This is a genomic window from Thermophilibacter sp. (assembly GCF_966187215.1).
Genome location: NZ_CBIFYV010000041.1, coordinates 1 through 55,626 on the forward strand (window position 1 = coordinate 1; position 55,626 = coordinate 55,626).

53 protein-coding genes (1 of these 53 only partly in view) are annotated in these 55,626 nt (G+C 67.8%); 19 read left to right on the top strand and 34 right to left on the bottom strand.

The features are described from left to right. Positions 1 to 31 precede the first annotated feature (31 nt). Complete coding sequence (locus ACWTSU_RS03650; RefSeq protein ID WP_455138520.1) at positions 32 to 451, bottom strand: peptide deformylase; 420 nt, start codon at positions 449 to 451, stop codon at positions 32 to 34. Between the two features lie 393 nt (positions 452 to 844). On the opposite strand from ACWTSU_RS03650, the gene ACWTSU_RS03655 reads away from it, so the two are divergent. Beyond that, on the top strand, positions 845 to 1,420 hold the full coding sequence (locus tag ACWTSU_RS03655) for a tRNA (cytidine(34)-2'-O)-methyltransferase (RefSeq protein WP_455138521.1): 576 nt from the start codon (positions 845 to 847) through the stop codon (positions 1,418 to 1,420). A gap of 6 nt (positions 1,421 to 1,426) precedes the next feature. On the opposite strand, the gene ACWTSU_RS03660 is transcribed toward ACWTSU_RS03655, so the two are convergent. Together ACWTSU_RS03660 and ACWTSU_RS03665 are read right to left on the bottom strand one after the other, a co-directional pair. After that, positions 1,427 to 1,939: a pyridoxamine 5'-phosphate oxidase family protein gene (locus ACWTSU_RS03660; protein WP_455138522.1), complete on the bottom strand. Its 513-nt coding sequence runs from the start codon at positions 1,937 to 1,939 to the stop codon at positions 1,427 to 1,429. 13 nt (positions 1,940 to 1,952) lie between these two features. Continuing rightward, positions 1,953 to 2,963: a DUF389 domain-containing protein gene (locus ACWTSU_RS03665; protein ID WP_455138523.1), complete on the bottom strand. Its 1,011-nt coding sequence runs from the start codon at positions 2,961 to 2,963 to the stop codon at positions 1,953 to 1,955. Positions 2,964 to 3,142: 179 nt separating this feature from the next. Here ACWTSU_RS03665 and ACWTSU_RS03670 point away from each other — a divergent pair, with 179 nt between their 5' ends. Further along, entirely contained in the window at positions 3,143 to 3,739 is a 597-nt protein-coding gene (locus ACWTSU_RS03670; RefSeq protein WP_455138524.1) for a flavodoxin family protein, read from the top strand. Between the two features lie 298 nt (positions 3,740 to 4,037). Here ACWTSU_RS03670 and ACWTSU_RS03675 read toward each other — a convergent pair whose 3' ends face one another. From ACWTSU_RS03675 to ACWTSU_RS03685, 3 genes are all read right to left on the bottom strand, one after another. Next, the gene (locus ACWTSU_RS03675; protein ID WP_455138525.1) at positions 4,038 to 4,427 is read right to left on the bottom strand and encodes a DUF5655 domain-containing protein; all 390 of its coding nucleotides are present in this window, start codon (positions 4,425 to 4,427) and stop codon (positions 4,038 to 4,040) included. 63 nt (positions 4,428 to 4,490) lie between these two features. Then, on the bottom strand, positions 4,491 to 5,342 hold the full coding sequence (locus tag ACWTSU_RS03680) for a patatin-like phospholipase family protein (protein ID WP_455138526.1): 852 nt from the start codon (positions 5,340 to 5,342) through the stop codon (positions 4,491 to 4,493). 66 nt (positions 5,343 to 5,408) lie between these two features. Next, a complete protein-coding gene (locus ACWTSU_RS03685; RefSeq protein WP_455138527.1) occupies positions 5,409 to 6,215 on the bottom strand; it encodes a 4Fe-4S binding protein in 807 nt (268 codons plus the stop codon). Between the two features lie 141 nt (positions 6,216 to 6,356). On the opposite strand from ACWTSU_RS03685, the gene ACWTSU_RS03690 reads away from it, so the two are divergent. Next, complete coding sequence (locus ACWTSU_RS03690) at positions 6,357 to 6,797, top strand: Rrf2 family transcriptional regulator (RefSeq protein WP_455138528.1); 441 nt, start codon at positions 6,357 to 6,359, stop codon at positions 6,795 to 6,797. Between the two features lie 28 nt (positions 6,798 to 6,825). On the opposite strand, the gene ACWTSU_RS03695 is transcribed toward ACWTSU_RS03690, so the two are convergent. Beyond that, entirely contained in the window at positions 6,826 to 7,740 is a 915-nt protein-coding gene (locus tag ACWTSU_RS03695; RefSeq protein WP_455138529.1) for an SIR2 family NAD-dependent protein deacylase, read from the bottom strand. After that, positions 7,737 to 8,552, bottom strand: a complete 816-nt coding sequence (locus tag ACWTSU_RS03700; protein ID WP_455138530.1) for a protein-ADP-ribose hydrolase — start codon at positions 8,550 to 8,552, stop codon at positions 7,737 to 7,739. The genes ACWTSU_RS03695 and ACWTSU_RS03700 overlap by 4 nt, the downstream gene beginning before the upstream one ends. Before the next feature lie 131 nt (positions 8,553 to 8,683). On the opposite strand from ACWTSU_RS03700, the gene ACWTSU_RS03705 reads away from it, so the two are divergent. From ACWTSU_RS03705 to ACWTSU_RS03720, 4 genes are all read left to right on the top strand, one after another. Further along, positions 8,684 to 9,052 carry a winged helix-turn-helix transcriptional regulator gene (locus ACWTSU_RS03705; RefSeq protein ID WP_455138531.1) on the top strand — a complete coding sequence of 123 codons (369 nt, stop codon included), beginning with the start codon at positions 8,684 to 8,686 and terminating at the stop codon, positions 9,050 to 9,052. 137 nt (positions 9,053 to 9,189) lie between these two features. Beyond that, on the top strand, positions 9,190 to 9,831 hold the full coding sequence (locus ACWTSU_RS03710; RefSeq protein WP_455138532.1) for a 4Fe-4S binding protein: 642 nt from the start codon (positions 9,190 to 9,192) through the stop codon (positions 9,829 to 9,831). Continuing rightward, on the top strand, positions 9,832 to 11,373 hold the full coding sequence (locus tag ACWTSU_RS03715; RefSeq protein ID WP_455138533.1) for an ABC transporter permease/substrate-binding protein: 1,542 nt from the start codon (positions 9,832 to 9,834) through the stop codon (positions 11,371 to 11,373). Positions 11,374 to 11,385: 12 nt separating this feature from the next. Beyond that, complete coding sequence (locus ACWTSU_RS03720) at positions 11,386 to 12,183, top strand: ATP-binding cassette domain-containing protein (RefSeq protein ID WP_455138534.1); 798 nt, start codon at positions 11,386 to 11,388, stop codon at positions 12,181 to 12,183. On the opposite strand, the gene ACWTSU_RS03725 is transcribed toward ACWTSU_RS03720, so the two are convergent. From ACWTSU_RS03725 to ACWTSU_RS03740, 4 genes are all read right to left on the bottom strand, one after another. Then, entirely contained in the window at positions 12,180 to 12,857 is a 678-nt protein-coding gene (locus ACWTSU_RS03725) for an alpha/beta hydrolase-fold protein (RefSeq protein ID WP_455138535.1), read from the bottom strand. The genes ACWTSU_RS03720 and ACWTSU_RS03725 overlap by 4 nt on opposite strands. A gap of 20 nt (positions 12,858 to 12,877) precedes the next feature. Beyond that, positions 12,878 to 13,780: a DUF5131 family protein gene (locus ACWTSU_RS03730; protein ID WP_455138536.1), complete on the bottom strand. Its 903-nt coding sequence runs from the start codon at positions 13,778 to 13,780 to the stop codon at positions 12,878 to 12,880. A 290-nt stretch (positions 13,781 to 14,070) separates the two neighbouring features. After that, a complete protein-coding gene (locus ACWTSU_RS03735; protein WP_455138537.1) occupies positions 14,071 to 14,949 on the bottom strand; it encodes an aldo/keto reductase in 879 nt (292 codons plus the stop codon). A 105-nt stretch (positions 14,950 to 15,054) separates the two neighbouring features. After that, complete coding sequence (locus ACWTSU_RS03740; RefSeq protein WP_455138538.1) at positions 15,055 to 15,912, bottom strand: aldo/keto reductase; 858 nt, start codon at positions 15,910 to 15,912, stop codon at positions 15,055 to 15,057. A gap of 132 nt (positions 15,913 to 16,044) precedes the next feature. Here ACWTSU_RS03740 and ACWTSU_RS03745 point away from each other — a divergent pair, with 132 nt between their 5' ends. Next, entirely contained in the window at positions 16,045 to 16,914 is an 870-nt protein-coding gene (locus tag ACWTSU_RS03745) for a LysR family transcriptional regulator (RefSeq protein ID WP_455138539.1), read from the top strand. A 41-nt stretch (positions 16,915 to 16,955) separates the two neighbouring features. Further along, positions 16,956 to 17,648 (top strand): DNA alkylation repair protein, encoded by a 693-nt coding sequence (locus ACWTSU_RS03750; protein ID WP_455138540.1) that lies wholly within the window; start codon positions 16,956 to 16,958, stop codon positions 17,646 to 17,648. A gap of 31 nt (positions 17,649 to 17,679) precedes the next feature. Here ACWTSU_RS03750 and ACWTSU_RS03755 read toward each other — a convergent pair whose 3' ends face one another. The 4 genes from ACWTSU_RS03755 to ACWTSU_RS03770 all read right to left on the bottom strand — a co-directional run bounded on the left by ACWTSU_RS03755 (position 17,680) and on the right by ACWTSU_RS03770 (position 21,959). Further along, positions 17,680 to 18,792: an aldo/keto reductase gene (locus tag ACWTSU_RS03755; protein WP_455138541.1), complete on the bottom strand. Its 1,113-nt coding sequence runs from the start codon at positions 18,790 to 18,792 to the stop codon at positions 17,680 to 17,682. Between the two features lie 92 nt (positions 18,793 to 18,884). Continuing rightward, positions 18,885 to 19,880, bottom strand: a complete 996-nt coding sequence (locus ACWTSU_RS03760) for an aldo/keto reductase (protein WP_455138542.1) — start codon at positions 19,878 to 19,880, stop codon at positions 18,885 to 18,887. Between the two features lie 229 nt (positions 19,881 to 20,109). Then, the gene (locus ACWTSU_RS03765) at positions 20,110 to 21,015 is read right to left on the bottom strand and encodes an NADase-type glycan-binding domain-containing protein (protein ID WP_455138543.1); all 906 of its coding nucleotides are present in this window, start codon (positions 21,013 to 21,015) and stop codon (positions 20,110 to 20,112) included. Positions 21,016 to 21,122: 107 nt separating this feature from the next. After that, positions 21,123 to 21,959 (bottom strand): SDR family oxidoreductase, encoded by an 837-nt coding sequence (locus tag ACWTSU_RS03770; RefSeq protein ID WP_455138544.1) that lies wholly within the window; start codon positions 21,957 to 21,959, stop codon positions 21,123 to 21,125. A gap of 551 nt (positions 21,960 to 22,510) precedes the next feature. On the opposite strand from ACWTSU_RS03770, the gene ACWTSU_RS03775 reads away from it, so the two are divergent. Then, positions 22,511 to 23,431 carry a LysR family transcriptional regulator gene (locus ACWTSU_RS03775; protein WP_455138545.1) on the top strand — a complete coding sequence of 307 codons (921 nt, stop codon included), beginning with the start codon at positions 22,511 to 22,513 and terminating at the stop codon, positions 23,429 to 23,431. Between the two features lie 159 nt (positions 23,432 to 23,590). Here the strand turns inward: ACWTSU_RS03775 and ACWTSU_RS03780 are convergent, their stop codons facing one another. The 6 genes from ACWTSU_RS03780 to ACWTSU_RS03805 form a co-directional block, all read right to left on the bottom strand. Continuing rightward, complete coding sequence (locus ACWTSU_RS03780) at positions 23,591 to 24,019, bottom strand: type II toxin-antitoxin system VapC family toxin (RefSeq protein ID WP_455138546.1); 429 nt, start codon at positions 24,017 to 24,019, stop codon at positions 23,591 to 23,593. Continuing rightward, positions 24,012 to 24,290 carry a type II toxin-antitoxin system RelB/DinJ family antitoxin gene (locus ACWTSU_RS03785; RefSeq protein WP_455138547.1) on the bottom strand — a complete coding sequence of 93 codons (279 nt, stop codon included), beginning with the start codon at positions 24,288 to 24,290 and terminating at the stop codon, positions 24,012 to 24,014. The genes ACWTSU_RS03780 and ACWTSU_RS03785 overlap by 8 nt, the downstream gene beginning before the upstream one ends. Before the next feature lie 70 nt (positions 24,291 to 24,360). Beyond that, on the bottom strand, positions 24,361 to 24,747 hold the full coding sequence (locus tag ACWTSU_RS03790) for a YbaN family protein (protein ID WP_455138548.1): 387 nt from the start codon (positions 24,745 to 24,747) through the stop codon (positions 24,361 to 24,363). Beyond that, positions 24,744 to 25,109 (bottom strand): nitrous oxide-stimulated promoter family protein, encoded by a 366-nt coding sequence (locus ACWTSU_RS03795; protein WP_455138549.1) that lies wholly within the window; start codon positions 25,107 to 25,109, stop codon positions 24,744 to 24,746. The genes ACWTSU_RS03790 and ACWTSU_RS03795 overlap by 4 nt, the downstream gene beginning before the upstream one ends. After that, positions 25,109 to 26,791: a thiol reductant ABC exporter subunit CydC gene (cydC, locus tag ACWTSU_RS03800; protein ID WP_455138582.1), complete on the bottom strand. Its 1,683-nt coding sequence runs from the start codon at positions 26,789 to 26,791 to the stop codon at positions 25,109 to 25,111. The genes ACWTSU_RS03795 and cydC overlap by 1 nt, the downstream gene beginning before the upstream one ends. Beyond that, a complete protein-coding gene (locus tag ACWTSU_RS03805) occupies positions 26,791 to 28,530 on the bottom strand; it encodes an ABC transporter ATP-binding protein/permease (RefSeq protein WP_455138550.1) in 1,740 nt (579 codons plus the stop codon). Before ACWTSU_RS03805 ends, cydC begins: the two co-directional genes overlap by 1 nt. Before the next feature lie 230 nt (positions 28,531 to 28,760). Between ACWTSU_RS03805 and ACWTSU_RS03810 the strand changes: the two genes are divergently transcribed. Continuing rightward, complete coding sequence (locus ACWTSU_RS03810) at positions 28,761 to 29,093, top strand: winged helix-turn-helix transcriptional regulator (RefSeq protein WP_455138551.1); 333 nt, start codon at positions 28,761 to 28,763, stop codon at positions 29,091 to 29,093. A 275-nt stretch (positions 29,094 to 29,368) separates the two neighbouring features. On the opposite strand, the gene ACWTSU_RS03815 is transcribed toward ACWTSU_RS03810, so the two are convergent. Further along, positions 29,369 to 37,027, bottom strand: a complete 7,659-nt coding sequence (locus tag ACWTSU_RS03815) for a YDG domain-containing protein (protein ID WP_455138552.1) — start codon at positions 37,025 to 37,027, stop codon at positions 29,369 to 29,371. A 455-nt stretch (positions 37,028 to 37,482) separates the two neighbouring features. On the opposite strand from ACWTSU_RS03815, the gene ACWTSU_RS03820 reads away from it, so the two are divergent. From ACWTSU_RS03820 to ACWTSU_RS03835, 4 genes are all read left to right on the top strand, one after another. After that, positions 37,483 to 38,049, top strand: a complete 567-nt coding sequence (locus tag ACWTSU_RS03820) for a flavin reductase family protein (protein ID WP_455138553.1) — start codon at positions 37,483 to 37,485, stop codon at positions 38,047 to 38,049. Positions 38,050 to 38,159: 110 nt separating this feature from the next. Further along, complete coding sequence (locus ACWTSU_RS03825) at positions 38,160 to 38,417, top strand: hypothetical protein (protein ID WP_455138554.1); 258 nt, start codon at positions 38,160 to 38,162, stop codon at positions 38,415 to 38,417. A gap of 309 nt (positions 38,418 to 38,726) precedes the next feature. Next, entirely contained in the window at positions 38,727 to 39,170 is a 444-nt protein-coding gene (locus ACWTSU_RS03830; protein WP_455138555.1) for a MarR family winged helix-turn-helix transcriptional regulator, read from the top strand. Next, positions 39,163 to 39,870, top strand: a complete 708-nt coding sequence (locus ACWTSU_RS03835; RefSeq protein ID WP_455138556.1) for a YczE/YyaS/YitT family protein — start codon at positions 39,163 to 39,165, stop codon at positions 39,868 to 39,870. Before ACWTSU_RS03830 ends, ACWTSU_RS03835 begins: the two co-directional genes overlap by 8 nt. A 54-nt stretch (positions 39,871 to 39,924) precedes the next feature. On the opposite strand, the gene ACWTSU_RS03840 is transcribed toward ACWTSU_RS03835, so the two are convergent. Further along, the gene (locus tag ACWTSU_RS03840) at positions 39,925 to 40,959 is read right to left on the bottom strand and encodes a YeiH family protein (RefSeq protein WP_455138557.1); all 1,035 of its coding nucleotides are present in this window, start codon (positions 40,957 to 40,959) and stop codon (positions 39,925 to 39,927) included. A 116-nt stretch (positions 40,960 to 41,075) separates the two neighbouring features. On the opposite strand from ACWTSU_RS03840, the gene ACWTSU_RS03845 reads away from it, so the two are divergent. Next, complete coding sequence (locus ACWTSU_RS03845; RefSeq protein ID WP_455138558.1) at positions 41,076 to 41,990, top strand: LysR substrate-binding domain-containing protein; 915 nt, start codon at positions 41,076 to 41,078, stop codon at positions 41,988 to 41,990. Here the strand turns inward: ACWTSU_RS03845 and ACWTSU_RS03850 are convergent. The 4 genes from ACWTSU_RS03850 to ACWTSU_RS03865 form a co-directional block, all read right to left on the bottom strand. Beyond that, complete coding sequence (locus tag ACWTSU_RS03850; RefSeq protein ID WP_455138559.1) at positions 41,960 to 42,646, bottom strand: class I SAM-dependent methyltransferase; 687 nt, start codon at positions 42,644 to 42,646, stop codon at positions 41,960 to 41,962. The two genes, ACWTSU_RS03845 and ACWTSU_RS03850, sit on opposite strands and share 31 nt — an antisense overlap. Positions 42,647 to 42,656: 10 nt before the next feature. Further along, positions 42,657 to 42,974 carry a hypothetical protein gene (locus ACWTSU_RS03855; RefSeq protein ID WP_455138560.1) on the bottom strand — a complete coding sequence of 106 codons (318 nt, stop codon included), beginning with the start codon at positions 42,972 to 42,974 and terminating at the stop codon, positions 42,657 to 42,659. Next, positions 42,971 to 43,288, bottom strand: a complete 318-nt coding sequence (locus ACWTSU_RS03860; protein ID WP_455138561.1) for a type II toxin-antitoxin system RelB/DinJ family antitoxin — start codon at positions 43,286 to 43,288, stop codon at positions 42,971 to 42,973. Before ACWTSU_RS03860 ends, ACWTSU_RS03855 begins: the two co-directional genes overlap by 4 nt. Before the next feature lie 76 nt (positions 43,289 to 43,364). Next, a complete protein-coding gene (locus ACWTSU_RS03865; protein ID WP_455138562.1) occupies positions 43,365 to 44,063 on the bottom strand; it encodes a B3/B4 domain-containing protein in 699 nt (232 codons plus the stop codon). A 113-nt stretch (positions 44,064 to 44,176) separates the two neighbouring features. Here ACWTSU_RS03865 and ACWTSU_RS03870 point away from each other — a divergent pair, with 113 nt between their 5' ends. Together ACWTSU_RS03870 and bsh are read left to right on the top strand one after the other, a co-directional pair. Then, positions 44,177 to 44,899 (top strand): YoaK family protein, encoded by a 723-nt coding sequence (locus tag ACWTSU_RS03870; RefSeq protein ID WP_455138563.1) that lies wholly within the window; start codon positions 44,177 to 44,179, stop codon positions 44,897 to 44,899. A 455-nt stretch (positions 44,900 to 45,354) separates the two neighbouring features. Next, on the top strand, positions 45,355 to 46,320 hold the full coding sequence (gene bsh / locus ACWTSU_RS03875) for a choloylglycine hydrolase (RefSeq protein ID WP_455138564.1): 966 nt from the start codon (positions 45,355 to 45,357) through the stop codon (positions 46,318 to 46,320). 37 nt (positions 46,321 to 46,357) lie between these two features. Here bsh and ACWTSU_RS03880 read toward each other — a convergent pair whose 3' ends face one another. The 5 genes from ACWTSU_RS03880 to ACWTSU_RS03900 all read right to left on the bottom strand — a co-directional run bounded on the left by ACWTSU_RS03880 (position 46,358) and on the right by ACWTSU_RS03900 (position 52,773). Next, a complete protein-coding gene (locus ACWTSU_RS03880; protein ID WP_455138565.1) occupies positions 46,358 to 47,725 on the bottom strand; it encodes a lipase family protein in 1,368 nt (455 codons plus the stop codon). Between the two features lie 329 nt (positions 47,726 to 48,054). Beyond that, a complete protein-coding gene (locus ACWTSU_RS03885; RefSeq protein WP_455138566.1) occupies positions 48,055 to 48,687 on the bottom strand; it encodes a DNA-3-methyladenine glycosylase family protein in 633 nt (210 codons plus the stop codon). A 47-nt stretch (positions 48,688 to 48,734) separates the two neighbouring features. Then, positions 48,735 to 50,891, bottom strand: coding sequence for a Tex family protein (locus tag ACWTSU_RS03890; RefSeq protein ID WP_455138567.1), 2,157 nt, complete (start codon positions 50,889 to 50,891; stop codon positions 48,735 to 48,737). 233 nt (positions 50,892 to 51,124) lie between these two features. Continuing rightward, positions 51,125 to 51,643 (bottom strand): hypothetical protein, encoded by a 519-nt coding sequence (locus tag ACWTSU_RS03895; protein ID WP_455138568.1) that lies wholly within the window; start codon positions 51,641 to 51,643, stop codon positions 51,125 to 51,127. A 368-nt stretch (positions 51,644 to 52,011) separates the two neighbouring features. Next, a complete protein-coding gene (locus ACWTSU_RS03900) occupies positions 52,012 to 52,773 on the bottom strand; it encodes a MerR family transcriptional regulator (RefSeq protein ID WP_455138569.1) in 762 nt (253 codons plus the stop codon). Positions 52,774 to 52,883: 110 nt separating this feature from the next. Here ACWTSU_RS03900 and ACWTSU_RS03905 point away from each other — a divergent pair, with 110 nt between their 5' ends. Continuing rightward, positions 52,884 to 53,951 (top strand): hypothetical protein, encoded by a 1,068-nt coding sequence (locus tag ACWTSU_RS03905; protein WP_455138570.1) that lies wholly within the window; start codon positions 52,884 to 52,886, stop codon positions 53,949 to 53,951. 108 nt (positions 53,952 to 54,059) lie between these two features. Here ACWTSU_RS03905 and guaA read toward each other — a convergent pair whose 3' ends face one another. Then, a protein-coding gene (guaA, locus tag ACWTSU_RS03910; RefSeq protein ID WP_455138571.1) for a glutamine-hydrolyzing GMP synthase crosses the window boundary here: on the bottom strand, positions 54,060 to 55,626 show its 3' portion. It continues 35 nt past the right edge of the window; the window shows 1,567 of its 1,602 coding nt (coding positions 36-1,602); its start codon lies off the right edge, out of view — the gene reads right to left on this strand; the stop codon is at positions 54,060 to 54,062.

Sequence of the window (55,626 nt, forward strand, 5' to 3'; positions counted from 1 at the left end):
GAACCCCCCTCCACACAACCGGGACCGGCCTCTAAATCAGCTTGCCCTTGCAGTGATCGACCATTGGCGGGATCATCTGTGCGTTCCAGCCGGTGTAGTCGCGCCGACGAGCCGTGAGCTGGCCGGCGACGAGCTCGTCGAAGGCGACCTTGATCTTGGCGAAGCGGGTCACGCGCGTGACCTCCTCGTGGGTGAGGCAGCTCTCCTCGACCTTGGCGCCGCCGAGCCCCATGAGCACCTTGGGGTTGTACATGACGTGCGTGGCGCCGTCATCGTCCTGGTAGGCGATGACGGCCTTGGTCACGCCGATCTGGTTGGCCGCCAGGCAGACCGCGTCGTCGATGGCCTCCAGGGTGTCGACGAGATCCGCGGCGACGGCGGCGTCCTCGGCGGTCGCGGGCTCGCACGGCGTGGAGAGGATGGCCTCGTCCTGCACCAGGTCCTTGATCATGGGGTTCCTTTCGGTCGAGTTCTCAGCTCCGGCTAGTATAGCGGTGAGCGCAGCAGCGGCTCGGGCACACCGCCTTCTGGGAGAGTGGGCGGCACGCCCATGTGCAATAGGGCCCCTTCTTACACAAACGCGAGAGCGTATGTGCAAAACAACGTTTTCTTACACGAGGTCTTCGGCCCTTGTTCAGTGTCCAATTTATTTAATTTCATTCTGACCTGCGCGTTTGCGAAGTATCTCTTGTGCGCCCCTCGCCAAGGAGCTGCAGATTGCCCCTAACCCCGTGTAAGAAATCGCCTTATTGCACACGAGCGCCGTATATTGTGTAACGAAGCGCGCTATTGCGCATGTTTTTGGCCAGAAGGACAAGCCGGGGGTCGGGAGGGCCTGCACCTTATGTTCAACGTCGTGCTCGTGGCGCCGGAGATTCCGGCCAATACGGGAAACATCGGGCGGACCTGCGTGGTCACCGGCGCGCGCCTGCACCTCGTGGAGCCGCTCGGGTTCTCCCTCGACGAGCGCGCCCTGCGCCGCGCGGGACTGGGCTACTGGCAGAGCCTCGACGTCACGGTGCACAGAAGCTGGGACGCCTTTCTTGCCGCCGCCGGCCCCGACGCCCGCCTTCACCTGCTCACCAAGAAGGCGCGCCGCACCTACGCGGAGGCGCGCTACGAGGACGGCGACTACCTCGTCTTTGGCTGCGAGAGCGTCGGCCTCCCCGAGGAGCTGCTCGCTGCGCACCCCGCGTGCTGCGAGCGCATCCCGATGCTGCCCGACGCCGCCTCGATCCGCAACGCGGACATATGGAGCGCCCCGGACGCGCGTCCCGACCACGCGGCGCTGCTGCGTCCGGACGTCTGCGGGAACTTCGTGGACCCGGAGGACTGGCGCATCAGCGCGCTCAACCTCTCGAACGCCGCCGCCGTCGTGCTCTACGAGGCCCTGCGCCAAACCGGGTTCCCGGGCATGTGAGGCACGTCACACCAGCTCGATGCACTGCTTCCCCGTGACGCGCTCGAGTGCGACGTCCAGGATCGCCACGCGCGCGAAGAAGCGCTGGATCTCGGCGTCGACAGCGTCAGCGGAGAGCTCGGGCGCGTACTTCTCCGCCAGGGTGACGAGCGCGGCGCGCCGGGACTCGTCGCCCTCAACCAGTCGCGCGCGCCCGAAGGCGATGACGCTGCGGAAGTAGGTGGTGAGCTTCTCGGGGACCACGTCGGCGCGGTCGATCACGCAGGCGCTCACGCGCGCGTCGGCGGCCACGGCATCGAGCTTGGCGCCGGTCGGCGCGCAGTGCACGAGCAGGTGGCCGAGCACCCCGGCCTCGGCCTCCCCCGCCGGCACGTAGGCGTAGTTGACGGGAACGGCGTACGGGAAGCCGTCCGTTGCCTCGCTGCCTGCGAGCGCGAGCACGCACTCGCGGCCCCGCTCCAGAACCTCTCGGCACGTCCTCTCGTCAAGCTGCTGCTTCGACCTGCGCATCACCCTCATGTCGTCCTCCCGTTCAGTCCCGCTCCGCGCCCGACGCCACGCGAAGCTCCTCCGCCACCGAGACCGAGACGCCCGCGAACTCCACGTCCGCGTCGCCCAGCTCCGTGGCGAGCTTCTCGACGTCCGGCTCGGTGCCCGATCCGGCCACCTGCACGTAGATCTCGTCGCCGTCCACGGAGATCGACGTCACACGATACCCCGTGTCGGCCACCCATGTCGCGGTCACGTCCCGCACCCGACGCGTGCGCTCGTTTGACCGCACGACACCCATGCTCACGTCCATGAACACCAGCACGAGCGCGAGCGCGGCCATGGCGACGAGCGCGTACCACGCGGCGCGCATGTCGCTCGCGGGGGCGGACTCCCGGCGCGGCACGAGGCCCATGAGCAGGTAGACCACCGCCCCCATCACCTGGATGGCCACGAAGTTCGCCACGAACAGCAGAAACGCGCCGCGCGCGGCGTCCGGGGCGCCCTCGTAGATTCCCGCACCCACCACGCACAGCGGTGGAACGATGGCGGCGGAGATGGCCACGCCGGGCAGCGCGTCGGGGATGTCGCGACGCATCGAGGCGAGCGCGGCCATGAAGCCGGCCGCGAGCGCGATGACCAGGTCGACGAGGCGCGGCGACACGCGCGCGAGCACCTGTGTGTTGGCATCCATGTCGGCGGCAACGGGGATGAGCGCCGTCACGCCGATGGAGATCGCGACCACGATCGCCATGCCGAGCAGCACGATCCCCAGCGTGCGGAACACGTCGCGCGGACGTCCCAGCGCCGTGGCGAGCGCGCACCCGAGCATCGGCGACATGAGCGGCGCGAGGAGCATGGCGCCGATGATCGTGGTCGCCGAGTCGGCCGCGATGCCCGCCGTGGCCACCACCGTCGCCGCGACCAGGCGCAGGAAGAACATCGAGTACTGGCGCAGCGGGTCGTCGACGACCACGAAGGTCGAGCGCATGGCGCCCTCGAGCACCTCCGCGTCGAGCTCCCCGCCCAGAAGAATGCGTGACAGAGCCGTCATGGGTACCTCCTCACGCCCATTCTAGGGTGAGGGGACCGCGACGCGCCACCGGGGTGCGGGCCAGTCAACCTCGGTCTGGAACGCCACACGGACCCTCTCGCGGGCCCCGGGACCTCTTGGCTCCCCTACAATGGCCCCGGGGCGCGGGGGGCACCCCGATGGAACAGCCGGGAGGGCACATGAAGAACATCCTCGTCATCCAGGGCGGCGGGAGGCCGCGCGGCAGCACGTCGCAGCTCGTGGAGAGCTTCGCGCGGGGCGCGCGTGACGCCGGCCACCAGGTGGAGGTCGTCTCACTCATCAAGAACGAGGTTCGGGGCTGCCTGGGCTGCAACGCCTGCCGCTACGGCAAGCCCTGCGTGCAGAAGGATGCCTTCAACGACATCGCGCCCAAGGTGCTTGCCGCCGACCTGCTCGTCATCGCCGCGCCGCTCTATTACTGGACCTTCCCGGCGCGGATCAAGGCCTTTGTCGAGCGCTACTACTGCATCGCGCAGCCGGACCCCAACCCGCCGTACGGCCGCTACGAGAAGTACGACGTGCGTGACTGCGCCCTGCTCATGACCGCCGCCGATGACTACTTCTGGACCTTCGAGCTAGCCGTGAACTACTACCGCCAGGTCTTCATCAACTACATTGGCTACCACGACCGCGGCATGTACCTCGCCGGCGGCTGCGGCGACACCGACGGCGGCCCGCAGATCGACAAGACCGACCACCTGGAGCGCGTCTACGAGTTCGGACGCAACGTCTACGCTGACGGGGAATTGGAATAGCGACAACGCCAGATTGTGTGAAGGCCGCCGCTGTCGGGCGTGGCCGTGTTCTGCAAGATTTGCTCCCTGGTGCGATTCCCGAGCGTCCCTGATGCAAGATTTGCCCGCTAGTGCGACGCCCCTTTGTCCGAAGAGGCGCACATAGTTATGAAACTTATGTTCGTTCCTGCGGAAACGTGCCTCGGGATGTCAGGTCGCCCCGAAAACGCTTCGCAATAGCGGGCAAATCTTGAATTCATGGCGAATAGCTTCGCAATAGCAGCCATTTCTTGCAACTACGACTGCGAGACCGACGCCCCTACTTGCGCAGCGAGAAGTCGTAGGCGGCAAGGACCCAGCCCATAAGCTCGTCGTCAATCTCCTCGGGACGGGTGACGAGCACATGGTGCGTCCACCGGTTGGGATAGGGCTCGGTCGCCACGGCGACGCGCGGATGGTCCAGCCGCCGCTCCAGACCGAACGTGACCATGAGGCACGGGTCCGGCCAGTCGCGTTTGCGGCGCAGGGGCAGTGACGCGCAGGCGAAGTTGTACCGATTCGAGAAGGTGACCTGCGTCTTCTGCACACGGATGGTAAGCGGACCACGCGGTTCGCACGCCTCGCGGACGCGGTCCTCGAAGACCCGATAGACCGGCAGCATCTCGGGAGCCGGCGAGAAGAGCCGGACGAGCTCGTCATCGTGGTCCATATGCACCCCCATTAGATCCTTCGCCAGCCGCCTATGTGGAAAAGGGACTGTCCCTTTTCCACGTCATGCGGCGAGAAACACGCTGATGGCCGCCCCGTCATCGTAGCCCTTGTGGTAGAGCCTATCGAGCGCGTCATGGTCACGGGTCAGGGTGTCCACGCCGCAGGTGTCGTCCGGGGAGACAATGAGAACGCGCCCCTCCCGCGCAAGCCGCTCGGCAAACTCCACGCCCTCGTTGTAGCGCCGCGCGCGGTCGCAGAGCGCCTCCGCCGCGCGGGGGTGCCGATGACGGATGAGCCGAGCGATCTTCTCGTCGCGCTCGGGCGTGCGACGCACGCGCTCTGGCTTGGTGAGCACCACCACGATTCTCTCGCACCCCAGCTCAAGGGCCTTTGCCACCGGGACGGGGTCGCCGAGCGCGCCGTCGAAGCACTCCCGGCCGCGCACCGGGTACGGCCGGCACGCAAGCGGCAGCGCCGAGGACGCCTTGAGGATGTCGTAGTCGTCCTGCGCCATGTCGGACTTGTCAAAGTAGACGGGTGCGCCGGTCTCGGCGTCGGTGGCGACGACGTAGAGCTCCATGGAGCTGTCGCGCAGGGCGGGATAGTCCACGGGGTCCTCGCCGTCGGAGTTGCTGAGCGTGCCGTAGACGTAGTCCAGCCCCACTACGGAGTGGCGCGCGGTGCCGCGCAGGAGGTTCGCCACGCTCAGGTACTCCGGGCGAAACGCATAGTCGGTGTAGAAGCGGTAGTTGCGCCCGCGCTGGCCGGCGGCGTACGAGGTCAGGTTGGCGCTTCCCGCTGAGACGCCGATGCCGACGTCAAAGCGGACGCCCTCGTCCATGCAGCGGTCGAAGACGCCCGCCGCGTAGATGCCGCGCAGGCCTCCGCCCACGTCGATGACCCCGGTCCTCATGATGGCCTCCCGTCCCCAAAGCGAGGAGGGGCCCTCGGGGCCCCTCCGCGTTGCCTCATGCCCGGCTCATGCCAGGAAGAGCTCGTTTCCCTTCCGGTCGGCGCAGGCCTTCTTGAGCGCCGCGCCCGCGGCCGCGAGCATCACCTTGCTGACGGAGCGCGCGCCGTGCGGGCAGACCGACACGCAGCGCATGCAGGAGATGCAGCGCTTGGCGTCCACCTTGCGGCAGTCGGAGGGGTCGATGGCCTGGACGGGGCAGAGGCGCGCGCAGGTCCCGCAGTTGACGCACGAGCGCGTGGCCTTGGGGACCATGCCAGCACCGCCGGCCTTCTTGTAGGGGCGGTTGCCGGGCAGGCTCGGCGCCGAGGGGACCTCGCCGGGAGCGAGCTGGGAGACCCGCTCGGCGATCTTGTCCGCAAAGCCCTGGAGCTCCTGGAGGTCCGCGTCGTCCGGGCGCCCGGCCGCGATCTCGCGGACGATGGAGTGCTCCGCCACGGCCGCGACGGCAGCGACGGGCGAGAAGCCCGCGGCCTTGGCCACGTCCTCCAGCTCCACGAGCGTGTCCTCGTAGGCACGGTTGCCGTAGACGCACACGAGCACGGCCCGCGCGCCGTTGCCCGCCACGCGCGCGAGGCGCTCCGACGCGGTCTTGGGAACGCGACCGCCGTAGGACGGAACGGCGATGACCGCCAGGTCGGAGGCATCGAGGGTGGCGAGGCTCCCCTCGGCGGGGGCCTTCTCGGCCGCGGGGTCGGCCAAGTCGACCGAGCTGGGCGCGGGCTCCCCCAGGCGCTCCGCCAGCCTCTCCGCCACCGCGTCGGCGACGCGCTGCGTGCCGCCCGTCGGACTAAAGACGACTCTCACCACGGCCATGCTCGACCATCTCCCGTCATCTGTAACTTTTGCCATTACAGTTAGCATGCTAGGGCGTCCCAGATGTAAAATCAAGGGCGACAGAGAGCCCGCGGCGCCGCATCCGCCGCGGGCGCCATCGGCTCTGGCGGGAGGCGGCGCGTGCAAATCAGCATGAGGTGCTCGGTGGCGGTGCACTGCCTCGTCTTCATCAGCGAGACGGCCGGCACGACGCGCGTGACGAGCACGTTGCTCTCAAAGAGCACCGGCTGCAACCCCGCCACCATCCGCTCGATCATGAGCGCGCTCAAGAAGGCGGGCCTCGTGCGCTCGGCGCGCGGCGGCGTGGGCGGGACCACGCTCGCGCGGGACCCGGCCGACGTCACGCTCTACGACGTCTACCACGCCGTGGACCCCGGGGGCCTCAACGAGCTCATTCGCGTCCACGACTGCGCGGGGCGCACCTGCCCCGTGGCGCGCAACATCGCCGCCGTGCTGGCCGAGCCCTACCGCCAGATCGCCGACGCCGCGCGCGACGCCATGCGCCGGGTCACGCTGGCGCAGCTCATCGAGAGCTACCACCGCGAGCTCGCCGCGGGGTGACGGGAGGTCGGGGCACGCGGCGGCCCCGTCAGCCGAGCAGCGCCCCCAGCACGTCCGCGATGTCGGCATCCACGCAGATCGAGCGGTCGGCGATCTCCGCCGGCGCGAAGGCCTCGCCGAGGTTGAGGCACGCGTAGATGGCACGCGGACTTCTTGCCGCCGTCTGCCAGAAGGGGTACTTGATGATGCCCGGCGTGTTGCCGCCCACGCCCAGCTCGAGCAGCAGGACGCGCCCGCCCTCGTGCGCGCGCAGCCACGCCTGGTAGCGCGCGGCCGCCGCGTGCCAGCCCGCGTCCTCCACGAAGGTGTCGTCGCAGCGCAGGTTCATCGTCATCGGTCGGTCGCAGCGAGGACAGCGGGGCACCAGCTCGCTCGGCACGCGCATCGCGGGCGCCGCGCCGGCCGGCGGCGACAGGAGCTCGCCCTTTTCGCCGATTGAGAGGCCCTGTGCCTCGATCATGGCCCTGACCTGCGTCTCGTTGTCGTACGTCGCCTGGTGGCACGGTTCGCCGCACTGCCAGAGGCCCATGTCGCCCTGCGTGTAGAAGAGGCGGCGCCTGTCGAAGCCCGCCATCTGGAACTGGTGGTCCACGTTGGTGGTGAGGACGAAGTAGTCGCGCCCGCGCACAAGCTCGAGCAGTTGCCGGTAGACGGGACGCGGCGCCTCGACGTAGCGGTTGACCTGAATCTGCCGGCTCCACCAGGCCCAGTGGGTCTCGAGGTCCGGGAAGGGATAGAATCCGCCCGAGTAGATGTCGCGGATGCCGAAGCGCGCCGCGAAGTCCGAGAAGTACCTGTGGAAGCGCTCGCCGGAATAGCTGAGGCCCGCGGCGGTGGAGAGGCCGGCGCCCGCGCCGAGCAGGACGGCATCGGCCGCCCCGAGCGCCTCGCGCAGGCGTGTGACCTGCTCCTCGTTTGTCCGCGTCACACATGCTGTCATCATCGCTCGTCCTCCCCCAGAAGCTCTCTGTAGATGGCGAGGTCCTCGTCCGTGAACACGTCAAAGACCGCGCGCGAGACGGACGTGGCGCCCGCCCGCTCGTCGAGAAACGCGCGGACCTCGCGCACGGCGACGCGCGCCGCCTCGCGCCGCGGGAAGCGGAACTCGCCGGTCGAGACGCAGCAGAAGGCGATCGTACGCAGGCCGCGGGCGTCAGCGAGCTCCAGGCACGACCGGTAGCACGCGGCCAGGTCGGCGCGGTCGCGCGCGGTGGGCTCGGGGCCGCACACGATGGGACCCACGGTGTGAATGACGTGAGACGCCGGAAGGTTGTAACCGCGCGTGATCTTGGCGTGCCCGGCGGGCTCCTCGTGGCCCTGCGCGCGCATGAGAGCCGCGCACTCATCGCGCAGCTGCAGGCCGACGGCGCTGTGAATCGCGTTGTCGATGCAGCCATGGCACGGAACAAAGCACCCGAGCAGCGCGGCGTTGGCCGCGTTGACGATGGCGTCGGCCGCGAGGCGCGCGATGTCACCCTGCCAGACGACGAGGCGCCGGTCGGCGACTGTGGGCGACAGGTCCGCGACGTCCACCACGCCCCTCTCGGCGCGCTCGGCGGACAGCAGCTCGTCCTGCGCGGCCCAGTACGCGTCCGGCAGCGGGCGGCCCGGCGCGCGCACGTTCATGAGGCTGCGCAGCAGTCGCCGGCGCGCGGCCGCGTCCCCGGACGGGAACGCAGCGGCTTGCGCGCGGTACTCCGGCATGTCGTCGAGCAGCAGCTCGACGCAGCACTCGACCAGCTCTTCTCGTGTCACGGCACCCTCCCCTGCGTCTTTTGTCGGCGTCAGTATGCGACGCGCTGAGTCATGCGGGAAGTAGGCACTTTGTTGTGCTATAAGTTCCCGTGAGAAACCATTGGGCCCACGCCCGTCAGGAAGGAGCCATCATGTCCGCACCGACCGCCGAGACGCTGCCCGCCTGCCCCGTGGAGACCACGCTCACCCTCATTCGCGACAAGTGGACCGTGCTGGTGCTGCGCGAGCTGCTCCCCGGCACCAAGCGCTTCGGTGAGCTCAAGCGGTCGCTGGGACACGTCTCGCAGAAGGTGCTCACGGCGCGTCTGCGCGAGATGGAGGAAAGCGGGCTGGTCACGCGCACCGTCTACGCCGAGGTGCCGCCACGCGTGGAGTACGCGCTCACGGAGCTGGGGCGGAGCCTGCAGCCGGTGCTCAGCGCGATGTGGGACTGGGGCTGCGGCTACCAGCACGCAGTTGATCCCGCGCGCCCGGACGCGCTCACCAAGCCGTGGGAGTAGATAACGAGGTCCATCCCACTTTCGGCTGTATTAGTTACCTGTAGGTACCTACCGCACTTTAAAGTGCTTACTTTTCACAAGAAACCCAACCACCGATGATGGGCTCATCGAGAAGAGCCACGTCATCGGAGGTATCCATGAGCGACAGCCCTATCACCGCGCAGTCGTGCCTCGACCTGCTGCGCCAGATTCGCGACGTCTCGTTTGCCACGGTGGACGAGAAGAGCGCGCCGCAGATCCGCATCATCGACGTCATGCTCGCCGAGCCGGGCGCCATCATTTTCTGCACGGCGCGCGGCAAGGACTTCTACCGCCAGCTCGTCACAGACGGGCGCGTGGCGGTCGCCGCGCTGAGCGACGACTTCAAGATGGTCCGCCTCCAGGGCCGGGCGCGGCGCCTGTCGGACGCCGAACAGCGCGTCTGGATCGACAGAATCTTTGACGCCAATCCATCCATGAACGACGTCTACCCCGGCGAGACGCGCTACGTGCTGGAGGCCTTTGCGCTCGACAACGGTGAGATCGAGCTCTTTGACCTGGGCGTGAGCCCCATCGATCGCCACAGCTTCACCTTGGGCGACGCCGCGCCGGCGCTCCGCGGCTTTCAGGTCACGAGCGCCTGCGTCGGCTGCGGCACCTGCGCGCGCGTCTGCCCGCAGCAGTGCGTCAGCGCGGGCGCGCCCGGGGAGCCCTACCGCATCGACCAGGACCACTGCCTGCACTGCGGCCTCTGCGCCGAGAGGTGCCCCGTGCAGGCCATCGCACGAAGGGATGCGTAAATGATCAACGACGTCATCCAGCTTCTCACTAGCCGCGCCGACTTCTTCGCGGGTCTCCTCGTCGAGCACCTGCAGATCTCGTTTGCGGCCATCGCCATCGCCATCGTGATCGGCGGCATTGCGGGCATCCTCATCAGCGAGTTCACCCACGCCGCCAAGCCCACGCTCGCCGTGGTGAACCTCCTCTACACCATCCCGTCCATCAGCATGCTGGGCTTCCTCATCCCGTTCACGGGCGTGGGCGACGCCACGGCGATCATCGCGCTCACGGTCTACGCGCTTTTGCCCATGGTCCGCAACACCCACACGGGCCTTGCCACCATCGACCCGGCCATCCTGGAGGCGGCCCGTGGCATGGGCAGCACGCGCTGGCAAATCCTCGTGAAGATCAAGCTGCCGCTGGCACGGCCGGTCATCATGAACGGCATCCGCAGCATGGTCACCATGACCATCGCGCTCGCGGGCATCGCGTCGTTCATCGGCGCGGGCGGCCTGGGCGTGGCCATCTACCGCGGCATCACCACCAACAACGCTGCCATGACCATCGCCGGCAGTCTCATCATCGCCGTGCTCGCGCTCGTGGTGGACCTGGTCCTGGGCGTGGTCGAGAAGCGCATGCAGCTGCGCAGCGCTCAGGCGCGCCGCCACAACCGCATCGCCGCGCTCGTCGCGATGGCGGCCTGCATCGTGGCCGCCGTGGCGTCAATCCTTCCCGCGCCTGCCTCCGCCGTCATCCACGTGGCCACCAAACCCATGACTGAGCAGTACATCATGGGCGAGGCCCTGAAGCTGCTTATCGAGCAGGACACCAACCTTTCCGTGGGGCTCACGGAGGGCGTGGGCGGCGGTACGTCCAACATCCAGCCCGCCATGGAATCCGGCGAGTTCGACCTCTACCCCGAGTACACCGGCACCGCCTGGAACGAGGTGCTGGGCGAGACGGGCGTCTACGGCGAGGACCAGTTCGGCACGCTGGAGCAGCGCTACGCCGATGACTACGACATGAGCTGGGTCGGCATGTACGGCTTCAACAACACCTACGGCCTCGTGGTGCGCCGCGAGGTGGCCGAGCGGTACGGCATCGAGACCTTCTCCGACCTCGCCGCCGTGGCTCCGCAGCTCACCTTTGGCGCCGAGTACGACTTCTTCGAGCGCGAGGACGGCTACGACGCGCTGTGCGCGACGTACGGCCTGAGCTTCGGCAACACCATGGACCTGGACATCGGCCTCAAGTACCAGGCGCTTGCGCAGGGCCAGATCGACGTCATGGTGATCTTCACCACCGACGGCCAGCTCTCCGCCGCCGACGCCGTGGTGCTCGAGGACGACAAGGGCTTCTTCCCGTCCTACCTCTGCGGCAACGTGGTCCGCAACGAGGTGCTGGATGAGCACCCAGAGCTGCGCTCCGTGCTGGAGCAGCTCGACGGCACCATCACCGATGCCGACATGGCGCAGATGAACTACGAGGTGGAGACCGAGGGCGCCGAGCCCGCCGACGTGGCGCGGGACTACCTCGAGCGCGCCGGGCTTCTCGACAACTAGAAGGGAACGCACATGGACACGATCATCCAGTTCAGGGACGTCAGCAAGGCCTACGGGGACCACACGGTGCTCAGCCATTTCAACTGGAAGGTGGAACGCGGCGCGTTCGTGACAATCGTCGGCGCGTCGGGCGGCGGCAAGACCACCGTGCTCAAGATGGTGAACGGGCTCATCGCGCCGGACGCCGGGCAGGTCCTGGTGAACGGCCGGGACATCGCCGGGATGGACCTGGTCGAGCTGCGGCGATCCATCGGCTACGCCATCCAGGGCAGCGTGCTCTTCCCGCACATGACGGTCGAGCAGAACATCGCCTACGTGCCCAGCCTGCTCAACCGCCGCGACCGCGCGCGGACGGCGGCGGCCGTGGACAAGTGGATGGGCATCGTGGGGCTGGACCCGGCGCTACGCGGCCGCTACCCCGACGAGCTCTCCGGCGGCCAGGCGCAGCGCGTGGGCATCGCGCGAGCGCTGGCGGCTTCCCCGGACATCCTGCTGATGGACGAGCCGTTCGGCGCGGTTGACGAAATCACGCGCGGCCAGCTGCAGGAGGAGATCAAGCGCATCCACGCGGAGACGAGCATCACCGTGCTCTTCGTGACGCACGACGTCTCGGAGGCACTCAGGCTCGGCACGCGGGTGCTCGTGCTGGACGGCGGGGCCATCCAGCAGTACGCCAAGCCCGCCGAGCTTCTCGCCCACCCCGCCACCGACTTCGTCCGCAGGCTCGTGGCGCGCGAGCGCCGGGCGTGCCACCTGCCCGACGACCAGCTCGCCGACTGCGCGTTCAGCGGCGCCGCGGCGGAACTCTAGTCGACCGCGAGCAGAAACGCGTCGAGCGCGGCGAGGCCGGCGGCCAGGCGCTCGGTGTGATGCTGCATGTGGTTGCCCGGGCCCAGCACGTAGTCGACCGCGCAGCCGCGCTCGCGGCAGACCCGCACGCACTCCTCCGTATCGCCCTGGACGCTCCGCATGACGCGCGGCCCCGCCTTGCACTCCTTCTTGCCCAGCGAGAAGTACGCGTAGCGGCCCGCACCGGGAAACGCCCGCTCACGCAGGTGGTCAATCCACCCCTCGTACCAGAGCGACCCCGAGAGGCACGCGCACGCGGCGAAACGCACGTCCTGCGCGAACGCGTAGAGCGAAAAGAGCCCGCCGAGCGAGTACCCGCAGATGGCGCGACGCGCGGGGGTTAGACCGTTGCGCGACTCCAGCGCGGGGATCGCCTCACACGTGAGCTCCGCCAACGTTTCCGCCGCGCGCCCGCCGAAGTCCTTCTCGCCCTCCCGCAGGCCCGGCGCCGGCCAGGGCGTGAGGCTGTCGCCCCAGTCGCGTACCGGGACGCGCGCCACGTTCGCCGCGAGCCCGTGCGCGGCGCCGGCCACGTCAAACGGGTGCTCCGGCAGGTCGATCACGTAGACGACCGGCGCCGCCAGCCCTCCCGTCCCGGGGACGACCTCCGCACGTTCGCTGTCAACGTATCTCATCGCGCCATCCCTTCCGTCCGTCACCCGCAGCGTCCGCAGTCGGAGCAGCCGTTGCAGATGAGCCGCTGGCCGCAGGTCGCACAACGCTCGCGGAAGTGCGGCTGATAGAGCTCCTCGTCGGGGATGGGCAGGCCGAGCGCGTCGGTGAGGCGCCATTCGATTGGGCGGCCCCGGAAGCTCACGCCCGACTTGAACGCCTGCTCGCTCTGTAGACGGTGATCGCGCAAGTGATACGTGCGCCCGTCCTTCACGAAGACCGTCCCCGTCTCGGTGAACGCGAAGGTGACGTCGTGCGCGCGGCACTGCTCCGCGAGCAGCCGCACCCAGTCGAAGTCGCACGGGCGGGCGCCGTCGTAGTTCTCGCCGCCGCAGATGACCTGCTCGATGCCGCAGCCACGGACGTCGGGACCGCCGGCGTCCCCTTCCGCGAGGTACCGCTCGAGGTCAACCCGCCCGATGAGCGGCGCGCACATGACGCCCTTGTGGCGCCCCGGCGTGGCGAGAAGCGCCGGGACGCGCTCGTCCGCGCAGCGCTGGTTCTCACAGGTGACATTGAGCATGACGTTGGGCCAGCCCTCGCCCCAGTCGTCCGGCAGGCGCGCGGCGAAGCGCTCGGGCCGCTTGGTGAGAAGCCAGAACCTGACGTCGGGGCGCCGGCGCATGACGTCCCAGGCCTCCTCGCGCCAGGGATCCGCCTCCTCGACGAAGAAGTCCGAGGTCATGCACACGCGGATGAGCTCGCCGGGGCGCACCTTGAGCGAGCCGTCGCGCGAGCGCGCGAGCGGATACCGGAAGCCGACCTTGTTGCGGCGAACCACCGAGCCGTCGAGCCCGCGCCAGCGGTCCATCGTGAACATGTAGCAGTTGGCACAGCCCTCGCTCGCCTTTCGGCACCCGTGCCACGGGTTCCAGATGTCGTGCACGGGCACCTCCCTCAGACAGGACAATGGGGACGGAGGTCATTGTCAACCCTCCGTCCCTATTGTCACTCCTCGCGCGCGAGGCCTACGGCGCGTAGGCGTCATTGCCGGTTATGTACACACCCGACGGTTATGTACACCGCCACCTCTTTTTATCGCCGGAGATTCCTGAAAACCGCAGTTCAGAGACGTGGCAAAAGAGCGTGGGCGACGCGATGGTGTACATAACCGGACGGGGTGTACATAATCGGACGGGGTGTACATAACCGGACGGATAACGAAGCCCGACGCCCCTAGTACAGCGGCGCGCCACCGAGCTGCTGCTGGTGCACGAGGTCGCCGAGCAGCCACTTGACCGTGGCCACGTCAAAGTGGTCGAAGATCCGCGGGAACGACGGGTCCTCGAGGCCGGCCACCTGCGCCATGTCCTCGTCGGTGAGCTCGAAGTCGAAGACGTCGAGGTTCTGCTCCATGCGGTCGCGGTGCGCAGACTTGGGGATCACGATCACGTCGCGCTGCAGCAGCGAGCGCAGCACCACCTGCGCGGGCGTCTTGCCGTACTTCTCGCCCACCGCGGCGAGCACGGAGTTCTGGAAGATGCCCCGTGCGCCCTCGGCGAACGGCGCCCAGGCCTCGTGCGCCACGCCCAGGTCGACCATGACGTCGTGGGCCTTGCGCTGCGGGCGGAAGGGGTGCGTCTCGACCTGATTGACCGCCGGCGGCACCTCGGCAAGGCAGCAGAGGTCCACGAGGCGCTCGGGGTAGCAGTTGGAGACACCGATCGCGCGGACCTTGCCGGCACGATAGGCCTCCTCGAGTGCGCGCCAGGCGCCGGTGTAGTCGCCCATCATCTGGTGCAGCAGCATGAGGTCCACGTAGTCGGTGCCCAGGGCGCGCAGGGTCTCGTCGAGGGAGGCCTTGGCGCGCTCGCAGCACATGTTGGAGACCCAGACCTTGCTCGTGATGAAGACCTCGTCGCGCGGGATGCCGCTCTTGGCCACCGCGGCGCCCACGCCCTCCTCGTTGCCGTAGGCCTGGGCGGTGTCGATGAGGCGGTAGCCCAGCTGGAGCGCCTCGGTCACGCAGCGCTCGGTGTCCTCGGGCGGGGTCTGGTAGACGCCGTAGCCGAGCATCGGCATCTCGACGCCGTTGTTGAGCGTCTTGTACATCATGCAAATCACTCCCATCCGTGTCACGTCCCAAAATGGGACAGGAGAAAACTGGGACATACGAGCTGTGTCCCAGTTTTCTCCTGTCCCCTTTTGGGGCACTCGCTGCTAGATCTGCTTGCTGTAGTCGTTGTGCGCGAGCACGAAGTCGGGCGCGTCCTCGGGCACCACGTAGTAGGCGTGCTGCGGAATCGCGTTCACGCGCGCCATCTCGTCGTCGGAAAGCTCGAAGCCGAACACGTCGATGTTCTGGCGCAGGTGCTCAGGGCTCAGCGTCTTGGGGAAGACCACGTCACCCTCCTGCAGGGCCCAGCGCACGATGACCTGCGCCACAGACACCCCGTGCGCCCGCGCGATCTCCACGAGCGTCGGCTCCTCCATGAGGCCCTTGTCGCCGTGGCCGAAGGGGTACCAGCCCTCCAGCGTCACGTCACCGAGGCCCATCCCGGCGAACCGCTCCTTAAGCTCGTGCTGGTTCCAGTAGGGGTTGATCTCGACCTGCAGGACCGCGGGCTTGATCGTGGCAACCTCCATGACCTCGACGGTCTTGTGCACGGGGAAGTTGGAGAGGCCGATCGAGCGAACCTTGCCGGCAGCCACCGCGTCCTCGAGCGCGCGCCAGGCCTCGGTGTAGGCGCCGTAGGGCTGGTGGAGCAGCAGCAGGTCAAGGTAGTCGGTGCCCAGGCGCTCGAGCGTGGCGTCGATGTCCGGGCCGCACTGGTCGTACGGGTAGCTCTGCGGGAAGAGCTTGGAGGTGACAAAGAGCTCCTCGCGCGGCACACCGGAGTCGCGTAGCGCCCGGCCGAGCGCGACCTCGTTGAAGTAGGCGTTCGCGGTGTCGAAGTGGCGGTAGCCCGCCCCGACGGCCTTGGGCACCATCCGCGCGATCTCCTCGCCGTTCATCATGTAGACGCCGTAGCCTACCTGCGGAATCCGGTGGCCGTCGTTCAGCGTGACGTAGTTCACGGAAGCCTCCTCGAATCGTTGAAACTGTTGCTTTCTGTGCATAGTTTTGCTCGCTATACTGCAGCTGTAAAATGCAATTCAATGAGTAGATAATGCGCTCTATGCATAAGCGAGAAGGACCGGAGGAGGGCGATGGAGCTCGAGCAGATGAGACAGCTCGACGCGATCGAGCGCGCGGGCACGATGACCGCCGCCGCGCGCCGGCTGCACGTGTCCCAGCCGGCGCTCAGCCGCTCGGTGCAGAGGCTTGAGGCCGAGCTCGGGCAGCCGCTCCTGGACCGAGCGGGCCGCCGCGTGACGCTCAACGACGCCGGGCGCGTGGCCGTTGACTGGGCGCGCCAGATCCTGCGCGACGAGCGGCTCATGCGCGAGGCGGTGGTCGCCGCGGGCACACGGGCCCGCACCCTGCACGTGGGGACGGTCGCGCCCGCGCCGCTCTGGCGCCTCACGAGCCTCATGGTGGAGCGCCTGCCGGAGGAAACGCTCACCTCGGAGACCCTCACGGATGACGACGTACTGCGCGGTCTCGCAGACGGCACGCTCGACCTGGGAATCGTTGCCGAGAAGCCCCTGGCTGGCAACGATGCCCCGCAGACGCGCGGGCTTCTCGCCTGCGAGCTCATGCGCGAGAACCTCTCGGTGGCGCTGCCGCCCAACCACCCGCTCGCCGCCCGACGAAGCGTCGCCGCGGCCGACCTCGACGGTCAGACGTTCCTCATCCTCACCGACATCGGCGTCTGGCGCGATGCCGTGGACGCCGCCCTGCCGCACGCCACCCTCATCGAGCAGCGCGACCGCAGTGTCTTCTCGCAGCTCGCCCGGACCACGCCGCACTGCGTCTTCACCACCGACGCCCCCTATCTGGATGCGCAGGCGCCGGGACGGGCCATCGTACCCGTTGACGAGGCGTGGGCGCATCTGACGTTCTGGCTCGTCGTGCGCGCCGATACGCGCGGCGAGACCCGCCAGCTCTTCGACTGGGTCCGTGCGCGGGCAGCATAGCGGACTATGCGAGAATGTCACCGCAGGCGAAGGGAGGCCCCGTGATCAGAGATGAGCTCGCCGAGCTGGCGGATCCCGCCTACCGCGACTTCCAGGCGCCGCTCGTTCCCACGGTGGACCCGGCGCGCATCCTGGGCGTCCGCATGCCGGCGCTGCGTCGCTACGCCCGCGACCTCGCGCGACTTCGCCCTGACGAGGCCCGGGCCTTTCTCGCCGAGCCGCTTCCGCATAAGACCTACGACGAGATGAACCTCCACGGCGAGCTCGTGGGGCTGCTCGCCGGCTCGCCCGACGAGGCGTTCGACCTGCTCGACGCGTTTCTCCCCCACGTGGACAACTGGGCCACGTGCGACCTCGTCCGCGTGCCCGCCTTCCGCCGCGACCTGCCGGCCGTGCTGGAGAAGATCCGCGCGTGGGCGGCAGCCGAGCCCGAGTACGTGGTCCGCTTCGCCGTGACGCAGCTGATGGAGCTCTTCCTGGGCGACGCCTTCGAGCCGGAGCAGCTGGGTATCGTGGCGGGCATCCGGCGACCCGAGTACTACGTCAACATGGCGCGCGCCTGGTACCTCGCCACGGCGCTGGTCAAGCAGCCCGCGGCCACGCTGCCGCTCTTTGAGGCGCGACCGATCGCGCTGGACGCGTGGACGCACAACAAGGCGCTCCAGAAGGCGCGCGAGAGCCGCCGCGCCACGCCGGAGCAGAGGACGTACCTGCAGTCGCTCAAGGTGCGGTAGGAGCCGGCGCCCCGCTGGGAAAAACGACCCCTCAGGCCCCGAAGCGCGCCGCGATCTCGCGCATGCGCACGACCTGGTCGACCCCGAAGGGGCAGCGGCTATTGCAGTGGCCGCAGCCCACGCAGTCGCCGGCGTGACGGTCGAGCTTGGCGTAGTGGTCGGCGGCCAATACGTCCCCGACGAGCGCGAGGTCGTAGTACTTGTTGACCAGACCCACGTTGATGCCCACGGGGCACGGCGCGCAGTGGTTGCAGTAGACGCACCGGCCGGCCACGCCCTCGGGCGCCAGCCCGCTCAGCACCGAATAGTCCTTCTCGGCAGCCGACGCGTCAAAGAAGCCGAGCAGCTCGCGCAGGTCGGCGCGGTCGCGCACGCCCGGGACCACGCACACCACACCCGGCGTGTCGAGCGCGTACTGCAGACACTGGCAACGCGTGAGCGCGCGGCCGAACGGTGACTGCGCGGCGTCGAGCAGTTGGCCGCCGGCGAACGCCTTCATCACGGTGATGCCCACGCCCTCGCTCTCACAGCGCTGGTAGAGGGCCTGGCGCTCGGCCGAGGTGCCTAGGCCGTAGTCCCCCTCGCCGTAGTCGTAGACCGGGTTCACGCTGAACATCATGAGGTCAATCTCGCCGAGGTCGAGCACGCGGTTGGCGAGCTCAGGGCTGTGCGTCGAGAGGCCGAGGTGGCGAACGACGCCCTGGTCGCGCAGGTCACGCAGGTGATCGAGCGCCCCCGAGCGCACGAAGGCGTCGAGGTCCTTGCCCTCATCGATGCAGTGGATGAACGCGAAGTCGATGTAGTCGGTGCCGAGCGTATCGAGCTCCCACGCCACCGAGCGCCGCATGTCCTCGAGGCGCGCCGTCCAGCCGTAGTCGCTCGTGGGCGTCCTATAGTCCGCGCCGTAGTGAACCTGGAACAGGAGCCCCTCGCGCGCGTGCGGCCCCAGCTCGCGCAGAGCGTCGGCGAGCGCCGAGAAGAGCGGCGCGTGCCCGGCGGCGAGGTCCATGAGGTTCACGCCGGCGCGCACGGCCTCGACGTAGGTGGCTACCGCCTCGTCATGCGGCGTGGCACCGAGCTGCGCGCCGCCCAGACCGATGACGCCGATCTTCTCGCCGCCGTGCGGCAGCTCGCGGTACTCCATCGTCTTCTCCGTTCGTGGTCGATACGTAACGTTTTGTCGCCCAGTATGCCCCATGCGTCACCCGCTCCCGGACGGCGCATGGCTCGACGCCGTTAGCCCCGGGCCGCGTGCCCGCCGAAGACGGCGAGGTCCATGCCGTCGAGGGCGGCGTCGATGCGCGCGACCTCATCAACCGTGAGCTCCACGTCCGCTGCGGCGAGGTTCTCGCGCAGGCGCTCCGGCTTTCGACTGCCCGGGATGGGCACGATCCACGGCTTCTTGCAGAGCATCCACGCGAGCGAGACCTGCGCCATCGTCGCGCCCTTCTCGTCAGCAAGCCCGGCGAGAAGGACGAGCGCCCCACGGTCCCTCTCGTAGCCCTCCACGGTGTACTGCGGCATGCCGTCGCGATAGTCCTGCTCGCCGCCAAACTGCGTCCGGGGCGAGTACGCACCGGTCAGAAAGCCGTTTGCCATCGGCGAGAAGGCCACGAGGGACACGCCCAGCTCCTCGAGCACGCCGAACAGCGACTCATGCCAGCGGGCGAGCATCGAGTAGCGGTTCTGCACCGCGGCCACCGGACACACAGCGTGCGCGCGGCGCAGGTAGTCCTCCGTCGCCTCGGAGATGCCCCACGCGCGGACCTTGCCCTCGGCGATGAGGTCCGCCATTACGGCCGCGACCTCCTCGGGCTCCACGTTGGGGTCAATGCGGTGCTGGTAGTAGAGGTCAACGTGGTCGGTGCGCAGGCGGCGCAGGCTCCCCTCGAGCGACGCGCGGATGGTCTCGGGGCGAGAGTCCGTCGCGAGCGTCTTGTCCGCGTTGTGCCGCACGCCGAACTTGGTGGCGATGACCACCTGGTCGCGCATCGGCGCCAGGGCCTCGCCCACCGCGTCCTCGTTGAAGCGCTCGACGCCGGCGGCGTCTCGGCCCACGTAGCACTCGGCCGTGTCGAAGAAGGTGTAGCCCATCTCGAAGGCCTCGCGAATCACACGCGCGGCGTCCGCCGTGGTGAGCGCGTCCCCGCTCGCGTGCGTGAGCCCCATGCAGCCCATGCCCACGGCCGAGACCTCGATGCCGCTCGTGCCCAGAACACGCCTGTCAGCCATGTCCTCCTCCGTCTCCGCCACGGTCCGCACCAACGAAACGCCCCTCTGGTTCTTTTCGCATATCAGTCTAGTATCGCTGCGGCTAATCTCATATTCATTTATCTCTATATATGAATAAGCGCTTCTAATGGATGGTTGCCCCTCGCCCCTGCATCCGGTCCGCCCGACGCTCCGCGGAACGCGTTCGTGACGGGCGGTGAGAGCGCGCGACCGCCCGGTGGAGGGACGCCTAGTAGAAGCTGAACTCCGAGATGACCGTGTCGTTGCATGCGGAGCCCGGGCGCGCCTCAAGGATCTCGACGCGCAGGTAGTCGGTGCGGTGCGTCTCCTCGCAGCTGAACGCCTGCATCTCGCGGCCGGGCGTGAGCGAGTCGTTCAGCGTGACGTCCATGTGCGCGCCATCGGAGAAGTGCACGCGGACCTTTGTCGGACAGGCGTTCTTCTCAAACAGCTCCTGCGACTTGGCGTATCCGGGGCAGATGGACACGCCGTGCACGTCCTGCGGCGAGCTGAAGTCAATCTGGAACCACTGCCCCTCGCCCGTTCCGTCCACACCCTCGGACCAGCCCGTCGAGAGGCTCCCGTCGATCAGGTTGTTCGGGCCGTAGTAGCTCGTGATGCTGTCGCCGGGGAGCACGGAGCTCGCCGTGACGTCCACGATGGCGGCCATGCCCAGGTCGGCCGTCTCGGACGGGGCATCGCCCTCGGGTTCCACGTCCTCGTCCCCGGGCTCGGCCGTCGTGGTGGGCTCGGCCGGCGCGTCGGGTTCGGCCGGCGCGTCGGGGGACGCAGGCTCGTCACCCGCGCTGCCGGAGTCATCCGGGTCCTCCGTCACCACCTCGGCGGAGTCGCCAGAAGACCCGGGCAGCGACAGACCCGGCCCCGCAACCCCCCAGATGACGAGCGCAACCGCCGCGAGCGCCACGACGCAGAGCACGATAGCCACGACGAGCAGGCTGCGGGAGCGACGAGGCTGCGGAGGCTGCTGGTCAGAGCGCTGCGTGGCGTAGTCCTCGGGCAGGCTGCACGCCTCTTTCTGTTCGAAGGCGTCTTCCTGGCCGGCCACGGGAGCGCCGCAGCTCGTGCAGAACTTCACCCCGTCGGGAATCACGGCTCCGCATTTGGTGCAAAACATCGCATGTTCCTCTCGCCCAAGGCCGCCGGGGCGCCGAGTCGCACGTCGCCCGACAAAAAGGGTAGCACACACCTTTTTTGTGCCCCGTCGGCCAAGGACCGGGACGCTTACGCCTTGGGCCTGAGCGGGCCGTAGAAGTAGCTCGCCGTAGCGCCACCGTCCACGAGGAAGTCCGCGCCCGTGATGAACGCGCCCTTGTCGCTCATGAGGAGCTCGGCCACGTTGGCCACCTCATCGGCGGTGCCGGGCCGTCCCGCCGGGCACTTGGCGAACATGTTCTTGTAGAAGTCGCCGCGCGGTCCGTTGAACTCGTCGATGGCAAGCGGCGTCACGATGATGCCGGGGCTGATCGAGTTGATGCGCGCGCCCTTCTCGCCCCAGCGCACGGACTCCATCATCACGCGCTTCTCGTTGCAGCGCTTGGCCAACTGATAGGCGTGGAGCGTGTCGCGGACGTTCTCGGGCTGGAGCAGCGGCAGGGCGAGAAGCTCCTCAGTGGGCGTGCAGGCGAGCTGCTCGTCCTCCTCGGGCGTGAGGGCAGGCATGCGGTGACCGGACTGGCTGGAGATCGTGACGCCCACGCCGCCGGGCTCGATGATGCGGCCGACCTCCTCGAGCAGGACCGCCGTACCGTAGAGGTCCACGTGCAGGATGGCCTCGATCGGAGCCTGGCTGGGGCTCACGCCCGCTCCGTTCACGAGCATCGTGACGGGTCCGAGCTCCTGCGCGCGGGCGATGAGCGCCTTGATGGACGCGCGGTCCGCAAGGTCCATCTCAACCGGCGTGACGTCGAAGCCTGCGTTGTTCATCGTGGTGGCGATGGCCTCGGCATTGGCCGGGCTCTTGTCGCCCATGACGATCTTCATGCCGGCGCCCATGCGCCGCGCGATGGCCATGGAGATCTGGCCCGCGCCCGTGACGATCATGACGTTCCTGGTTGCCATATGCGCTCCCTTCGTTATTGTTGACAGCTTTAGTGTATGATTCGTTCTGCTAATCGAATTATCGATATTTCTCAATTTATTATTAGAAATTCTAATCATAAGGATAGAAGGGAGCTGATCGTACCGGTCAAATGCACGCAGTTGCCCAAAACGCGTGCGATTGGGTCATAGATTTGATATAGAAACTTATCTGCACGTTATCTTTGGCGAGGAGGACTGTCGCGACCTGCGGAAACGTCAGTCGCGCTCTTCTCGCCAGTTCATGCAAGCGGCCAGTCATCCTCCGAATATCAAACCTGCCACCCACAAGGGGTGTGTTTCTCACAGATTTGGCTCGGGCGAGGACGCCCGGATGCAAAACCGCTCCTTCCGGTCAGCATGCCCGTGAAATATTCGAACTATCTGCATCGTTGGGAAACGCATGCCGTCGTCAGCCGTCGTCACACGAGCCCATTCGGCCTCGCAGCTGGCGCGAAGCCCCCGGCTTCTCATTCCCAAACGGATCAGGCGTGAGAAGGTTCCGTTTGCCTTGACAAGGGGAGCCGCCGGCTGTGAAAGTTGTCGCAGTGGACGAGGAGGACGATCCCATGCTGCTCCGACAGCTCGAATACTTTGCCGCCGTGGTCGATACCGGCAGCTTCACGCGCGCCGCCGAGCGCTGCTACATCTCGCAGTCCGCCGTGTCGCAGCAGGTCAAGGCCTTGGAGGAGGAACTGGGCTGCGAGCTTTTGCATCGCGAGGGCCGGCGCTTCTCGGTGACGCCGGCGGGTGAGGCCGTGCTCTCCGCGGCGCGCGACGTGCTCAACCGCGTGAGCCGCATGCGCTTCGAGGTGGAGCACGCGAATGGAGAAGGGCGCCGCGAGCTCACCGTGGGCTATCTCAGCCGCTATGGGAGCTGGGAGGTGCAGGGAGCCGTGGCCGCGTTCACGCTGCGCCACCCGGAGGTCGCGGTCACCGCGCGACCCGGCAGTCACGAGGACCTCTACGAGATGCTGCTCTCCGGTGCCGTCGACCTGGCCTTCAGCGACCGGCGCCGCGAGCTGTCCGACGAGTTCCAGAACGTGCCCCTCATGACCTGCCGCACCTTCGTGGAGGTCTCCGAGGCAAATCCGCTGGGAACGCGCGACGAGCTGAGCGTCTCCGAACTTGCGGACGTGCCGTGCATCCTCGTGGCCCACGGCGACGCCCGTGCCGCCGAGCGCGACTTCTACCGCGACACGCTCAACTTCTCCTGCCCGTTCCTCTTTGCCGAGACGCTCGACGAGGCGCACATGATGGTGGCCGGCAATCGCGGCTTCCTGCCCATCGAGTCGCACCGGAAGGCGCCGGCAGCGGGCGGCGTGATCCGCCACGTCCCGCTCGTGGGGCCCGCGGGCCAGCTCACGCGCGACTACTACGCCTTCTGGCCGAGCGCGCGCGGCAGCTGGATGCACCGCGAGTTCGCGAACATCCTCGCCGAGCTTCTCGCCTGACCCGGAAGAGGGCGGCCTGCTGACGCCCTGGCCAGCGAGAGGGGCATCTGTGTGCTGGTGGCCCACAAATGCGTGAACTGTGGGCCAACCTCGGATCGCGTCGGGTTTCGTGGTGTAAGAGTCCGGGCGCGGGGACGCGCCAGCCACGTCGCGTGATACCTAGCCCGCGAGCTCCAGGTACTCCGCGCAGGTCACGGCGCGCACCGTCGACCTTCTGAAGGCGCGGGCGTCGCGCGTGAGGATGAAGTCGACATCGTTGAGCTCGGCACAGGCGCGCACGAGCCCGTCCTCAAAGTCGGGCTCGGTGCCGTGCAGCGACAGCTCGCACTCCTCGGCCCCGAGCGGCGCGATGACGAGAAGCTCGGTGAGGGCCTCCACGGCCTCGCGCGCCTCGCGCTCGTGCCCGCCCTTGCTCAGCACGTAGTACGCGTCCTTGAGTGACATGGGACACGCAAGCCCCAGGTCTCCCCCACCGTTGCAGCGCTCGATCACCGCCCAGGCCTCACGCGATTGCGGGCGCCCCTCGACCATAAGGTCGAGCAGGACATTGGTGTCAAAGAGAAGCCTCCGGCTGTTGTAGTCACGCATAACGGCTCGCAATCATGTCCCTCATCTGCTCTTCAGTGAGGTTGACGAGCCAGTCAGACGCGCCAAAGGCGGGTCTGAGCGCCCGAAGCCGCTCAAGGGCATCGGGCTCCTCTTGCTCCTCCCCCACCTCGGGTACCTCGCCCGTGCGCGCGATGTTCTCCCACACCGCGCGAATCACGTCACCCGGCGTGGAGCCGGCCGCGCGGATGTACGCGTCGGCGCGCACGCGCACCTGCTCGTCAACCCTGCCGGACACCACCGCCGTTGCCATGTCGCCCTCCTGTCTGTAGACGCGTCTACATCATAGCACGGTGAGTCCCGAGGGGGACGGAAACGTGCCCCTACGCCTCGGCGGCCTCCGGCTTGGTCTTCACGCCAAAGCAGAAGTACAGGATGTGGAACACCCACACGCACGCCAGCACGACCTGGCCCACGCGCACCGCGTGCATCATCGCGAAGCCGACCGACATCAGCAGCGTCACCGTGACCATGACGCGAACCTTGGTCCTTCTCGTCATCCCCTGGCCGGCGACGAAGCTCTCCAGGTTGTCGCGGTAGAGCCTGGTCCCCGTGAACCACGCGTGCAGCCGCTCCGAGCTCTTGGCAAAGCAGAACGCCGCCAGCAGCAAAAACGGGAAGGCCGGCAGCAGCGGCAGCACCGCCCCGATGGCCCCCAGCACCAGACCCACGCACCCCAGCGCCATGAACAGTGCCTTCTTCACCCTCATGCGTCACGCTCCCTCTTGAGTCGTCGCTCCTCGGCCTTGGTCTCCGTCACGTGCCGAATCGCCGCCACGGGATGGTGGAAAATCATCCGCGAACCCGAGAAGCGCATGACCTCGCGGATCTTCTCGCGCATCTCGGGCTTGTAGCAGTGCACGCGACAGTTTGAGCAGAACGTCTTGGTCTCCATGAACGGGCAGCGGTCGCTGCGCCGCCGTGCGTACTCCGCGAGCTCGGCGCACTCCGGGCAGAGCTCACCGCGCCGGGCGCCGTGGCGCTTGCGGCAGTACAGCGCGATCATCTCGGACACCATGCGCTTCTCGCGCTCCCGCTTGGACGCCACGCGGGCGGAATCGACGCGCGCCATCAGCTCACCCGCCCGCTCTCAACGCAGACCACCTCGTCGGCTATGCGCATCGTGGACGGCCGGTGCGAGACGAGCAGCACCGTGCGGCCGGCGCGCTCGTCACGGATGGAGCGCAGGATGACGGCCTCGTTGAGCGCGTCGAGGTTGCTCGTGGGCTCGTCGAGCAGGAGAAACGGCGCGTCGTGCAGGAACGCGCGCGCCAAGCCCAGGCGCTGCCGCTCGCCGCCCGAGAGCGTGTCGCCCAGCTCGCCGACGGGCGTGTCGTAGCCAGCGGGCAGGCTCGCAATGAAGTCGTGCACCGACGCCCTGCGGCACGCCTCCTCGATCTCGTCGTCGGTGGCGTCGAGCCGCGCGATGCGCAGATTGTTGCGGATGCTGTCGTGGAAGAGGTGCGTCTCCTGCGTGACAAGGGCCTCAACGGAGCGCAGGTCAGCGGTGTTGACGTCGTTCACCGACCGGCCGGAGATGCGCACCGCGCCCTCGTCCGCCTCCCAGAATCTCATGAAGAGCCGAAGCAGCGTGGACTTGCCCGAGCCGCTGCGACCGGTGACGCCCACGACCCGCCCGACCGGCGCCTCGAGCGAGACACCGTCGAGCACGCGCTCGTCGTCGTAGGCAAAGCCCACGCCCTCGGCCACAGCACCCGAGAACGCCTCGACGGGCGCCCGACCCGCGACGTCCGGCGTGACGGGCTCGTCGTCAAGGACGTCGAGCACGCGGTTGCCCGCCGCGATCGTGCCCTGCAGCGTGGAGCCCAGGTTGGCCAGCGCCACGCTCGGCCCGAAGGAGCTCATGAGCGCCAGCGTGGGGAGGAGGACGCCGGAGAACCCCAGTTCCCCCGCCTGGTAGAACGTGGCGGCCACTAGCAGCATCGCCAGGTCGAACGCCACGATGACGGCGTTGGTGAGCGCCGTCGCGCGGCCGGCCGCCCGCTTGAGACGCGCCTCGTCGCCCGCGAGCGCCCCCGAGCGCGCGTCCATCTGCGCCAGGCGCGCCCCGCCGCGTCCGTACTGCAGGATCTCGTCGAGGCCGCGCAGGCTGTCGAGCACGAACGAGCTGAGCTCACCCGCGCCCGCGCGCTGCCGGGCACCCGCGTCGCCCGCGAGCCGCGAGGCCACAAGCGGGCAGATCGCGCCCACCACCGCGTGCGCCGCCAGCGCCAGCACGGCCAGCGCCGGATGGAACGTCGCCACGAACGCGCAGGTCACCGCGCAGAACAGCACCGCGATCGCCGTCGGCGAGATCGTGTGGGCGTAGAACACCTCCAGCAGCTCGATGTCCGAGGTGATGAGCGAGATCAGGTCGCCGCGGTCGCGTCCCTCCAGGCGCGCCGGCGCCAGGCGACGCAGCGCGCGAAACACCCGGTCCCGGATAAGCGCGAGCAGCTTGAACGCGATGAAGTGGTTGCACGCCTGCTCGCCGTAGCGCAGCAGGCCGCGCGCCGCCGCGCACGCCGCCATCGCCACGACCGCCGTCGCGAGCGGGAGTCCCGCCGCGTCGCCGAGAAGCCCGAGCAGCCCCATGCCCGCCAGCACCGTGATGGTCGACGCGCACACGTGCCCGACGAGCCCCATCACAATCGCGAGCGCCATGAAGCCCGCAAGCGGTCGCACCAGCCCCACGAGGCGCAGCATCACCTGCGGGCCGGTCCTTCTCGCCCGCACCCCGTCCGCCGTCGCCATCACGCGACCTCCTCCCCCAGCGTCTCGAGCTCTCGCTGCGTGCGCCAGAGCCGTGCGTAGGCCCCGCCGACGGCGAGAAGCCGCTCGTGCCGCCCGTGCTCCGCCACGCGCCCGCGCTTCATCACGAAGATCTCGTCGGCGTCCGCCACGTTGGCCAGGCGATGCGAGATCAGCAGCACCGTGCGCCCGGCCTCCGCGGCGAGCGCGCGGATCGCCGCCATGATGGCGTCCTCGCTCTCCATGTCCACGTTGGACGTGGCCTCGTCGAAGAGGTAGACCGGCGTGTCATGCAGCAGGGCGCGCGCGAGCGCCAGGCGCTGCCGCTGCCCGCCCGAGAGGTTGGAGGCGCGCTCGGCAAGCGGCGTGTCCAGTCCCCTCTCGCCACGCAGGAAGTCGGCCAGGCGCACGCGCTCGAGCGCGGCCCAGAGCGCGGCGTCGTCGGCATCCGGTGCGCCCATCAGCAGGTTCTCGCGCACGGTGCCCTTGAAGAGGTAGCTCTCGTGCCCCACGTAGGTCATGTGGGCGAGCAGGTCGGCGGCGTCGAGGTCCGCGAGCTCGGCGTCGCCCACGAGCACCTCGCCCGCGTAGCCCCGCGCACGGCCCATGAGGATCGAGGCCAGCGTCGACTTGCCGCAGCCCGACTCGCCGACCACGGCCACGAAGCCGCCCGCCGGGACGTCCAGGCTCACCCCGCGCAGCACCTCGCGCTCGCCGTCATACGAGAAGCTCAGGTCGCGCACCGTGACGTCCGCACGCGCCGGGAACTTCTCGCCGCCTGCGGGCGGCTCGTCGGCGTCGAGCAGCCGGAAGATCTTGTCGCTCGCCGCCATGCCGTTCATCGCCACGTGGAAGAACGAGCCCAGCTGGCGCATGGGGATGAAGTAGTCCGCCGCGAGCAGGATCACGGCCAGGCAACCGCCCGGTCCCAGCGCGCCGGCGGCGACCTGCGCGAGCGCGACCCCCATGCCTGCGGCCGCCCCGCCGTACGCCACGAGGTCCATGATCGTGATCGAGTTGAGCTGCATCGTGAGCACGCGCATCGTGATGCGCCGGAACCTCTCGGACTCCTCGTTCATCTCCCGCTGCTTGAACTCGTCGGCCTGGTAGATCTTGAGGGTGGTAAGGCCCTGCAGGTTCTCGAGGAAGGTGTCGCCGAGCTCGGTGTACTGACCCCAGTACCTGGAGAGCAGCCTCTTGGCCCAGGTCTGGACCGCCGCGATGGCGACCGGGATGAGCGGCACGCACACGAGCAGCACCGTCGCGGCCGGCAGGTCGATTGTGGCCAGCACGCAGAACAGCGTGAGCGGTGCGAGCATCGCGTAGAAGAGCTGCGGGAGGTAGGCGCCGAAGTAGGTCTCCAGCTGGTCGACGCCCTCTACGGCCACCTGCACGACCTCGGAGGTCATCGCGCGCTCGCGGTAGCTGGGCCCCAGGTGCAGCAGCTTCTCGTAGATGCGGTGGCGCAGCGCGCGCTTGACGGCGCTGCTGGCCAGGTAGCTCGCGCGCGTGGACCCGACGGTGCACGCGGCGCGGACGCCAACGGAGATTGCCGCCACGCAGGCCGTGAGCACGAGGTCGGAGGGGGTGGCGGCGTTCGCAAGGAGCGCGTCGAGCAGCCGGCAAACAGCCAGGATCATCACCACGTTGGCGAGAAGCCCCACCCACTGCAGAGCGACGCTCGCCGCAACGTGCCTTTTGCTTTCAGGCACGGAGCCAACAAGCCGCTTGTTGATCATCATGCAAGACACCTCTCCAACCGTCCGAGCAGAGCGGTTAGATAGAGTAAACTATTTGGGCTGGATTTGTTAACTACAAATAACTTCTCCGCAGGCAGAGTCCGCGGTCCGCCTGCGTAAGCTGCTGGTCAGACGCATTGTCACTCAACCGCAATCGTAGGAAAATGCTCCCGTTGTGATTAATACACGCATCAAGGTGCGGTGCTTCCCTTAGGGAAAGTGCGGGGATAGACATGGCCGGCTGCGACATATCCAACGCCCACCTGGGCGAGACGGGCTTCTCGTACACGCTCTCGCTCATCAACGGCAAGTACAAGATGACGGTCCTCTACACGCTCATGGAGTTCGGCGTGGTCCGCTTCAACGAGATGCAGCGCTACATCGGTGGCATCTCGTACAAGACGCTCTCGTCAACGCTCAAGCAGCTGGAGGCCGACGGACTCGTGCACCGCGAGGAGTATCCGCAGGTCCCGCCCAAGGTGGAGTACAGCCTCACCGAGCGCGGTCGCTCGCTCGCGCCCGTGCTCGACCTCATGTGCGCGTGGGGCGACGAGCACCGGCCCTAGCTCCGACGCGCGGCGCCCTACGCTACATTCATTTGTTGGGCGGTTTTTCTTGGCCCGCTCAAGTACGGCCAATCGGGCTACCTATTTCTACCTGGTGTTTTTCGACGCGTAATTGGCCTGCTACTCAACGGGCCCTGAGAAAACCGCCCAACTTGTGACGAGCTTCCCGAGATGGCGTCTCAAGACGCCTACCGCCACGGCTCGCGGGTGCGATAGCAGACGGGGGCGGAGACCCAACACGCGTCTCCGCCCCCGTCATTGCCATTGGGTGTCCGTTACCGCCTGCGCGGCCTCAGCGCAAGCCCAGCGAGAAGGGCCGTGAGGCCAGCCACCACAACGCCGGCAACGGGCGCCGTGGCATCGCCCGTCCCAGCCAGGCCGGGAGCGCTGTCGTCCTTGGGCGCGTCATTGCTCTCAGGGCCGTCGTCCTCAGGGTCGTCGTCGACTTTCTCCGGAGTCTCGGGCTCAACGCGATTGCCGCTTGGATCGAGCACCGTGCCGTCGGCGGACACCGTTGAGCCGCTCGGCGCGGTGAGCTCGGTGCCGTCGGGCAGGGTCACGGCGATGCCGCCCAATCCGTTTGGCCTTACCACCGAGCCGTCAGACGTGGTCACGACGCCCTTGCCGTCCACTGCCGATCCGCTGGGGACCGTCACGGTCTCGCCGTTCGGGAAGGTCACGCCCAGCTCGCCGTCGCCACTCGGAGCAACCGTTGTGCCGTCGGGCGCGGTTGCGGTGCCGGAGGGCAGGTCGACCACGGAACCGCCGGGAACCGTCACCGTGGAGCCTCCTGGGAGCGTCACGGTGCCGCCCTGCTCGGGCAGGGTCGCCGTGCCAGTGCCCGGGTCGACCACCGTGCCGCCCGGAAGCGTCACGCTGCTACCGCCGGGGAGCGTCACGGTGCCGCCGCCCTCTGGAAGCGCAACGGTGCCGTCCCCGGTGTCCATCGAGCCCGCGGGGAAGGTGATGCCGCCGTGCGTGTCGGCGAAGCCCTGGACCGTCGCGGACACCGATGCGGAAGCCGCATAGTTCACGGAGCCGGCGAGCCGCACCTCATAGGTGCCGGGTGCGAGGCCGTCCACCGCAGCGCCCTCGGCAGCCGTCCACTCGTCCCCGCCCGCGGCGCGCCACTCCCAGACGGCGCCCTCGGCCAGGCCGGACACGCTGATGGTGCCGTCGGACGCGCCCGCCGCCGTCTCGGGCGTTGTGGACACCTGATCCGCCGCGAGCGACTGCGTCACCTGGTAGATGGTCACCATCTGCTCTCCCAGATCGAAGGCAGGCGCCTCCTGCGTGGAGGTCGCCGGCGCGGACGCGCGCACGGTGTAGGTACCCGCGTCACTCGGCGCGCCCGCGAGCTCGTTGCCGTCGGCGTCGTACCAGGTGAACGTCACCGCGTCGGAGCCGCCGTCATAGCCGCCCAGGTCGAGCACCTGGGGGTTCGCGAGCGGAGAGCCGTCGTAGGTCTTGTTGTCGATCGTGCCGAGCTTGATGAGCACGCCGCCCTGCTTGACAATCTGGAACTCGGCGCTGCCCGTGCCGGCATTGTGGTTCGTGCCCTGGGCGACGGACGCCACCACGCGGTAGGAACCCACCTCGGTGGGTGCGGCGTCAAGCTGCGTCCAGCCATCGCCGTCCGCCGCGTACCAGCTGAGCGTCACGGCACCGTCGCTCGCGTTGCCGTGCGCATCGTGGGCGCTGACCGTGACCTTCGCCTCATCGAACGGATCCCCGGTGTATTGCATCGAGGGCGCCGTCACCGTGACCTGCACGTCCGCACGACCGATGGTAAACGGCAGGCGCACCGTGCCGGTGAAGTTGCCCTTGCCGCTCACCACGGCCTCCGCCACTCCGGTGTTGGTGTTGTTCTCATAGGAGACAGTCCATGCGCCGCCGGCCGTATCGAGCAGGTAGCCCGGTGCGTCGTCCGCAACGGAAACCGCCGGCGTCAGGGCGTCGCCCGTATAGGTGAGACCATCGCCCGCAACGGTGAACCACGAATCTTCGAGCCCAGCGCGCGCGATGTCCACCGTCCCCTTCACATCTCCCGGGTCGAGCGTATAGAACGAGGCATCCTTGCCCGATGCCGCGACGGAGGTCGCCGTGAACGCAAGACCCTCGCCCGCGTCAACCCGCGCGGCGGTACCGCTGGCAGTGAAGGAGACATCATCGCTGGTGAGCGCGCCATCGAGCTCGAGCGCTACGTCGCTAAACGCAGCCGTCCCGTCGTACGCCTTCTGCTCGCCCGCGGCCACCGAGGCGGTGAGCTGCTTAGGCGAAAGCGCGATGGACGCGGAGGCGCTGGCCTGAGGCAGGTTGCCGTCACCTGCAAAGAAGACGGTCAGTTCCTGCTGCCCGGCCGGGACCTGCTTGCCGGCCGTGTCATAGGTGAAGGTGAAGGTGTACGAGCCATCCTGGTTGCGCACAACGCTGTCAGCGCGCTCGGCAAGCACCGTGTCGCCGCAGGACAGCCGTGCATCCGCCGCATCCGGCTGTGCCGCCGCGCGCGCGAGGGCATTGCTCGCAGCGGGAGCGACCGTCGCCTCCACGCGGACCTTTTCACCGTAGGTGAAGCTCGTCTGATCTTTACCCGCTTCGTCCTTCACGGCAAGCGTCATGGACGAGGAGCCCGACTGCGCGACCGTGAGCGTGCCAAGATTCTTGGTATCGGGCGTCACGCTATAGTTGGCGAGCGCATCGTCAGAGCCCTTCGGCTCCAACCGGGCGGCAAAGATGCTCCCCGCCGCGGCCGACGTGCTGTACTGCCCCTCATCAGAGACCCAGCTCAGCGAGAGCCCGTCGCGCAGGGCCGCTTCGAGCTCCTTGGCTTTCTCGCCTTCCTTATCGTCGCCTACCCACTTCATACCGGTGAGCGTCACGTCCTGGATGGTCGGCGCGGGCAATCCATATGCTACCTGGGCATCCTCAACGCCGATGGTGAGCTCTTTGGGCTCAATCGTAACCTGGGCGGTCTCGGCATAGGGCCAATAGACGCTATTATCGACCTCCCTCTTAGCGAAGGCCGCCGTCACCAGATAGGTGCCTGCATCGGTGGGAGTGCCACTGACGCTCTCGCCCGTCGGGGAACCGCCCGCATTGCACGGGACGTATGAGAAGCTCAGGTCCTGAAGCGGATTCACTTCGTAAGGACCGTGGGAAGCCGATGTCACAAGATCGGCCACAGAGAGCACAGTCCCCTTATAGGTGGGCGAGCTGGTCGAGAATTCGATGCTACCGAAATGCAGACCCTTCGTCTTCGAGGCGAAGGACGAGTCCGTCGCGGCAATGCGCACCGTAACCACCAAGTCCACGCTCCCGTCGGCAAACGTCGCGGTATTGTCTTTCTGCCAGTCCATCCCGCTGAATTTATATTCGAGCGCAGCCCCATCCGGCTCATTGGTCTTAACGTTCACCCTGACCGTGTCCCCGTTGCGCGAGGCAGAGGCGTCCGAGATGGTCAGCGTCGGACTCTCAGCCAGGACGTTCTCTGTCCCCGCACTCGCGGGAGCGCCGCCCGTGGTTGCCGCCGCGCGCACGGAGATCGTGCCACCCGGCTCGATCTCCACGGCATCGGTCGTCCAGTCGTCGCCGTCCTTGATCTCATATCCTTCTTCGGCCTTCACCGTCTCGGCCTTGTAATCGACCGTGAAGCCCACGTTCTTTGCGGGCGCCGCCTTGGCCGTCCACACGGTCTCCTTGCCGACCGCCGCCTCATAGTAGTCTGTACCCGTATAGCGCACGTAGGCGGTGTACTGCGTGCTGGGCTCAAGGCAGGTGAACTCCCCCGATTCCTGCCAATCATCATCCGAGGGCTTGGTATCGCCTTCAACCACCGCATACAAGGGATCGCTGGTCTCATACTCGGAATTCGCCGAAACGGTGAAACTCGTGTCCGTTGTGTCGCTGACGGACGCCGTAGCTTTCGGCTTCGCTTTCGTGATGGCCTTGTTGTCATCAATGGTTCCCGCACCACTTGCTTTCGCCCCGACATTGACGGTAAACGTGCCGTCGTTCACGAGCGTGCCGTTATTGGTGAAGGCGCATCCCTTGGCGAGCTCCACACTGCCCTCGTTGGTCAAGGTGACGCCCTTGGTGATGGTAAGCCCCGAAGCTTCGGGAACCGTGAGGGCGTGATCGGCCGGGATGGTGAAGTCCTCGGTCGGGGTTACGTTCGAGCCGTAAACCTCGCCGCTGTTGCCCTCGAAGATTACGCCGGACCAGCTTGTCTTGCCGCTCTGGTCAGAGATTGCCTCGCCACGCACGCTGCTTGCGAAGATGACGGCATGCCCACCCTCGCCGGCGGAGAAGGTGCCTCCATCCGAGGAGGAAGAGCCGGCGCCGATGCCGGCGCCGAGATCGCCGCCCTTCGCGGTGACAATGCCGCCGGTGATGGAGACGGAACCGCCCGTGCCGTTATAGCCGCCGCCGATGCCGGCGCCATAGGTGCCCCCCGTCGCGTCGACGGTGCCACCGCTGATGGTGACGGCGCCGCCTAAGCCGGAGTCACCACCGCCGATGCCCGCGCCGCTGTAACCCCCTGTCGTGGTGACGGTACCGCCGCTGATAGTGACAGTGCTGCCCGAGCCGAAGTTGCCGCCGCCGATGCCGGCACTATTGTCGCCTCCCGTCGCGGTGACGGCGCCGTCGGTGATGGTGACGGTGCCACCCGAGCCGTTTTCACCCCCGCCGATACCGGCACCGCTGCTGCCGCCCGTTGCAGTAACGCTACCCCCGCTGATGGTGACGGTGCCACCTGAGCCATGGCTACCCCCACCGATACCAGCACCAAGGCTGCCGCCCATCGCGACGACGGTGCCGCCGGTGATGTCGACCGCGCCGCCCGCGCCGCCAGATCCACCGCCGATGCCGGCACTATCGTCGCCTCCCGTCGCGGTGACGGTGCCGCCGGTGATAGTAACGGTGTTACCTTGGCCGTAGCTGTTGCCGCCGCCGATGCCGGCGCCTCTGCTGCCGCCCGTTGCGGTGACGGTGCCGCCGGTGATGGTGACGGTGCCACCCGCGCCGTTAAAGCCACCGCCGATGCCGGCGCCGTGCTCACCACCAGTTGCGGTGACGGTGCCGCCGGCAATCTTGATAGTACCCGAGTTGAATGAGCTACTGCCGCCGATGCCAGCATTGCTAAAATTGCCGTTTGCGACGAGCTTGCCGGTGCCGTTCTCCTGCCCGTAGATCGAGAGTGAGTTGCCCTCATTCACGCTGATGCCGTCGTCCACAGTGAGCTTGGCGCCGTCCGCAAGGATGAGGTGCACCTTACCCGACACGATGACGCGTCCGTTTATGGTTACGTTACCCTTGGCGACATACCAGTGATCCACATCGTCATCCGCGCCCCACGCGGTCATCGAACTCGACACCGCAAGCACCTCAACGTCTTCGGCGGTCTTCGCCGGCTTGCCGTCCATGCCAACATACTCAACGGACGAGAGCACCCGAAAAGTGTTCAGTGTGCAGACAACCGTATCCGCAATGTTTCCGTCTCCGCGGAGGTACTGTGTGCCTTCGCCCCCAAGAGCGCCGTCGCCCTTGATGGAGCCGTGGTTGTTTATCACCGCGCCCTCCGGGACGGTAGCGGTGACGCCCTCGCCGATGGTGAGGGTCGCGCCGCTGGGAACCTCGAGCTTGCTGCCTTCGGGGAGGGTGAAGTCCTCGGTCGGGGTCACGTCCGAGCCGTAGACCTTGCCTTCGCCGTTCTCGAAGATGACGCCAGACCAGTCTGACTTGTCATCGCTATCGGAAATCGCCGCACCAGCCCCGCTGCTTGCGAAGATGACGGCATGCCCGTCCTCGCCGGTGGAGAAGGTTCCTACGCCCGAGCCGCCTTCACCCCCGCCGATACCGGCGCCGTTATTGTCTCCCATCGCGGTGACGGTTCCGCCAGTGATGGTAACGTCACCGCCCGGCCCACCGGCCCCACCGCCGATGCCGGCACCAAGGTCGCCGCCCTTCGTGGTGACGGTGCCACCGTTGATGGTGACGGTGCCTACCGAACCAGAATCGCCACCACCGATGCCGGCGCCACCAGATCCTCCCGTTGCGGTAACGGTGCCGCCGTCGATGGTGACGATGCCGCCTGAGCCATCACACCCGCTGCCGATACCGGAAGCGCTCTCGCCTCCCTCTGCGGTGACGGTGCCACCGGTGATGGCGACGGTGCCGCAAGATCCGCCTTCACTACCACCAATTCCTGAGCCGTTGTAACCGCCCGTCGCAGTGACGGCACCACCAGCGATGGTGACGGAACCGCCCGATTCACCAGCCCCACCACCGATGCCGGCGGAACGCGAACCGGATCCAGCGCTCGCGATGAGCGTGCCGGAGCCGCCCTGCTGCCCGTAGATCGAGAGCGAGTTGTTCCCGGCCACGTTGATGCCGCCGTTGACCTTCAGCGATGCGCCGTCCGCGAGGATGAGGTGCACCTTGCCCGTCACGATGACGCGCCTGTCGATGTTTACCTCACCCTGAACCACGTACCAATGCTCCCCGTCGTCATCCGCGCCCCACGAGGTGGAATCGCTTTCGATGACGGAGACATAGATTCCGTCGGCCGTCCGCATCTCCTTGCCATTTTCGTCAACGTACGCGACGCCCACAGTCGCCCGAACGGTTTTAACGTTATTGGTGACCCCCTCGACAACACTCCCATTGCCGAGAAGGTAGATCGTGCCGTCACCCTCAAGGGCGCCCCGGCCCTCGATGGAGCCAGAATTATTTACGACCGCGCCCTCCGGGACGGTAGCGGTGACGCCCTCGCCAATGGAGAGGGTCGTGCCGCTGGGGACCTCGAGCGCGCCGTCCTTGGGAACGGTGAAGTCCTCGGTCGGGGCCACGTTCGTGCCGTAGACCTTGCCGACGCCGTTCTCGAAGATGACGCCGGACCAGGATTCCCTGCCGCTCTGGTCGGAGATACTGTTGGCGACGATAACGGCATGCCCATCCACGCCGGTGGAGAAGGTGCCACCTTCGCCGTTGCTGCCGGCGCCGATGCCGGAGCCGCCACTGCCGCCCGTCGCGGTGACGGTGCCGCCGGCGATGGCGACAGTACCGACCGAGCCGGACGCACCGGCTCCGATACCGGCGGCATTATAATCGCCCGTCGCGGTGACGGTGCCGCCGCTGATGGTGACGGAATCGAGCGAACCGCCATACCCGCTACCGATGCCAGCTCCGCCTTCGCCAGCGCTGTCGGCAGCGAGGCCACCCGTCGCAGTAACAGCACCACCCTTGATGGCGACCGCGCCGCCCGAGCCGCCATACCCGCCGCCGATGCCGGCGCAGCAGGCGCCACCCATCGCTTCGACGGTGCCGCCGGCGATTGTAATGGCGCCGTCTGAGCCGAATTGGCCGCCGCCGATGCCGGCACCAAGGTCGCCGCCCTTCGCGGTGACGGTACCGCCGGTGATGGTGACGGCGCCGACCGGGGCGTATTCGCCGATGTCGGCACCGCTACCGCCGCCGATGCCGGCGCCGCCGTTGCCGCCCTGCGCGTCGACGGTACCGCCAGCGATGACGATGGTTCCGGATGACTCGTTATAAATGCCGCCGATGCCGGCAGAGTTGTACTCGGAGTCAGCGTTCGCGACGAGCTTGCCGGTGCCGTTCTCCTGCCCGTAGATCGAAAGCGCGTTGTCCTCGGTCACGTTGATGCCGCCGTTGACCGTCAGCGACGCGCCGTCCGCGAGGATAAGGTGCACGTCGCCCTTCACCGTGACGCGCTGGCCGATGGTCACGTTGTTTTGCACCACATACCAACGTTCCTCGACATCCACACCCCACATCGCCATTTCTGGGGTAACGGCTTCGGCGCTCACGACTTTCTCCTCGCCGCCCTCATCACGATAGGAGACGTTTTCCGCCGCCCAAGCTGTCACGGGCAGAGCAACCGCACAGGCAACCAGCGCGAGCAGCAACGTCACGGCGGTTCTCATCAATCCAAAAAGGCGCGCGTTTCGCATGGGGGACCTTTCCACAGGAGCCGCTCCTGAATCTCGGCACATACATGGAAATGGTGATACCCCCCCCCCCTAAATACTTGTCAACCCAACCAACGAGGCCACCCGCCTCTCTATGCCCGAAACAAAAGGCCAGCGACAGACCTCGCAACCAACAATTCGCCGACCGCGTTCTCTCCCTCGGGCACATATTGCAACGTAAGAAACCCCAGTTCGCGATAACTCGACGAGTCCGCCTTGAGACCAGCTCGATGCGTTACGGCGCACTTCGGCCCTTTTCTGCCATCGCGTTGCTGCATCGCCTCCCCGACCGCGCGCCATCCCGCCTGACGGCACTTACCTCAACGTCAGTACTGGCGATCGCGCCCAAGCGGCCGTATGCTGCACGTAACGAGCCGTCAACAGGAAGGGAGTCTCCCATGTGCGCAAAGAGGAGCCTGGGCGACGCGGGCGAGCTGTTCCCGCAGTCGGTGTTCATCATCGCGACCTACGACGAGGACGGCACGCCCAACGCCATGAACGCGGCGTGGGCCGGCGAGTGCACGCGCCACGAGATCTGCTTCAACATCGGCGACCACAAGACCACCGCCAACATCGTGAAGAAGGGCGCCTTCACCGTGGCACCGGCCAACGCGGCCAACGTGGTGAGCGCCGACTACTTTGGTATCGAGAGCGGCGCCAAGGTCAACAAGGCCGAGAAGAGCGGGCTCACGTTCACGCGCTCCGAGCACGTTGACGCACCTGTCATCGAGGAGTACCCGCTCACCATGGAGTGCGAGGTCACGAGCATCGACGGCGACGAGCACGGCGCGCGCGTCGTGGGCCGCATCGTGAACACCCTGGTCGACGAGGCGATCCTCGGCGAGGACGGCAAGGTAGACTTCGGCAAGTGGCAGCCGCTCGTCTACGACGCCGCGCACATGACGTACCGCGTCGTGGGCGAGGAGGTCGGCGGCGCCTGGAACGCGGGCAAGGCGCTCATGTAGCGCGAGCGAACGACGGCGGATCTGAGGACGGGACGAGAGGGACAGACGTCCTTCTCGCCCCGTTTTGCCATAAGATGAGAGTGTTCGACATCAACTTCCCGGGAGGTCCCATGGACGTCCTGTCCATCGTGCTCGGCGCGCTCTCGCTCGTGACGGCGTTCACGCCGCTCATCTGGCTGCAGGTCATCGGCGGCTTTGTGGGCATCGCCGGCATCGTGCTCGCGCGCAGGGCCAAGAAGGCCGACTACCGCAAGGACCTCACCACCGCCATCGGCATGCTCTGCTCGGTCACGGGCACGGCCCTGTGCTTCGTGGTGCCGGTGCTGTCACTGCTGAGCAACGTCGCCCTCCTCTTCATGACGCGCTAGGAGCGGCGCCGGTTACGTACACCCGCGCGGGGTACGTACACAACTTCAAATTTGATAACGAGAAGAGCAACGCTCTGACCTGGTACTTCTCGCCAGAAGACATGTTATCAATATCGAAAATGTGTACGTAACCACGAGAAGTGCGCGTAACCGGCGCGGTCGCACGCATCCCGCGCCGCCCGCACGACCCCCGCGCCAGCCTCCGCGCCAACCCGCGCCAGCCACACAACTCCGCCCCTCTCCACACCCCGTTCACAGTTGTTTGTATACTAATCGTTGTCATCCTAACAACACGACCAAGGGGCCCCGTTGGAGAACGACACGATTCACCACCTGCTGCTCGTTGCGTTCAGCCACTCCAACCACGCCATGAGCACCCGCATTCGCGCCCGCGGCCTGCTGCCGGGCCAGCCGAAGGTCCTCGAGCACGTGGCCGCGCACGAGGGTTGCCTCCAGCGCGACATCGCCCAGGCGTGCGCGATGGAGCGGGCCACGGTCACCGGCATCCTCGCCCGCATGGAGGAGGCCGGGCTCATCGAGCGCCGGCCCAAGCAGGGCGACCGCCGCGCGCTGGAGGTGTGGCTCACCAGCAAGGGCTGGGAGGCCGCGGAGTACGTGGCTAACTGCGGCGCCGAGGTCGACAGGACGGCGTGCGCGGGCATGACGGCCGAGGAGCGCGACGAGCTCGCCCGGCTGCTCGCCCGCGTGAGGGACAACCTCGAGAAGGCGGAGGGGAAGGACGCGCATGAGTGAGCTGGTCGCAAAGCTGGGATGGGACGCCGACGGACGAGAGGGGCTGCGCGAGGCGCATCTCATCCCGCGCTACCTGTGCTTCTTCGCGGGGCTTCTCATCAACTCGTTCGGCATCGCGTTCATCACCAAGGCGGCGCTCGGCACCTCGCCCGTCTCGAGCATCCCCTACGTGCTCGCGCTCGAGTTCGCGCCGTCGTTCGGCGTGTTCACCTTCGTGCTCAACTCGGTCTACATCATCGTCCAGGTCGCGCTGCTGCGCCGCGACTTCCAGCCCGTCCAACTGCTGCAGATTCTGGCCAACCTCGCGTTCAGCGCGTTCATCGACGTGAGCATGGGGCTGCTCTGGTGGCTTGAGCCCCAGGGGCTTCTCGCCGAGGCGGGCTCGCTCGCGCTCGGCTGCTGCATCCTCGCGTTTGGCCTAGCCGTGGAGGTGGCGCCCAACGTGATCGTGGTGCCGGGTGAGGGCGTCGTGCGCGCCGTGGCCTCCAAGGTGGGCCGGCCCTTCGGCACCTGCAAGCTCTGCTTTGACACCACGCTCGTGGTCGTCGCGTGCTGCCTGTCGTTCGCGTTCTTCGGCGGGCTCAACGGGCTCGGCGTCGGCACGATCGTCTCGGCGCTGGTCGTGGGCCCCATCTGCAACCTCATCAACGCCCGCGTCCCGCTGGTCGAGAAGATCCGCGGCCTCGTACCCGCGGCGTAGCGTGTGACAATGGGGACGCAGGGTTGACAAACCCCTCCGTCCCCATTGTCGCGTCTACCAGATGCCGAGGACGTGCTGCATCCCCAGGCTCACGCACGCGATGGCCACCCAGCAGCAGAAGCCCATCAGGATCGGCTTGCCGCCCGTGCGCACGAGCTTGACGACGTCCGTGTTGAGGCCGATGGCCGCCATCGCCATGACGATGAGGAACTTCGAGAGCTCCTTGATCGGCGCGGTCACGGCGGCGGGCAGCGAGAAGACCGTGGTCACCACGCTCGCCAGCACGAAGAAGACGATGAACGTCGGGAACGCCCGGCGCAGGCTGAACGTGCTCTGGCCCTCGCCGCCCGCGCGCCGCTCCTGACGCACGTTCCAGAGCGCGAGCGCCAGCGTGATCGGGATGATGGCCAGCGTGCGCGTGAGCTTCACGATGGTGGCGGCGTCAAGCGTGTTGGCACCCGGGTGCATGCCGTCCCAGGCGGCGGCCGCGGCGGTAACGGAGGAGGTGTCGTTGACCGCGGTGCCCGCGAACAGGCCGAAGCCCTCGTTGGAGAGGCCGAGCATGCCGCCGAGCGTGGGGAACACCAGGGCGGCGATCACGTTGAAGAGGAAGATCACGCTGATGGCCTGGGCGACCTCCTCGTCGTCCGCCTTGATGACCGGCGCGGTGGCCGCGATGGCCGAGCCGCCGCAGATCGACGAGCCCACGCCCACGAGCGTGGAGATCTTGCCCGGCACCCTGAGCGCGCGGCACAGCACGAACGCCACCACGAGCGACGTGGTGATGGTCGAGAGGATGATCGGCAGCGACGTGGCGCCCACCTGCGCGATCTGCGCGAGGTTGAGCCCAAAGCCGAGCAGGACCACGGCCGCCTGGAGCACCATCTTGGAGGTGAACTTCACGCCGTCGTCCACCGCCGAGGTGTCGCGCCCGCGCAGGGCCACGGCGAGCGCCATGCCGATGAGGATGGCGAAGACCGGTCCGCCCACGACCTCGAGCTGCTTGCCGAGCAGCCACGCCGGCACCGCGATGACCAGCGCGAGCAGCACGCCCCGCCACGTTTCCCCGAGCTTCTTGATGAGTCCCATGCGCACGCCCCTTCTCGCCGATATGGTCCGCTGACCAGCCTACCGGGGCTCGCTATAATCTCTTACCACCATCTGCTTATGTAGCCATAATGATTTGTTTGGCGAGAGGGGCGCGGATGCTCGACCATCGCACGCACACCTTCCTGGCGGCGTATAGAACCGGCAGCTTCACGCGCGCCGCCGAGGAGCTGCACGTGACGCAGCCGGCCGTCTCGCAGCACATCCGGCAGCTCGAGCACCACTACGGCCAGCCGCTCTTTGCCAAGACGGCGCGCGGCGTCCGACCCACCGAGGCGGGCGAGCTGCTCTACCGCGCGCTCGACTCCATGGAGAACGACGAGCGTCGCCTGCGCGCCGAGCTCGACGCCCTGGACGGCGAGAAGAGCGCGCGGCCCCCGCTGCGCCTGGGCTGCACCCGCACGATCGCTGACCACGTGGCGCCGCGCCTGCTGGCCGGCCACCTGAGCCGCCACCCCGACGAGCGTGTGCTCATGCGCGCCGGCAACACGCACGAGCTCATGGCCCTCATCGAGGACGGGGAGATCGACTTCGCGCTCGTCGAGGGGCCGTTCGACCGCGCCGCGCTCGAGAGCGCGCCCCTCTCGCGCGAGCCGTTCGCGGCCGTGGCGGCGCCCGGCACGCCGCGACCCGCGGGCCTCGCCGACCTTCTCGGCCATCGGCTCGTGCTGCGCGAGCCGGGCTCGGGCACCCGAGAGATCCTGGAGCGACACCTCGCGGCGCGCGACCTGACGGTGGGCGACTTCGCGGGCGTCGTCGAGCTCGCGAGCATCCCCGCGATCAAGGCCTGCGTGCGCGCCGGCGTGGGCGTGAGCTTTCTCTACCGCGTCGCCGTGGCCGACGAGCTGGAGGCCGGGACGCTCGCGGACGTCACGCCGCCAGATCTTCGCATCGAGCACAACTTCTCCCTCGTCTGGCAGCGGGGCAGCCGCTACGGGGAGCGCTATCGCGCGCTGCTGCGCACGTGGCGCTCGCGCGGGCATCAGGCGCGCGGCGGCACGATCACGTCGTAGCGCACGGCCTTGCCCGCCAGCTCGTAGGACGGCTTGGCACCCGCGAGCCGCGGCCCCTTGGGCGGCCGCTTGATGACCACCTTGCGCGGGCATGCGGCCAGCGCCGCGTCCAGCAGCGCCTGCTCGTCGTCGCATGGGCGCTCCAGATGGTGCAGCAGCTGGAACTTCTTCCTCACCGCGGCGCTCTTGCGGCGCTCGGGGAACATCGGGTCGAGAAACACCACGTCGGGATGCTCGCCGCGCTCCCCCATCGCGTGCAGGCCGGCTATGGAGTCGCCCTCGATCAGCCGCATGCGCCCAACGGCATCCGTGAGCGCAGGGTCGTCGGCCGCGCGCGCCAGTGCGTCGGCGAGCAGCGCCGCGATCACCGGGTCCCTCTCGTAAAGCGTCACCGAGAAGCCCGCAGCGGCCAGTAGCAGCGCGTCCTCGCCGAGTCCCGCCGTGGCGTCGACTGCCGTGGGCGCGCCCGCGCCCCGCACGCGCGCCGCCCGCACGAGCAGCTCGCGGCCCAGCCGGTCCGGCCGCAGCCGCGGCACCATGCTCGAGAGGTCCGCCCGCAGCTCCATGCCGTCGCCCGCGAGCACGAGCGCCCCGCCGTCCGCGCGCCGCAGCTCCAGCCCGGCCGCCTTCAGCGCCACCTCGACCTCGGGCGTCATGCCGCTTCCCTCACTCACTCGGGATCGTGGCATGGCTGTAGACTCCGACCATGCGGATGCGTCGGTTGCGCTCACGCCTGAAGTAGACAACGAGCACGTCGTCATCAAAGATGTGGAACTCGATGTGGTTGCCGTCGGCGAACGGCGCACGGGCCAACACGTGCTCGTCCCAGCCGTTCTCCTCAACATGGCCGCAGCGCTGGAGCTCGCGAATGCATGCCTTGATGGTGAGGATGATCTCGGCCATCTGCTCGCGAGTGTACTTGGGGCGCAGCGGCTGGAGCGTCGCCCAGAAATGGCGCCCGGCGACGACCTCGTAGTTGGTCACTGCCCGACCTCCTCGGGAGCGAGCCCCAGGCCATCCAGGATGTCCGCCGGCACCTCCGTCGGATCGGGCTCGGTGTCATCGGGAAGGAGGCCCAGCTCAACCGCCTCCGCGTAGACCATGTCTCGCCGGACGTCCTCGGCCAGCTCGACGGCCGTCCCGCGCGAGAACAGGCCGTCAAACGGACTGCGCCCCTCATTGGCCACCTGCGTCACCATGATGCGGCACGCCATGGGCGTCGTGAGCCCATTGCGAGCAAAGACGGCGTCGGCGCGCTCCTTGACCTTGTCGTCCACGGTCGTTTGTATGAGCGCCATGCTGGCCTCCTCTGACGCTATGAAATCACCTTGTGATTACATAATACTACCCAGAAACAAGAGGGCGCCGACGCCGTCACACCTGCGGGGCCGCAGCGCTCGCCAGGGCGACGCTCGTGCGCGCGCCCAGGTCGTCCCGCAGGCGGGCGGCCAGCTCGTCGCAGGCCGCGCGCACTGCGTCGTCGTTGATGCCCAGAAAGCCGTCGATGGGAAAGACCGCGCGCGTCGTGCCCGCGTCCACCTTGCCGTTCTCGCTCTGTCGCCACGTCCAGCGGCGCGTGTGCACCAGGTTGCCCACCGCGTAGACCAGCTCGCCGGGAGCGAGCGTGGGGTCCGCGTCCTTCTCGCCCAGCTCCACGAAGACGTCGCCGGGACGGGAGAGGCGCAGCTCGAGGGTCTCGCCCGGCCCCAGCGCGTGCGCGCCCAGCGGCAGCGCGTACTTGATCGAGATCGCGTTGCCGAGGTCGACCACCGGGTTCACGCGCCAGACCCCCTTGCCCTTGGCGATGCGCCTGAGCAGGGCGATGTTTGACGAGGGGTAGCGGCTCGGGCTCATGCCGAGCGCGTGGAACGCCTGGCGGTAGGGCTGCACGCGCAGGTCGTCGCTCGCATGGATGCCCGCGAGGCGCCGCCCGGCGTCGGCCACCGCCTCGTCGAGCAGGCGGTCGATCGCAGGAACGCTCCCGGCTGTGTTGTCGATGCCCACGGCCGTCACCACGCCCACACAGAGCTCGGGCAGCGCCTCGAACACCGCCGCGTCAATCGAGAAGACCATCGCGGCCCCTCCCTTCTCGCTTCATGCGGATTATACGAGCGCCGGCTCCGTGGCCTCGCAGTTGCTCTAGGATGTCACGCGGTCGTGACGTGCCGAGCGAGACGGGGAGACACATGGAGCGGGACGCGAGCCAGACGCAGCAGCCGAGAAGGACCAAGGTGCCCGTGCGGCTCGGCCTCACGGTCATCTGCGCGGGCGGGTTCATGGACGCGTACTCCTACCTCGTGCACGGGCACGTCTTCGCCACGGGGCAGACCGGCAACATCGTGCTGCTCACCATGCGCGCCGCGGGCGGCGACTGGCTCGGCGCGCTGGGTTGCGTGGCGTCGATTCTCTCGTGCGCGGTCGGCATCTTCTTCTCGATGCACCTGCTGCACGGCATCCACGGCGGCAACCGCTACCGCACGCAGCGCTGGGTCGCCGCGCTCGAGGCCGTGGTGTTCGCCCTGCTCGCGCTGGTCCCGGACGGCGTGCCCGACCTGCCCGTCAACTGCGTCATCGCGTTCTGCGCGGCGCTGGCCTTCGAGAACTTCCGCTCGTTCGGCACCAAGTCCACCTACGCGAGCGTCTTCTGCACCGGCAACCTGCGCTCCTTTGCCGAGACCCTCTACCAGGGCCTGGTGGGCGGCGACCGCCACGAGCTGCACCGCTCGATGCGCTACGCGGCGCTGATCGGGTCGTTCGCACTGGGCGCGCTGGCGGGCGTGCTGCTCATCGGCGCGGTGGGGCGGCTCGCGTGCCTGGCCGTCTGCGCGCTCTTCGTGGTCACCTCGGTCCACCTCGCGCTCCTGGACGAGGACCCCAAGCGCGGCGGCGTCATGCTTCTCGACGACTAGGCTCACAGAGGGCGCCCCGTGCACATGCGCCAACTTGACGCATGTGCATCCCCGGTCTGCGGCGCCGTGGGCCCGCCTCCCACTCACATGCGTCAGCTTGACGCATGAGCATCCGCGCACCGGACCTGACGCGACAAGTCTCCCCTGCACATGCAGCGGATTGACGCATGTGCAGGGGTTTCAGGTTGCAACGACGGCTTCAGGTCCACTCACATGCAGCGGTTTGACGCAAGTGCACCCCCTCCGATAGACCCGGCAACAGCCAGCCCCACTCACATGCAGCGGAATGATGCATGTGCAGGGGGCTGCCGCCGCACGGGGCGCCGCTCACGGCACTGGGTGTCCCCGCTCATGCGCAACGTCCCGCGCTCTCCCTCACCGGCCGGCCGCCATCGGCTACAACCGGAGCAACCCGCCTCGGTCGCACGAGGTCACAGCGAGAAGGGAGCGCCGCCATGTGCACCGCCGTCCGCTTCACCGGCAAGACCGGCACCATGTACTTCGGGCGAAACCTCGACTGGACCCAGGGATACGGCGAGCGGGTGGTGGTGACGCCCCCGGCGGCCGCGGTGCCGCCCGCCTTCGAGCGGCCGGACGACCCCGCGCGCGGCCGCGCCGTCATCGGGATGGGCATCGTCGCGGACGGCATCCCGCTCTACTTTGACTGCGGCAACGACGCCGGGCTCGCCGTGGCCGGCCTCAACTTCCCGCAGAGCGCGCGCTACGCGGACGCGCCCGCTGCCGACCGCACCAACGTGGCCGCCTACGAGTTCCCCTACTGGGCCTGCCGGAACTTCTCGACGCTCGCCGAGGTCCGCGCGGCGCTCGCGCACGTCACCGTGGTGGCCCAGCCCGTAAACGAGCAGCTGCCCGTGGCCAACCTCCACTGGATCGTCGGCGACAGGACCGGCAGTGTGGTCGTGGAGTGCCTGGAGGGCGGCCTCACCGTCTGGGAGAACGACGTCGACGTGCTCACCAACGAACCCGACTTTGGCTGGCACCGCCAGAACCTGCGCAACTACCTCACGCTCGATGACGGCCTGCCCGCGACGGCCGCCTGGGACCGTGCCGAGCTCGCGCCCTTTGGCTCGGGCGTGGGCGTCTGCGGCCTGCCCGGCGACTACGGCGGCCCGGCGCGCTTCGTGCGCGCTGCGTTCGTGAACGCCCACTACCCCGCGCAAAACGGCGAGAAGGACAACGTGACGCGCCTGTTCCGCACGCTCGGCGCCGCGGCGGTGCCCGACGGCGTGGCCCGGATGGGCGACGGCGCCTACGAGAAGACCCTCTACACGAGCTGCTTCTCGGCGGGCACGCAGACCTACTACCACGCCACCTACGACGACCCGGCCATCCGCGCCTATCCGCTGGCCTCCTGCGACCTCACCGGCACGGAGCCGCTCGTCGCGCAGCCGGCGGCCTGACGCACGCGGCCGGCACCGGGCGGCCGGCGCCCGGGCCTCAGGACAGCTCGTCCGGCCCCAGCGCCTGCATCCACGCGATGTAGACGCTGGGGTAGTGGCCGCACAGCACGCGCGCGATGTCCACGTCGGTCATGAGGCCACGCACGAGCGACGCCATCCCGCCCACCGAGGCGAGGTCGTCGTCGGTGGGCATCTCGCGCGCGAGGTCCGCGACCAGGGCGTCCACGCTCTCGCGGTCCCGCGGGTCGTAGGGACACGCCACGCCCACGTTCTTCTCGAACTGCGCGCACGCCCGCTCGTAACGCCCCTCGAAGCCCTCGTCGCCGTAGCCGGGAAGCCACAGGTCGTGCCCGTAGCGCGCGTAGCCCCACGCGGCCAGCGGCAGGCGGGGCACCACGTCGCTCGGGTTGAGGACGTTGAAGATGTTGTCGTAGAGCGGGTCGGAGACGTTGCCCATCGTCGTGAGCTCCGGCGTCGCGAACGTGTAGCAGTAGATGCTCCCCAGGGGCGCCAGCGGGCGCAGCCCCTGCGTCATGTCGTCGGCGTAGGAGGCGGCCAGGTTCGCGGTCGCGGCGCCGCGCGAGTGGCCGCAGAACAGCAGCGCGATGTCATCGGTCCCGTCGAGCCCCGCCCGCTCGGTGACCCGCGCGGACAGCTCGTCCACGAGCTCGGATGCGGCGCGCGCGAAGCCCTCGTGGTCCATCGCGTCGAGGTCGTAGACGGCCGCGTCACCCATGTTGAGGTCGCTCAGCCACTCGGCGCCGTAGCTGCCGCGCACCGAGACGAGCAGCAGGGTCTTCTCGCGCCCGTCGTCGCTCGTGACGGTCTTGGAGGCCACCGAGTACGCCACCACGTCGTCGTCCCCCACGAGCAGGTCCACGACCTCATCGAGAATCTCGCTGCGGTACTGGTAGGACGCCGTGGACACGTCCTCGAAGCCCAGCTGCGCGAGGGCGTCCTCCATGTAGGCCGGAGAGCCGGACCCCGCCTGGTAGTAGGCGGACTCGGAGTTGGCCACCGCCGAGAGCACCGCGCAGGTCGTGGCCAGCTCGTGGTTGTAGACCGTGGGGTCCTCGAAGAACCACTCGTCGTCCCACGTCACCTCGGTCGAGACGGTCTCACTGCCCGTGGCAACGCTCGTGAACTCGATCCGCGCGGTGAAGGGGCCGTCCGCGCGCTCGACGGTCTCGAGCTGACGGGGCGCCTCGGGGGCGCCGACCGCCCCCTCCCCGCGCCGGCGCTGCTCGAGCCGCACGCCCACCAGCGCGGCGAGTCCCACGCCCGCGCACACCACCGCGACGAGCAGGACGAGAAGGACGCGGCGGCGCCTGCGCGGGCGACCGCCCGCGACGTCCTTCTCGCCGCGCTCGTCCCGCTCGCCCGTCGTCACGCGCTCCTTTGCCATGGCTGCCCCCTCCGCGCCCGTCGTCGCCTCCCATGGTACGCGAGGCGGCGCCGAGCGAGGGGCGGCCTCGCTCATGGCGACGCTGTTGCCGCACCTCGACCACTAGAAATCCGAACACAAGTGGCAGAGGGTGGCGCCTCGGAGGGCCCACGGCATCGCCCATCTCACAAGTTGGGCGGTTTTTGGCAACCCCCTTGAGCAGCAACCAGATACGACCCTGCATCGTCGCAGGTAGGGAGGGGCGTACCTCGCCGGCCTACTCAAGGAGCCCCGTCAAAAACCACCCAACTTGTGAACCGGAGTGGAAATACGGCCCCGAGCGCCGCACATCACAGGTCGCGCGCGTCCAGCTCCCGCACCAATCCGCTGTTGAGCGCTCGGTACAGGTAGCGAACCGCCGTCGACGCGTAGGGGTGCCAGAGGTCGCAGACCACCGTGCGCACCCCCTCGTCGGTGACCGGGGCGCCATAGAGCCACGCGAACGCCTGGCGGAAGGCCCCGTCCTCCACGGGCAGGATGTCGGGGCGCCCCAGATAGAACAGCAGGAACATGTCGGCGGTCCACTTCCCCACGCCCGGCAGGGCGCAGAGCCGCGCGCTCACCTCGCCGTCGGGCAGCCCGCGGAGCGCCTCGAGATCGTGCTCGCACGCGTACGCCGCCACCCCGACCAGGCTGCGCGCCTTGCGACCGGACATGCCGCACGCGCGCAGGTCCTCCTCGGGGAGCGCCGCCACGGTCTCGGGGCGAAAGTCGTCGCCGCAGAGGTCGTAGACCCGGCGGTCGATGGTCGCAGCCGCTTTCATAGAGAGCATCTGCTCGATGATCGAATGCGCCAGGCTGTGGAACGCCGAGGCGGGCGCGCCGTGCTCGAGGGGTCCCATTCGCCCGATGAGGCGCGAGAGCCGCCAGTCGCGCTCGCGCAGGTGCAGGACCTCCGGGCTGTCAAGAGCTATCGTCGGCATCGGGCGCCCCCTCTCGCCGGCCGCCCATGCCTCGGCCGGAACCTTGGCTACTTCCCCGGAACCATGGTAAGCGAGATGCGCTTGCGGTCGCGGTCGACCTGCTCGACCCACACCTTCACGGTGTCGCCGACGCTCACCACGTCGCTCGGGTGCTTGACGAAGCGGCGCGCCAGCTTGGAGATGTGCACGAGGCCGTCCTGGTGCACGCCCACGTCCACGAACGCGCCGAAGTCCACGACGTTGCGCACGGTGCCCGTGAGCTCCATGCCGGGCTGCAGGTCGTCGATCGAGAGCGCCGCGCGGCTGAAGACCGGCGCCGGCGCGTCGTCGCGCGGGTCGCGGCCGGGCTTCTCGAGCTCGCCCAAGATGTCGAGAAGGGTCATGATGCCGCAGCCCAGCTCGCCGGCGAGCGTGGCCGCGTTGCCCACGCGCTGGCGGATGTCGGGGATGCCGCCGCGCGCGAGGTCCTTCTCGCCCACGCCGGCGCGCTCGAGCAGGGCGCGCGCGACGGCGTAGCTCTCGGGGTGCACGGCCGTGGCGTCGAGCGGATTGGCGGCGCCGGGGATGCGCAGGAAGCCCGCGCACTGCTCGAACGCCTTGGGGCCGAGCTTGGGCACGTCCTTGAGCTGCCGGCGGTCGGAGAAGGCGCCGTGCTCCTCGCGCCAGGCCACGATGTTGCGCGCCACCGTGGGGGTGATGCCCGAGACGTAGCCCAGCAGGCTCGCGCTCGCCGTGTTGACGTTCACGCCTACGCGGTTGACCACGTCCTCCACCACGTTGCCAAGCGCGCGGGCCAGCTCGCCCTGGTCGAGGTCGTGCTGGTACTGGCCCACGCCGATCGACTGCGGCGGGATCTTCACGAGCTCGGCCAGCGGGTCCTGCAGGCGCCGGCCCAGGCTCATGGCGCCGCGCGTGGTCACGTCGAGGTCCGGGTACTCCTGGCTGGCCAGCTCGGAGGCTGAGTACACGGACGCGCCGGCCTCGTTGACGATCGTGTAGCGCAGCTCCGGCGCGGACTCAGCGATGAAGTCCGAGACGACCTCCTCGGTCTCGCGGCTCGCGGTTCCGTTGCCGATCACGATGGTGTTGATGCGGTGCTTCTTCACCAGCCGCGCGAGCTCGCGCTTGGTTCCGGCCACGTCGTGGCGCGGCTTGGTGGGGTACACCACGCCGTGGTCGAGCAGCGCGCCGTACTCGTCGAGCACGGCCACCTTGCAGCCCGTGCGGTAGCCCGGGTCGAGGGCGATGATGCGCGCGCCGCGCACCGGCCGGGCGGAGAGCAGCCCCTCGAGGTTCTTGGCAAAGACCTTGATGGCGTCGGTCTGCGCGCGCACCGTGAGCTTGGCGCGCAGCTCTCGCTCGAGTGACGGGGCCATGAGGCGCTTGTAGCCGTCCGCGATCGCCGCGTCGAAGACCGGCGCGAAGACGCCCTGGCGCCGCGGCCAGCGCGCGGCCAGGCGCGCCACCGCCGCGGGCTCGTCCACGCGCACGCGCACGCGGAGCTTCTCCTCGCGCTCGCCGCGGTCGATGGCCAGCACGCGGTGGTTGGGGATCTTGGCCGCCGGCTCGGAGAAGTCGTAGTACGGCTCGTACGGGGTCTTCTCGTCCGCGTTCACGGCCACCGAGACGATGTCGGCCGTGGCCTCGGTGAAGGCACGCAGGTCGGCCACGTTCTCGGGGTCCTCCGCCACGGTCTCGGCCACGATGTCGGAGGCGCCGGCGAGGGCGCGCTCGGGCGTGTCAAAGCCCGCGGCGGCCGCCTCGGGCGTGACGAAACGCGCTGCCTCGTCGAGAGCGCTCCCCTTGGTCTTGACCTGCATGATGATCATGTTGGCGAGCGGCTCGAGCCCGGCCTCGCGCGCCTTCTGCGCGCGGGTCTGGCGCTTCTTGCGATAGGGCTTATAGAGGTCCTCCACGCGCTGGAGCTGCGTGGCCGCACGAATCTGCTCCTCCAGCTCGGGCGTCAGCTTGCCCTGCGCGTCGATGAGCAGCAGGACGTCCTCCTTGCGCTGCTCGAGGTTGCGCAGGTAGCCCAGGCGCTCGTCGAGCGCGCGCAGGGCGACGTCGTCCATGCCGCCCGTGGCCTCCTTGCGGTAGCGGGCGATGAACGGGATGGTGTTGCCCTCGTCGATGAGCTTGACCGCGGCCTCCACGGCGGCGGTCTTGAGGCCGAGCTCCTCGGCGAGCGTGGAGATGATGTCCATTGAGCGTGACTCCCTCGGTTGCGTGCGGAGGGACAAGGATAGCCGTGTCCGCCGCCCGGGGCAAAGGCCGTGCCAACTTACGTACACTCTCGTCGGTTACGTACGCTATTCAATTGCTTATCCATTGCACCCGACTGACGTTTTCCCAGGTCATCAGCTTGGCGGGACTAATATCAGACTCGAAATGGTGTACGTAACCGGAGGATGAGCTCGCAGCCACCGAGCCGGACCTGCTACCGCGCGGGGACGTGGCGCGAGAACAGGTCGGTCAGCTCAGCCAGCTCGGCCCCGGTGAGGTCGTTGGCGTCCACCAGGACCAGCTTGTTGTCGCCCCGCTTGAGATAGAGGTACTGGCCCATGGTGCCGTGCGCGACGAAGGAGTTCCAGTAGCAGAGGCTGCTGCCGAGGTTCGACTCGATGCGCACGCCGTCATCGTCGAAGGCGTACTCGACGACGCCCGAGCGAAACGCCTTGTCCAGGAGCCGCTCCGAGCGCCGCAGCACGAAGCGCTGGAACGCCTTGGCCCGGAGACCCAGCGCGAGCGACGCCACGCCAACGACGAGGAACACGACGCCCTGAGCCGACCCCTTTGCCAGCACCAGCGCCGATCCGCACACGAGCAGAAGGGCGCCCGCCAGCACCAGCAGGGGTCCGCAGATGCGCCGCCCGCGTACGTTTCTGGGGCTCTCCAGGGCGATCTCGGCCGCCGTATCCTTCTTCTCGTCGCTCAGATCCAGACGATAGGTAACCATGAGCCCCCCTTCGGCCGGCGCTCGTCGCGACCATTATGCGTCAACATCGGGACGGGCGGCGTTCGTGGGGCTCGGACATGCCGAAGCAGCGATTAACACACGCCTTCCGTCATGATTTGCTCGCTAGTGCGTAACGCGGCGCCATCGATGCAAGAAACGCTCGCTATTGCGAAGCCCCTCTGAGAAAAAATAGCCATTTGGTTCAATATACAATCTATTGACCTGGGGAAACGCATTCCGGATACTCCCCCACACCCGCAAACGCTTCGCACTAGCGGGCAAATCTCTCATCGCGAAGCCTTGACACCGCAATAGCGGGCAAATCTTGCATCTCCCTGACCTCCAAACCCCTGAGCACCCGGCGACCATCATGCATGCGCGACGATCGCATCCCGCAGCCATGCCGCGCAGCCGGGAACATCTCGGTCGTAGTAGGCTGTGAAGCGCTCGTCTGCCACATACGACTCCGCAAGGCCCCGGTGCGCCTCAACCGAATACGACGGCCATGTGTAGCCGAGCCACTGTCGGTGAAGCTCGCAGACGCGGGCACCTTCTGGACCCGCCGGGTCAGCACTCGTCCGAACGGCCGAGGCCAGCGCTTCGAGAATCCTGGCGTCGAGTTCCTGCCAAGTCGCACACTCGCGTTCGCTCATGCCCAGCACCTCTCGGTTGGTCGCGTCAATCGCCTCGTCCCCATAGCGCCCTCGCGCTTCAACGCCGTAGCGGCGCTCGTTGTCCTCAACGAGCCTGTACTTGAAACCCTCAAACTTCTCGCTGTCGGCCATATCCAGCTCTCCTCTCATCTCAGCGAGCGTTCGCTCGACTGTCGCTATCAGCGTGTTCAGCTGGTCGCGCTCTGCAATGAGCTCGTCGAGATGGCGAACAAGGGCAGCGACGCGATCGTCCGAGGTCGTGCTCAGAAGCGGGGCGATGTCGCGCACGGCAACGCCAAGGTGCCTCAGCAGCAGGATCTCCTGCAGGCGATCGACGTCCTCGGCGGCGTAGAGCCGGTAACCATTTGTTGGATCGCGCCCTGGCGCAATCAGCCCCGCCTCCTCGTAGAATCTGAGCGCACGAACCGACACACCCGAGAGCTCCGCGAGCTCTCCGATTTTGTATCGCCTCCCCATCTCATCACCCCCGGACACACGGTAGACCCTCCCGTAACGTAAGGGTCAAGCGGACCGACAAAATCGATCCGGACAAACCGACGGGCCACATGGCGCCTATTGGAGGAGAAATGATAGGTTTCTCAGCGCTGTTCTACCCTGAGCACGAGAGGTTCTACAACGCGCTCGTCCACCATCTTCTGGAGATAGAGATGTACGCGGAGGGGCCGGACGAAGCGGACGACCTGATCGAACTGCTCATGCCCGCCTATCTGAGGAGGGAGCAGTTCCTCAGGTGTCGACAAGTGTTCCTGGAGCTCTACGAATGGACGTCCGACGACTTCACGCACGCGCTCACGTCCTTTCACGAGCTGGCGCTCTACCAGTTTGTCGAGCACGTGGCCGACTTGCAGAGCGATATCCCCGAGCTCGACTCGATCTACTTCGATGAGCACATCGAGGGGCTGCTCGAGCGGGCCTGCGCCAGAGAGCGGGCCAACGGCCCCGACGAGCCGGATCTCGAGCTGTTCTACCGCAACCTCTCGACGATGGGAGAGCTCCTGTTTGATGACCTCGACTTCCTCATCATCCCCACCCTGCAGTCTCAGCGCACGCTGGGGAGCACGCTTCTCGAGCGCCGGCTCGGCATCAACATCGACTTCTATTTCGAGCTGCTCCCCCTCGACATACAGTGGCAGTATCCGTCCGGACACATCACGCTCGTCGGGGAGCTGGAGGCCCTGATCGAGTACCTCGATCGGCGCGTCAGCCGCGGATCCCTGAACAAGCTGCTCTGGAATGAGGGGAAACCGGCGGATGAGCGCCGAATCCAGCTCGTCCTTGAGAACGTGATAGACGCCTACTTTGAGAACAGGCCCGTGGACATCACGCGGGAGGCCCAGCTTGCCGACGGCAAGATCGACTTCAAGTTCTACATGAACCAGGACGAGAAGGTCCTCGTTGAGGTGAAGCGCGCCAATAGCTCGTACCTCAAGAGGGGATACGAGCGGCAGCTCCTCAGCTATCTGGAGTCGTCCAACTACACCAATGCGTTCTACCTCATCGTCTGCTTCTCGGACCATGACTATGAGCGCGCCCATACGTTCATACGAGAGAACGTCTACACGGACGTGATGCAGCTCTACATCAACATCGCCGTTCTCGACGCGCGCAAGAGGCGCCCCGCCTCAAGAAGATAGCGACGCTCCGGAGCGGCGCGAGCCCGATGCAACGCGGGCCCCAGTCGCTGACAGAATGGCGAAAATAAGGCCGTAATACAGCAAATTTTGGAGAAAATCAGTTGGAACTTACTCCCACTCGATCGTCGCGGGAGGCTTCGACGTGATGTCGTACGCCACGCGGTTCACGCCGGCCACCTCGTCCACGATGCGCTTTGAGACGCGCGTCAGCACGTCGTAGGGCAGCTTCGCCCAATCCGCGGTCATGGCGTCGGAGCTCTCCACGGCGCGCAGGATCACGGGCCGCTGGTAGGTGCGCTCGTCGCCCATCACGCCCACGCTGCGCACGTCGGGCAGCACCGCGAAGTACTGCCAGCAGCTGTGCTCGGAGTTGCGCTCGCCGGTCTCCTCAAAGAGCCGCTGGTTGTACGCGTCGAGCTCCTCGCGCACGATCGCGTCCGCGTTCTTCAGGATCTCCAGCTTCTCGGGCGTCACCGCGCCGATGATGCGGATGGCCAGGCCCGGACCCGGGAACGGCTGACGGAACACGATGTAGTCCGGCAGCCCCAGCGCCAGACCCAGCTCGCGCACCTCGTCCTTGAAGAAGTGGTCGAGGGGCTCGATGAGGTCGAAGTGCACGCCCTCCGGGAACGGGATCAGGTTGTGGTGGCTCTTGATGGTCGACGCCTTGCCGCCGGTCTTGCGCGCGCCGCTCTCGATGATGTCGGGATAAATCGTGCCCTGCGCGAGGTACTTGACCGGGCGCCCGTCGTCGGAGAGCTGCTGCGCCACGGCAAAGAACTCCTCCCAGAACTGCGTGCCGATGATACGGCGCTTCTGCTCCGGGTCGGTCACGCCGTCGAGCAGCCTGGCGTAGCGCTCCTCGGCGTGCACGTGGATGAAGTCCACGTCGAACTGCTTGGTGAAGACCTCCTCCACCTGCTCCGGCTCGCCCTTGCGCAGGAGGCCGTGGTTGATGAAGACGCAGGTCATCTGCTTGCCGATGGCGCGCGCGCCCAGCGCCGCCACCACGGACGAGTCAACGCCGCCGGAGAGCGCCAGGATCACGCGGTCGCCGCCGACCTTCTCGCGAATCTCCGCGGTCAGGGTCTCCACCAGGTTGTCCATGGTCCACGTGGGCGCAAGCCCGCAGATGCCGAACAGGAAGTTCGAGAGGATCTCGCGCCCGTGCTCGGTATGGCGCACCTCGGGGTGGAACTGCGTCGAGAAGAACCGGCGCTCGGGATCCTCCATCGAGGCCACGGGGCACACGTCGGTCGACGACGTCACGCGGAAGCCCTCGGGCGCGCGGCTCACGGCATCGCGGTGGCTCATCCACACGGTCTGCTCGGCCGGCGTGTCGCCAAAGAGCTCGGACTCGCCCGAGCGGCGCACCACGGCCGGGCCGTACTCGCCCACCTCGGAGTGCGCGACCTCGCCGCCCAGCGTCGCGGCCATGATCTGGTGGCCGTAGCAGAAGCCGAGCACGGGCACGCCCAGCGAGAAGATCTTGGGGTCCACGCCCGGCGCGTCCTCGGCGTACACGCTCGCGGGGCCGCCGGAGAGGATCAACGCGGAGGGCGCCATCGCGGCGAGCTCGTCGGCCGGGATGTCACACGGGACGATCTCGGAGTACACGCGCAGGTCGCGCACGCGCCGCGCGATCAGCTGCCCGTACTGGGCGCCGAAGTCCAGA

Excerpts from the sequence above, each read along its gene's own strand:
- ACWTSU_RS03650 (WP_455138520.1), bottom strand. The coding sequence starts at position 451 with ATGATCAAGGACCTGGTGCAGGACGAGGCCATCCTCTCCACGCCGTGC.
- ACWTSU_RS03655 (WP_455138521.1), top strand. The coding sequence starts at position 845 with ATGTTCAACGTCGTGCTCGTGGCGCCGGAGATTCCGGCCAATACGGGA.
- ACWTSU_RS03660 (WP_455138522.1), bottom strand. The coding sequence starts at position 1,939 with ATGAGGGTGATGCGCAGGTCGAAGCAGCAGCTTGACGAGAGGACGTGC.
- ACWTSU_RS03665 (WP_455138523.1), bottom strand. The coding sequence starts at position 2,963 with ATGACGGCTCTGTCACGCATTCTTCTGGGCGGGGAGCTCGACGCGGAG.
- ACWTSU_RS03670 (WP_455138524.1), top strand. The coding sequence starts at position 3,143 with ATGAAGAACATCCTCGTCATCCAGGGCGGCGGGAGGCCGCGCGGCAGC.
- ACWTSU_RS03675 (WP_455138525.1), bottom strand. The coding sequence starts at position 4,427 with ATGGACCACGATGACGAGCTCGTCCGGCTCTTCTCGCCGGCTCCCGAG.
- ACWTSU_RS03680 (WP_455138526.1), bottom strand. The coding sequence starts at position 5,342 with ATGAGGACCGGGGTCATCGACGTGGGCGGAGGCCTGCGCGGCATCTAC.
- ACWTSU_RS03685 (WP_455138527.1), bottom strand. The coding sequence starts at position 6,215 with ATGGCCGTGGTGAGAGTCGTCTTTAGTCCGACGGGCGGCACGCAGCGC.
- ACWTSU_RS03695 (WP_455138529.1), bottom strand. The coding sequence starts at position 7,740 with ATGATGACAGCATGTGTGACGCGGACAAACGAGGAGCAGGTCACACGC.
- ACWTSU_RS03705 (WP_455138531.1), top strand. The coding sequence starts at position 8,684 with ATGTCCGCACCGACCGCCGAGACGCTGCCCGCCTGCCCCGTGGAGACC.
- ACWTSU_RS03710 (WP_455138532.1), top strand. The coding sequence starts at position 9,190 with ATGAGCGACAGCCCTATCACCGCGCAGTCGTGCCTCGACCTGCTGCGC.
- ACWTSU_RS03715 (WP_455138533.1), top strand. The coding sequence starts at position 9,832 with ATGATCAACGACGTCATCCAGCTTCTCACTAGCCGCGCCGACTTCTTC.
- ACWTSU_RS03720 (WP_455138534.1), top strand. The coding sequence starts at position 11,386 with ATGGACACGATCATCCAGTTCAGGGACGTCAGCAAGGCCTACGGGGAC.
- ACWTSU_RS03725 (WP_455138535.1), bottom strand. The coding sequence starts at position 12,857 with ATGAGATACGTTGACAGCGAACGTGCGGAGGTCGTCCCCGGGACGGGA.
- ACWTSU_RS03735 (WP_455138537.1), bottom strand. The coding sequence starts at position 14,949 with ATGATGTACAAGACGCTCAACAACGGCGTCGAGATGCCGATGCTCGGC.
- ACWTSU_RS03745 (WP_455138539.1), top strand. The coding sequence starts at position 16,045 with ATGGAGCTCGAGCAGATGAGACAGCTCGACGCGATCGAGCGCGCGGGC.
- ACWTSU_RS03755 (WP_455138541.1), bottom strand. The coding sequence starts at position 18,792 with ATGGAGTACCGCGAGCTGCCGCACGGCGGCGAGAAGATCGGCGTCATC.
- ACWTSU_RS03760 (WP_455138542.1), bottom strand. The coding sequence starts at position 19,880 with ATGGCTGACAGGCGTGTTCTGGGCACGAGCGGCATCGAGGTCTCGGCC.
- ACWTSU_RS03765 (WP_455138543.1), bottom strand. The coding sequence starts at position 21,015 with ATGTTTTGCACCAAATGCGGAGCCGTGATTCCCGACGGGGTGAAGTTC.
- ACWTSU_RS03770 (WP_455138544.1), bottom strand. The coding sequence starts at position 21,959 with ATGGCAACCAGGAACGTCATGATCGTCACGGGCGCGGGCCAGATCTCC.
- ACWTSU_RS03780 (WP_455138546.1), bottom strand. The coding sequence starts at position 24,019 with ATGCGTGACTACAACAGCCGGAGGCTTCTCTTTGACACCAATGTCCTG.
- ACWTSU_RS03785 (WP_455138547.1), bottom strand. The coding sequence starts at position 24,290 with ATGGCAACGGCGGTGGTGTCCGGCAGGGTTGACGAGCAGGTGCGCGTG.
- ACWTSU_RS03790 (WP_455138548.1), bottom strand. The coding sequence starts at position 24,747 with ATGAGGGTGAAGAAGGCACTGTTCATGGCGCTGGGGTGCGTGGGTCTG.
- ACWTSU_RS03795 (WP_455138549.1), bottom strand. The coding sequence starts at position 25,109 with ATGGCGCGCGTCGATTCCGCCCGCGTGGCGTCCAAGCGGGAGCGCGAG.
- cydC (WP_455138582.1), bottom strand. The coding sequence starts at position 26,791 with ATGGCGACGGCGGACGGGGTGCGGGCGAGAAGGACCGGCCCGCAGGTG.
- ACWTSU_RS03805 (WP_455138550.1), bottom strand. The coding sequence starts at position 28,530 with ATGATGATCAACAAGCGGCTTGTTGGCTCCGTGCCTGAAAGCAAAAGG.
- ACWTSU_RS03810 (WP_455138551.1), top strand. The coding sequence starts at position 28,761 with ATGGCCGGCTGCGACATATCCAACGCCCACCTGGGCGAGACGGGCTTC.
- ACWTSU_RS03820 (WP_455138553.1), top strand. The coding sequence starts at position 37,483 with ATGTGCGCAAAGAGGAGCCTGGGCGACGCGGGCGAGCTGTTCCCGCAG.
- ACWTSU_RS03825 (WP_455138554.1), top strand. The coding sequence starts at position 38,160 with ATGGACGTCCTGTCCATCGTGCTCGGCGCGCTCTCGCTCGTGACGGCG.
- ACWTSU_RS03835 (WP_455138556.1), top strand. The coding sequence starts at position 39,163 with ATGAGTGAGCTGGTCGCAAAGCTGGGATGGGACGCCGACGGACGAGAG.
- ACWTSU_RS03840 (WP_455138557.1), bottom strand. The coding sequence starts at position 40,959 with ATGGGACTCATCAAGAAGCTCGGGGAAACGTGGCGGGGCGTGCTGCTC.
- ACWTSU_RS03845 (WP_455138558.1), top strand. The coding sequence starts at position 41,076 with ATGCTCGACCATCGCACGCACACCTTCCTGGCGGCGTATAGAACCGGC.
- ACWTSU_RS03850 (WP_455138559.1), bottom strand. The coding sequence starts at position 42,646 with ATGACGCCCGAGGTCGAGGTGGCGCTGAAGGCGGCCGGGCTGGAGCTG.
- ACWTSU_RS03860 (WP_455138561.1), bottom strand. The coding sequence starts at position 43,288 with ATGGCGCTCATACAAACGACCGTGGACGACAAGGTCAAGGAGCGCGCC.
- ACWTSU_RS03865 (WP_455138562.1), bottom strand. The coding sequence starts at position 44,063 with ATGGTCTTCTCGATTGACGCGGCGGTGTTCGAGGCGCTGCCCGAGCTC.
- ACWTSU_RS03870 (WP_455138563.1), top strand. The coding sequence starts at position 44,177 with ATGGAGCGGGACGCGAGCCAGACGCAGCAGCCGAGAAGGACCAAGGTG.
- bsh (WP_455138564.1), top strand. The coding sequence starts at position 45,355 with ATGTGCACCGCCGTCCGCTTCACCGGCAAGACCGGCACCATGTACTTC.
- ACWTSU_RS03880 (WP_455138565.1), bottom strand. The coding sequence starts at position 47,725 with ATGGCAAAGGAGCGCGTGACGACGGGCGAGCGGGACGAGCGCGGCGAG.
- ACWTSU_RS03885 (WP_455138566.1), bottom strand. The coding sequence starts at position 48,687 with ATGCCGACGATAGCTCTTGACAGCCCGGAGGTCCTGCACCTGCGCGAG.
- ACWTSU_RS03890 (WP_455138567.1), bottom strand. The coding sequence starts at position 50,891 with ATGGACATCATCTCCACGCTCGCCGAGGAGCTCGGCCTCAAGACCGCC.
- ACWTSU_RS03895 (WP_455138568.1), bottom strand. The coding sequence starts at position 51,643 with ATGGTTACCTATCGTCTGGATCTGAGCGACGAGAAGAAGGATACGGCG.
- ACWTSU_RS03900 (WP_455138569.1), bottom strand. The coding sequence starts at position 52,773 with ATGGGGAGGCGATACAAAATCGGAGAGCTCGCGGAGCTCTCGGGTGTG.
- ACWTSU_RS03905 (WP_455138570.1), top strand. The coding sequence starts at position 52,884 with ATGATAGGTTTCTCAGCGCTGTTCTACCCTGAGCACGAGAGGTTCTAC.